A 43,162-nucleotide genomic window follows, 5' to 3' on the forward strand; every position below is an offset into this window, starting at 1 on the left:
GTGCTGTGCTAATGTCACTCAGTACCGTAATCGTGGCTATTAATGCCCGGTTCCTTAAAATCGAACGCTAAAAATGAGGTTATTATGAAACTTGTTAAAGCGTATATCCGATCAATACACGGCGCTCCGCAACGAAGGCTATTGTTGTATGGCTGTTTTCGAAGGCGAAGGAACGGGGCGGTACAGTAACCACCAGCAACATCACAATTGAACAGTAGTAATACCATGTTTTACGATCACCATCTTAGTAGGAATGCACTGGATCCGGCGGATCATTGTAGTTGGCCTTATTCTTTTGATAGTTTTCAATCTCATTCCATATCGACCCAATAACGATTTGGAGGAGGATGCCATGGAAATAGTAAAAAGAAGGTTTGCCCGTGACGAAATTGAACGGGAAGAATTTGAAGAAAGGAAAAAAATCTAACGAATGATTAACCATCAATAAAGTGACAAGCAGGGATACAACCCATACGAAAAGTCGATACCAATTTGTCGCCCCTTTGTATAACCTGATGGAGTGGCCGGTAGAGCAACTGTGGTACAAAAAGTGGCGACGGGTGCTATGGCAGAACATTCACGGGCCAAACGTTTTGGAAATTGGTGTGGGCACCGGTAAAAACATCCCGTACTATCCTGAAGATATTGAAATAACGGGAATCGACCTCTCTTCCGGCATGCTGAAACGCGCCAAAAAACTGCTGGCAGAAAAGCAAAAAGATCATGTTACCCTCAAAGAGATGGATGCTCAAAATATGGATTTTCCCGATAACCATTTTGACGATGCGGTTGCCACCTTTGTGTTTTGTTCCGTCCCCGATCCCATCCTGGGATTAAAAGAAGCCCTGCGCGTCACCCGGCCCGGCGGGCAGCTGCACCTGCTGGAACACATGAAGCCGGAACCGGAACAGTCCCTCCTGGCCGGCCTAATGGAGAAACTGGATGCACCCATCCACTACCTGAGTGGCGTTCATATCGCCCGGCAAACCGTAGCTAATGTTGAAAAGGCCGGCTGGAAAATAGAGCAAGTCCGGGATTTAACTGCCAAAGGGATCTTTAGACAGATTGAAGCCTCTAAACCACACTAACCCTCTAGCCAGCGACAGCCCCACCACGAATGTACTTCCTTCACCTTGTCCCTCACTTAAGACGCGAATTTTACCGTTATAAAGTTCTACAATGGCTTTGACCAATGGCAGCCCGAGGTACTGCTCCTGCACTTCTGATTCATTGGCCCGGCAGAACCGCTCAAACAGGTGCTTTTGGGCCTCCTCATCAAAACCGATCCCGGTGTCGCTCAGGCGGATAGCCTGGATTACCTCACCAGGAAGTTTATTCTTCAGCAAGGCAAAGAGAAAATGGCCGCGCAGACATAGTTTTGCACGTTGACAGGTAATTTTCCCTTTAACGCAGTTGAAGGGAAAATCTACCAGCGCTTTACCCCCTGTTAAATAAAAAGGTCGGTAACATATGAGGTAAGATACTGCCTGCCATTAGGGTACATGATTTGTGCATCATTATCGTGAGAAATACAGGCTAAGGGTTTAGAATCCTTGGAGAGATTACTGTTGAAAACTCGCAGCGTCGTATCATTGCCAGGGATATCGTAACTTTCCGCCCATTTATCAGTACAATACACTTCGTCTTCATCAGATTAAGAAAATATCGCTATGTATCTCCGAATCACCCGTCCTGTTGTCCTGCTGGCGCTGATGCTTTCCCTTTCAGATCCTGCTTATGCCCAAAAAACGATCAGCGGCACCATCACCGACGCATCCAGTGGAGAGTCGCTTCCCTCGGCCAATATCTCAATCGAAGATACCTATCGCGGTACCATCAGCAACCGCGACGGGCGCTACTCTCTTACCATTCCCGACTCGCTGCTGCCGGTAACAGTTGTGGTCCGCTATCTCGGGTATAACACCGATAAACGAACGATCGAGCGAAGCTCGAACAGCACCCAGGATTTTCGGCTTGAACCCTCCACCCTCCAGATGGAGGAGGTCGTGGTAACGGGAGAGGATCCCGCCATTGGCATCATGCGCAGGGTCATTGAACGTAAACAACAGTGGCGAAAACGACTGGATACCTACCGGGCCGAGGCCTATACCCGGCAGACCATTTCCAACGACACCGCCATCGTGATGATCTCGGAGTCTGTTTCGGAGGCGTTCTGGGACAAGGAACAGGGACACCGCGAGGTGCTTAAATCGCGACGACAGACCGCCAATATCGCAGCCAGTGACAACTTTGCGGGGGTCAGCTACTTTCCCAACCTGTATGACGACAACATCGAAATCGCCGGATTTCAACTCGTGGGTGTCACCCACCCGGATGCTCTTACATACTACGACTTCAGGCTCGAGGACTACCGCAATATCGACGACCGGGTGGTGTACGAAATATCTGTTTCGCCGGCCCGCAAACTCCAGCCCCTGTTCGAGGGCACCATCTACGTGCTCGACCGGGAATACGCCCTGCTGGAAGTGAGCCTGCAGCCGAATGACGTCGTGACCTTTCCACAGCCTGTCAGGGATTTCAACACTTTTTACGAGCAGCAGTTCAACAACTACGGAAAAGAGTTCTGGCTGCCGGCCGACATGCGAATCCGGGGCGACATCAAGATTTCGATGGTGGGCCTCGATTTCCCGACTATCAGGTTTCGCCAGGTCTCCCAGATATCAAATTACCAGGTGAACGTTCCGCTCCCCGATTCCCTTTACCGGAAGAAGGAGCAGATCACGGTCGATTCAACCTCTGCCGATACCGATTCGCTGTTTGTGAACGCTGTAAAATCGGTTCCCCTTTCAAGAGAAGAGGAAGAAGCCTACTCCAGCCTGGACAGCACCGCCACCCTGGAAAAATCGTTTAAACCCTCCGGCTTCCTGGCTCATTTTATTGATGAGGATGAAAACGGCAATGGAAACGGCGGACCGGGGTTTTTGGATCGAGTTCCGGGCAGTTTATCACCCGCTTTTCGCTACAACCGGGTGGACGAATTTTACGGCGGACTGAAATATGATATCGGTATAGCTGATCGGGTGGAGCTGAATGTTCGGGGCGGCTACAGCACCGGCTACCGGGCGTGGAGCTACGGAAGCGGACTCGAATATGAATTGGTGAATGCCAAGGGATTTGACCAGTCCATTGGGCTGGAATACCTAGCCGGCACCGTCCCCCAGCAGCAGTCGGCCATCTACGGGGCCTACTTTACCACGGTGACCAACCTGCTGGGTGAACGCGATTACTACAACTATTTTCGCAGCGAAGGATACCGGGTGTTTACCGGTCTGGAATTTCCGCGGGATCTATCGGCAGTTGTCGGCTTCAACAGTCAGGAACACTCCTCCCTGTCACAAAATACCAGCTACGATCTGCTGGGGCGGTCGCCCCGTCTGCAGCTGAATCCCGATGTGGAAGAGGGATCGCTGCGTTCGCTTGACCTCAGGGCGGGGTACAACCTGGACCAGGGATACAATTTTGGCGTCACGGGAATCGATAAAATTGCGTTTTCAGTTGAACTGTCGGATGATATGCTGGGCAGTGATTTTAACTTTGCGAGGTACACCGGTTCTGTGCAGTGGAGTTTTCCCACTTTCTATCAGCGCCGGTTCCTTTCCAACACGCTGGACCTCAACCTTGCAGCGGGCACGTTCAGTGGCAGGCTCCCCCTGCAGCGGCTGGGGCTGCTGGATGTTTCAATCGACCATTTCAGCCCGTTCGGCACGCTGAAGACCCGGCAGCAGACTCCCTATATGGGTGAGCAATACCTGATGCTTAATGCCGAGCACAACTTCCGGACCATTCCGTTTGAAGCGCTGGGACTACAAAAACCGGTCGACTGGAACTGGAGCCTTATTATCTTCGGCGGGGCCGGCAAAACCTGGATCTCCGACACCCGCAAACAGGCCATCCTGGACCGGACGGGATACCTGGTACCGGAAACCGGCGACCCACACCTTGAGGCCGGCATCTCCCTGAACGGCATTTTCGGGTTATTCAGGATCGACCTGGCCCGGCGACTGGATCAACCCGCCTACCTGTTGAATATAAGCGTGGCACGTATTTTCTAGTCTGCACGAAAGGGTTGCATCCGGCCTTCCGATGGTGCCCTATAATATGCATTAAAAAAGGCGAATCCCCGCGTCGGGGATTCGCCTTGAAGTTGATTACTCCGGATCAGCCGTTAGTTGGACGGAGTGTACTGGTAGGGGCTGATCGGGTGTGATTCTGCGCGACGATTCTTGCGGCAGCCTGGATCATCCGGACCGGCCTGCTCATAGCAGGGAACCGGTGCTTTACCCAGTCCACGAGAATCAATACGATCTTCGGAAACGCCGTTTTCAGTGTAGAAGTCGACCACGGAAACAGCACGTCGCTGGCTGAGGCGCAGGTTGTACTGGTCGCCCCCAATGTGGTCAGTATAAGCATCTATGCGAACACGGAAATTGGGCGCATCGAGCAGTTGCTGCACGTTCTCCGTAAGAATTGCAGCTGCCTGATCGTCAATATTCGATTTATCGAAATCAAAATTGATCGTGCCAAGGTCACCTTCTCTTATATAGGCGGGATCCTGGGCATCATTGGGATCGGTATCCATTTCAATTTCCTGCCCGTCGGTAAATCCGTCACCGTCGCTGTCAGGATTATTGGGATCCGTATCATAATCCATTACCTCTTCATAATCATTCAGGCCGTCCCCGTCGCTGTCAGCGTTGTTGGGATCGGTGCGATAGTCATTAACTTCCTGTCCATCCTCAAGTCCGTCACCATCGGTGTCGGCATTGTTGGGGTCCGTATCATAGGAATTTACTTCAGGTCCATCCTCAAGTCCGTCCCCATCCGTATCCGCGTTAAGTGGATCGGTATCATACTCGTTAACTTCATCCCCATCGGTTAAACCGTCCCCATCAGTGTCGGCGTTGTTGGGGTCGGTACCTAATTCAGCCTCTTCGGCGTCGGTTAATCCGTCACCATCGGTGTCTACTGGTTCTTGTACGGCGGGTTCACTCGAACCACAGCCATATTGAAGGGTGACCCCTCCCGCTAATAATATGGAAACAAGTAATATATTGAGAGCTCGTTTCATTGAATTTACTCCTGTTATTGTATGTTTATGATTTTGAAGAATGTATATTTGTGAAACTCATCTGTGAAGCGCCTTTTTTAAGAAGCCACTAAGCAATGAAAATAATGATACTGGGGAACTCAAACAAAATTTGATGAAATTATTAGCAAAGATATCTTATATCCCATATATTTGCATTTCCCAATTGGGGCTATAGCTCAGCTGGCTAGAGCGCTTGCATGGCATGCAAGAGGTCCGGGGTTCGAATCCCCGTAGCTCCACTTTTTAGTCGCATTTCTCAACATCGCTTCAGTCAACAGTTAAATATAAATTCCTGTTAGAATCAAAAGTTCCGGGAAATTATTACAAATTGGCTTAATTGTTATAAAATAGTTATTTAATTAAGGCGTAAAAGAATATTGTCAAGATATAAATCAACAAGGCGGATCGGGCTTACAATGAGGTTGTCATAACCATTTACAGGAGGCTTTTATGAACAACTGTATATCCATCTACAAACGACCCATACAGCTCTCTTTACTGGCATTCCTTCTTTTTTTGCTGGGTTTACCGGTGCATTCCGTGCGTGCGCAGAGCCCTGTTGAGCTGGACTTGACTTTGCAGCCGCAGCTTACCAGGGCCCAGGTTCTTGGCTTGTCCAACCTGGGAATAAATCGTTCGGGAGAAGGTGCTCCCCTGTTTAACCTTGTAGTGCGAAACAACACAAACCAGGAGCAGCGGGACCTTTATTTTGAAATTGAGATCGGCTCAGGCAGGGTCGGCACTATAGCAACTCTCTACCAGCGTTCGGACCGCCCTTTCCATCTGAATGCCGGTCAAGTGGTGGTGGCCAGCAATAACCAGCTGCAGAACGGGGTTCCCGGCGTTGAAGAAAGCATCCGATTTAGTGGGGGACTGACGGAGCAGGGAGAACAGTTCCTTAATGACCTGGGAGGAGCAACCACGCTCCCCGCAGATATCTATACGGTAACGCTGAGTCTGTACCAGGGAGACAACAGCCGCAGCGGAGGCGATCTGCTGGATACCATTGAGCAGAGTTTTGGAGAAAATATCTCCACCGATACCAGTATCGACCTTTACCTGGTGCAGCCCGGGGGAGTTGCGGGCTCGGGTGAGCAAATTACCACCACGCTGCCGGTATTTCGGTGGGACGGGCCAACCAATATTGATTACCGTCTCATAGTGGTTGAAGATAACGGGCAGAGCCCCGAAACGTTGATACAGTCCGCACTCGGTACCGAACCGATCCTGGCAAATGCGAGCTCTACCGGAGGCAGCCTGCTTGATTTTGAAATAATTGACGCCCGCCTGAACAATATCACCTTTTCCACCCCGCCTTCCGGAGTGCAGAACCTGGAAGACGGAACCAGGTATTACTGGCAGGTTTTCGCCAACCGCCAAACGGTGGAGGCGGCTGAAAATATCCCTTCCGAAATCTGGGAGTTTTCCGTCGCATCCAACCAAACCAGCACAACGGTCAATGTTACGGATGAAATGGAGAACTCGCTCAATCTCCTGCTGGGAGAACAGCTAAACCAGCTGAATGAGCAGGGATTTAACTTCAACTCCATTGTCATAGAGGGACAGACCTATCGCGGTGCCGCAGCTGTCCAGAAACTTCGGGAACTTGGCGGCAGGATTGAATCCGGGGAAATATCAATTATTGTTGAATAAATGGAATCATGACGTGGAATAAACTGACATCGATGTTGGGATGGCCGCTCGCAGCTTTTTTTATTGCCGGCCTGGCCTCGGCAGAAATGTATAACTATACCTCCGCCGACCGTCCCCTTGCATTTGTGCGCCGTTTCAAGCCGGAAGTCAATATTCTGCCCAAACAGATTGAGCCCCAAAAAGGGGAGCCGCTATACAGCGGGGACACCTTGCGAACCTACGAGGAAGGATATGCAGCCGTCCAGTTCATGGATAAAAGCTTCGCCAAAGTAAAGCCGAACTCTGAACTGACCGTGCGGGGAGAAGTCAACAACGACAAGAGCACCTCGGCACGCATTGCACTGGAGGCCGGCGAAATCTTTATGGAGGTTACCCAGCGATCTGACAACAATTTCGAAGTGGCCACCTCCAAGTCCGTAGCATCGGTCAAAGGCACAAACTTCGGAGTACGATCGGACAACTACGCCTGGGTGGAAGAGGGAATCGTGGAGTTTATGTCCACTGAAACCGGCCAGACTGTTTCCCTCACCGAACGCATGTACGGGCAGGTGAACGAGGACAACAGCATTACCACCGGGGAACTGACGGAAGATGAGTTGCAAAGTCTGAGGAGTGGTTACGACGAGCTGGATGGAGATACCGGCGCCCCCAAACAGATGAGATTGCGGTTTCGGGATGAAAACGGAGAAATCAGGGAGATACAAATTGAGTATTACGACAACAGTGATGAGAGTGGCACCGACAACGAAAACGAATAAAACGGTAGGTTAAGGCATACTTTTTGAACATAATGAATGGAAAAAGTAACATTAGACTGGCTTCTGCTTTCGGGGATAAGCAACCGGTGTTACTACTGGCATTACTGCTGCTGCCTTGGCAAATTTTGCTGGCCGGCGACAATCCACAAAGTAATTACCGCGTGCAGCACCAGGCCCCTGTGGTGGTAGAGCGGTCAGAACCGGTTACGCTGGCATTCGATATCCCCGGCCTCAATCAAAATAATGTGCAGGACGCCTTTCTGTTCTACAGGTACGACGGGGAGATATCGTATCGCCAGCAGCGCACCTCGTACGATCAATCCTCCTTTAAGACCCAGCTCACGGTTGATAATGAAAATGCCGGATCGCTGGAATACTACTTTGCAGTTGAGCTGACAAATGGACAGCAGGTGACCTATCCCACCCGTCAGCCGGGGGCAAGTCCCGTGCGCGTGGATATCGTGGATCGCGAACGGCAAACCGCGGAAATTGAGTATACTATCCTGTCACCGGAACCCGGGGCTTCACTGCCGGCGGAGGATCTGGTCATCGCCATCACCCTTTTCTATGACGAGAATGCGGTAGACACTACCCGGTCTGATTTTATCCTTTCCCTCGACAATGAAGATATCAGCGAGCAGGCCCGGGCCTCCAATTACTTTTTCTCCTATTCCGCGGAAGCGGGAGAAGTGGCGCCCGGTCCGCACCAGGTTAACCTGCAGCTTGCCACTCCGGAAGACACCCTTGAGGTTGCACGCTGGGATTTTGAAATCCTTGATCCCGACCGGGCCGTGGCCGCCCGCCAGTTTGTGGAAGAAGGCGGGGAGGAATCCACCTCACTGCTGAGAGAAGGGCAACTGGAAATGACTGCACAAAACCAGAAGACGGGAGGAGTAGACAACGATGTGCTGAAAGGCAATCTACGTCTTTCAGGGGAAGATGACCATATTCGCTATTCGGTATATGGCAAGCTCACCTCCCAGGAGTCGGCGCGCCTGCAGCCTCAAAACCGGTATGGCGCCGAATTGTATGTGGGCGACTGGCTCGAAGTTCAGGGCGGGCATATCTATCCTTCACTTAGCCGACTCAGCATTTCGGGGCGAAGGGTGCAGGGCATCAATATGGGACTACACGCTTTTAACGGAGCCGTTAATGCCCAGTTTCTGTATGGTAAAATGAACCGCAAAATTCCCAATATTTACAATACGGTACAGCCCAGTATTACAGAACAGTCGGACGGCACACCGGTCGATACCACCTACTCCCTGAGTTTCGCCAGTGGAGGTACCGGAACCTTTGAACGGGATATAACGGGAGGCAGAGTCAGCGTGGGGCGCGGGCAGACCTTTCAGTGGGGGCTTAATTTCCTGAAAGTGCGCGATGACACCTCTTCGCTGGCAACCATCCGGGACTTTAACAGCCTGATGAACAAGCGACCGGAGCTGGCCTCTTCGCTGGATGCGTCCCATCTGAACAAGCTGCAGGAGAGTCCGGATCTTTTGAACGTCTCGGGAAACCCCCAGCCCAAAGACAATGTTATTGCCGGCAGCGACCTGATGTTCAATATTTTTGACGACGCCCTCCGCTTTAACAGCGAAACTTCGGTCAGCCTCCTCAACGAAGATATCAGTTCCGGCGTACTCACCAACGACCAGGAGTTTGATATCAACCTGAGTGAAGATATCAGCAGCGAACTGGACCGATGGGCCTGGCTTATTATTATCAATGAAAATATGAATACGCTGCCGCTTCGTTTTCAGGTGGACGGAGATCAAACCACGGTTGAATCAGCTTACTTCCCGACCTCCATTCTGGCCAACCAGTCGGAGCTCAATTTCAACATGGGCGACAACAACCTCCGGGCACAGTATCGGTGGATCGGGCCCCACTACATTTCGCTGGCCAACTCCACCATTCGGCGAGACGTGGCGGGCATCACGCTTTCGGACCGGCTTCAGCTCTTTGAAAATCGCCTGTACGTAACCCTGGGATATGAAAGCCTTAGCGACAATGTGTCTGATACAAAAGAGGCCACCACCAACACCCAAACGGCTCGTACCAACCTGAGCTGGTTCCCGGTCGACCAGCAGCTCCCACGGGTAAGTGTCGGCTACATGTATCGAAACCGCGATAATTCCATAGCCCTTAACAACCCGTTTGTGGGGCAGACCGGGAGGCCCGAAAATATCGCGGTTCGCAATTTTGCCATCTCCGGGGGCGACACCGTTATTACGGCCAACCCGCGATTCTCCAATACCAACCAGGTAACCTCCTCTGTTTCCCAGCAATTCAGCTTGTTCGATATTTCGCACGATGCGAGCCTGAATGTTTCTTACCTGGAAACGGAGGACCGGTTCTTCAGGTACGCCGGAACCAAGAGCTCCTCTGTCAACCTCACTGTTCAGAGCCGCTTTTCTGCGCTTCCGCTCAACACAAAGCTGGGATTCAACCTGAACACCACCGAAACACTGGGGGGGCTCTCAAATGTGGAAGTACTGGGTTTTAATATTGGGGGGCAATTCGTTCTCATGGATGACAAGCTAAACCTCGATACCAACGTGGCATTGACACACAATAACGTGGAGTCGACCTCGCTGCAGATTTTCAACAACGGGACAAGCGATCCCCGGGATGACATATATCAGCCCGAGACGGATGATTCCGGCAACCGCATAATCCAGGAAACAAACACTAATCTTGTCATCCTGCGGGCCGGGGCACAGTATGAAATAAACTCGCACCACGCGCTTATGGTGAATCTCAGCTATACCAACATTTCGAACCAGCTGTCGAGCCTCAATCCCCCCGATGACCACTCGCTGCAGGCTCGGTATATCTATCGTTTCTAGTCATGGCCACATCAGGAAAAAAGGAAAAACGCAACTGGTGGATCCTCCCGTCCATCGTGCTCTTTACCTGTATCAGTGCCATTGTTATTTCCTACAGCAATCCTTTTCGGGTGATCGAATTAAAAGTCACCGATCAACTTTTTGAAATTCGTGGTCCCCTGGCCATGCCCGACTCCAACATCGTGCTGGTGGCGATCAGCCAGCAGGCGGATGAAGAGATCCCGTACAAATACCCCTGGCCCACCCGTCTCTATGGCAAGCTGGTCGAAAATCTGAACAAGGCCGGAGCCAGAGTGATCGGTATTGATGTTATCTTTGACAAGATCTCCTCCAAATCAAAAAACGACTCGCTTTTTGCTGAGCAACTCCGGAAGCATGAAAATGTGGTGCTGGCCGGCGACTACAAAATTCAAACCGACAGCAGAGGGGCGGGATCCGGTTCCACCGTTCAATCCATGCTTGAGCCCAACCCCATACTGCGAAACGCCAACCCAAATCCATATGGACTGGTTACGGTTTTCCGAGACGCTGACGATGCCGTACGGCGTTATCTCCTCTCCCGGACATACCGGGGAGAACGGCACCTGTCATTTGCACTGGAAGTCCTGAAACAGTACCACGACTGGGACAGCGTGGAAATTCACGAAACCCGCGACCGGTTCCGGTTCGGGCACTACCGGATTCCCAAGTACAGCCCCAATACCATGACCATCAACTACGTCGGAGCGCGCGGGGCCTTCCCCCAGTATTCTTTCGAGAGCGTCATTGACGACTCTACCATACTGCTCAATTCCGAGGATCCCGAGTTTCAGTTCAACTCCTTTTCCGATCCCGATTTCGGTCTTTTGGCCAACAAGGTCTTTAAAGATAAAATCGTGCTGGTCGGTGCAACAATGGAGGAGCTACACGACTTTCACGCCACCCCCTTTGCGGAGTCCGGCAACCGCCCCGGGTATGAAACCCATGCCAACGCCCTGCAAACGATACTGGGTGGTAACTACATCCGCCATGCCAAACAGTGGGTGAACCTGCTTCTGCTGCTTTTTTTCGCATCCGTCATCGTAGTGGCAACCCGGTATTTGGGTGCGTTTTGGGGATTCCTGTTCTTCCTTTTCCAAGTACTTTTTATCACCGGCCTTACCCTGGTAGAATTTCTTAATTTCAGCTATGTCATTGAGTATACGGGACCTGTGATCGCTACCCTTGTTGGCTATATAACCACCACCAGCTACGACTATCTCAAGGAACAACGGGAGAAGCAGCGTATCCGCGGCATGTTTTCCTCGTACGTCTCTCCCACACTGGTAGAGCAGATGATAGAGTCGGGTCAGGAACCCCAGCTCGGCGGAGACGAAGTATATATCACCGCCTTCTTCAGTGATATCCAGTCGTTTTCCGCCTTCTCCGAAAAGCTGGAACCTCACCAGCTGGTCGAGCTTATCAACGAATACCTTTCTGCCATGACCGACATCATAACAGACCAGGGGGGGACCCTCGACAAATATATCGGGGATGCAATTGTCGCTTTCTTTGGCGCGCCGGTTCCGGAAGAGGACCACGCCTACCGTGCCTGCGTTTCTTCTCAACTGATGCAGCTGCGCCTGACGGAACTGCGTGAAAAATGGAAAAGTGAGGGCGACAAGTGGCCCGAGATCGTGCATCACATGCGCAACCGGATCGGCCTGAATACCGGTACCATGCTGACCGGTAACATGGGATCCACGCGACGTTTCAACTACACCATGATGGGCGATAACGTCAACCTCGCAGCCCGGTGCGAAAGCGGGGCCAAATCGTATGGCGTATACACGATGGTTACCGGTGAAACCCGAAAAGAAGCCCTGAAACATGGGGATCGCTGCCATTTTCGTTATCTCGACCGTATTGTAGTCGTGGGACGCTCACAGCCGGTCAACGTTTATGAAATTACCGGCCTAAAAGATCACCTTCCCCAGTCCACTTTCGATTGCGTTGAACTTTTTGAGCGGGGCACCGAGGCCTACCTGCAACAAAACTGGGACCGCGCAATCAGCCTTTTCAAACAGTCTGCAGAACTGGAGCCGTATCAACCGGATGAGGATCCCTACATAAAAACCAATCCCTCTCTGGTCTACCTGGAGCGGTGCCGAAATATGGCTGAACATCCCCCCGGTGACTCCTGGGATGGGGTCTACGTGATGGAGTCTAAATAGGGCTTTCGCCAGACAGATGCTAACTCATATGTAACAGCGACTTGCAAGGCTGACGGGTTAATTAAGATGCGCGGCTTTCCGCCAACTCGTCAAATAAAAATTCTTCCGGCTGGATCATGGTATGACAACCCGTTTATACGATCAATCGTCCTCGAGATTCATAATTCTACATTCCTGATTTCCACCCGGTACCTTTTTGAGAATATCCTAAATATCAGGTACGTGGAAATAAATAATCCGCAAATCGATTTTGCATTCCACACCCAATAACCTGTATATTTGAATTTCGAGGGCAGGCCCTACGCAGCCAGCTCCCTCTGAACTCCGTCAGGACCGGAAGGTAGCAGCGGTAGGAGGTCGTAGCGGCGTGATGTAGGTCGTCTGTCCTCTCTTTTTTTTGCCCTGTTTTAGCATTGCTTACCCTGAAATTTCATTCGACCCCGTTTCTTCAACCATCCGGTTGACGTCATTTCGCTTTCTAAACGCGATCAATTTTCCAGCTGCTCCAGTATAATGTCAAGTACCTCCTCATTCGAATGCTCGTCCAGGTCGATCCATTTCACAAAATCCCAACGCTTGAACCAGGTAATCTGGCGCTTGGCGTAGCGGCGTGTTTGTGTTTTCATATCCCTGACCATCTCCTCCCGGGTCTTCTTTCCCTCCAGGTAGTCTATCGCATCGCGGTATCCCACGGAGTTGAGAGCCCGGGTATCGCGGGTATAGCCCCGCTCGAGCAGGCCGCTGACTTCATCCAGGAAACCTCGTTCAAACATTCGGTCCACCCGCTTGTTGATACGCTTGTACAAACGTTGGCGATCCCGTTTTAAGCCAAAGACATATGTATCTCCGGATATCTCAATTTCATCATCAGAATGAAAAGAGCTGAATGCTTTGCCAGTCTGCATCCACACGTCTAGCGCCCGCAGGATGCGCTGGGGATTCATTCCGTCCATCTTTTCGGCGTAGCGGGGGTCCACCTCCTCGAGCTGGGCATAGAGCGCCTCAACCCCTTCGTCCGCCAGGCGCTGCTCCAGCTCTTCAATATTCCCTTCGTCCGCTTCCGGTACGTCGTCAAACGGCTTGATCAACGACTGCACATGCAGGGTACTTCCCCCGACATACAGCACGTTTTTTCCTCGCTTTTCGATCTCCTGCTCCCACTGCATGGCACGCTCATAAAAATCAACGGCGCTGTCTTCTGTCTCCGGATCCAGGATCGATATATTGTAGTGCGGTACCTTCTCAAGCTCCCCTTCATCCGGTTTTGCGGTGCCGATATCCAGGTATCTGTAACATTGGCGTGAGTCGGCCGAAATGATTTCGGCATCGACCGCCTGAGCCAGCTTAAGAGAAAGAGCCGTTTTGCCAACAGCGGTGGGACCAATCAGTAAAATACGCACATGCAGGGGATTGATTATCTTTATTTTCAGCCGAAAATAACAGCTCTGAATACCGAGGTCAATATTTGGGTATTATATGGGCCGTGCTGGTTGCTAAGAGAGCAAGGATTTATTAGTATAAGGTATCTTTTTGGAGTGCATCTCAACGCCAAATATGTAGTGATTACCCTAATTTAGAAAAATTATTCTGATATGAAATTTAATGCTTCAAGCAGTGACCTTGTAAAAGCGCTTTCGGCGGTTTCTGGTGCTGTACCCAACAAAGCCACCCTCCCCATACTGGAAACGATTTTATTTGAAAGTGAAAATGGAAAACTGCGCCTGACAGCTACCGATCTTGAAATCTCCATTATTGAGTATATGGAGGCCGATATCGACGCAGACGGGGCCGTGGCGATTCCCGCCCGGCGGTTGATCGACACCTTGAGGCAGCTCCCCGATATTCCGGTCTCATTTGATGTGGATGAAAAATTCAATATCAAGTTCCGTACCGACAAGGGTACATACAAGCTGGTGGGCGAAGATCCCGATGAATTCCCCGAAGTGCCTAACCTGGATGAAGGCCAACAGCTTGACACCACCAAGGATCTGATGCTGGACTCCATCGACAAAACGCTTTTTGCCGTCTCCAATGACGACCTGCGACCGGCCATGATGGGCGTCTACTTTGATATCGGCCCCGAAGAATCGAAATTTGTGGCCACCGACGGCCACCGGCTGGTTCGTTTTGTGAAGTCGGAGCTCACCTCTGACCAGGAAGTACAGTTTATCGTCCCCGAGAAAGCTCTCAGCCTGGTACAAAAAGCCCTGCATGCAGAAGAGTGCGTGCTGACGGTTACCGAAGATCATGCCCGTTTTAAAAGCGGCAATACCATTGTTATTACGAGACTCATTAACGAACAATATCCCAACTACGAGTCTGTAATTCCGCGGGAAAATGACAAACAGCTGGTTATCAACAAGGAACAGATGCTGGCAACCGTCAAGCGGGTCTCCATCTTCTCCAGCTCTACGACCCGCCAGATTCGCCTTCAGCTGGATAAGGACAAACTCACCATCCGGGCCGAGGATATAGATATGAGCAGTGAGGCACGGGAAACCATCAGCTGTGACTATGATGACGACTCCATGGAGATCGGCTTCAACGCCAAGTACCTGGCCGACGTGCTGGGCAATGTGGATGGCGAAGAGGTCTATTTTGAATTTTCCACCCCAAACCGGGCCGGCATTGTAAAGCCGCTGGATGAGGAGGATGAAGAGGAGATGCTAATGCTTGTTATGCCGGTGATGCTTAACTCCTATGCGTAGTATTGTAACGCTGACAACCGACTTTGGACTGCAGGACTATTACGTGAGCGCAATGAAGGCGGTTATGCTGGATATTGCCCCTGACGTCCGCTTTGTAGACATTTCTCACGAAGTTCCCGACCAGGATATCATGGCCGGGTCGTGGGTCCTGCAAAATTCGGCTCCCCTGTTTCCCACCGGCTCTGTTCACCTTGTGGTTATCGACCCCGGTGTGGGAACCGACCGCAACCCCATTGCCCTGAAGGTGGATGACCAATACTATGTGGGGCCAGACAACGGTATCTTTTCCCTGCTCACGGAGGATAAAGAGTTCGAGGCGGTCCGTCTTACCAATGACACTTTTTGGCACGAGCAGCGCTCAAACACCTTTCACGGGCGCGATATTTTCGCGCCGGTTGCCGCCCACCTGAGTAACGGTGTTTCACTGGCCGACCTCGGCGAACCGCTGGAAGACCTGAAGACCTATCGCTGGGCCTCACCTATTGCAGACAAAGACGGTCTCCAGGGATGGATCATCCATATTGATAAATTCGGGAACCTGGTCACAAACCTCCACTATTCCCTGATCGAGGATGTAATTGGGAAGCAGTCAGTAAAGATCTACGTCGGAAATATGATTCTTGATGAGCTGGTCCCCACCTTTGGATCTGTCCCCGACGGTGAACCCGCTGCCTATATCGGCAGCTCCGGCATGCTGGAGGTCGGCATAAACAAGGGAGATGCCGCCGAAATGATGAGCGTAAAGAAGGGTGCCCAGATATCCCTGGTCTTGCAAAAGAATGACTGATGATGTAACACGTGGTCGCCACACCGCGTATCAGAGATTGTTCCAGGACCTGTTACTATTCTCTGCCGATTACCAATACCGAAATAGGTCGAAACAGAATACACGGAGACTGCTGACAGGTTCCAAATAAATCAACTGTTGAATGGAAATGTAACAAGACCCGTTATAATTTCAGGAGTTTTTGCAAAACCGTTTATTGGTCAAAATCGCCATTTCAACATGTGCAATCCATAATCAAATTATATGTCCCTAGAACTCCGTTCTCCCATACACGAACGAGCAGCTATCGAAGTTCCCGGCGAAGCAGCCCAGCTCGGGAAGTCGTTCAACGGTACCATCTGTTCCAGCAAAGGGGACGAGTATAAAATCCGGAATAATATTATTGACCTTTTGGGAGAAACGCCCCCCTCGATGTCCTGGGCCCAGAGCAGCAACCACTGGAAGGTGACGGCTGCTGCTTACGAGGATTTATGGCGGAAACGATCGCTCTCCCTGCTTACGGGGGAGGAGTTCCCAATCGAAAAAGAGCAGGAGCTGCTGATTGAGTGGCTCAATCCGCGGCCCGGCAATCTCTACCTGGATATCGGGTGTTCTACGGCATTGTATGCCCGGCTGGTTAAAAAAGCCCAGCCGGAATCCCGTGTTGTAGCCCTCGACTTTTCATCCCAGATGCTGGAGGAGGCCCGCCTGAAGGCCGAGGCAGACCAAACCGACCTGTACCTGCTTCGCGGAGACGCCCGCGAACTACCCTTTTTTGGAGCGACGTTCGACGGATTGATGATGGGAGGCACCCTCAACGAACTCACCGACCCGATGAAAGTTCTGTACGAGGCGCGGCGGGTTATCAGGAAGGAGGGCAGCTTTTTTATGATGCACCTTGTCAAATCGGATGCCTGGTATGTACGGCTGCTGCAGGACTCCGCGGAATTTGGTGGACTCAAATTCTGGACGGTCCCGGAGAGTAACGAGCTGTTTGAGCGCGCCGGGTTTTCAGTTGAGCAGCAACGCAACAGGGGAATTGTTTGCTTTACCAAACTACAGCCGGAATGATGTTTTTGACCTGTCTTTTCCCTTGTGGGCAACAATTTTTATGGTATCTAATAGTTTTGCAGGAACGTCTCGTACTCGGTTTCGACCTCCCAAAACTGCTTGCCGTAGATCTCAAAAAATACAGAGTCGAAATCCTGCCTTTGAGCTTCGCAGTAAAGCTGCCGGAATGCATTCAGCCCGTACTCCTGCACCAGGTATTTGGTAAATGAGCCGGCGGCCGGGTATGAATAGCGAGACTCAATGCCGCTCCACCCGGTGACCATCGCTTCAACGGCCGGAAGGGTGCCCGCCTCCATTCTCTTTTTACTGATGCTAAACAGATTCGTCGTACTGATAGCCGGGTCTCCCCAGTAGTCATCCAGCCACACTGCCAGGCCCTCGGCAAACACGGGTTCCGATACGGGACACCATTCATAAAAGACCACCAGGTGGCTCAGCTCATGGAGGGAAACGCCCGGAACGCCGATCGACTGTATCTCAGAATTGTAGATCACTTCAATGGTTCCGATTTCCGGATGAGCGATCCCGGTCCTGTCGGTCTCTCCCATATCTTGCCTGGAATCATATATATAGACCTTTAACATTCGAGTGAAGGAGATATCCAGCCGCTCGTTAATTTCACGGTAGGCCCGCTCCTGTTCCTGCTGGATCTTCTCAATTGCACGCTCTGCTTCACTGTTATCCCTTACATAAAAAATATAATGTTCGGATCGGTATGTATTCCAGTCGCCATTTTTTTCATCGGCAGAATCGAAAAGCCGGGTACATCCCGTGCCTGCAAATAGTAGCGTAATACAAATCAGGATCTTATATCTCATCAATCGTCCTCCAGCCTAAAACTTATGCCCAAACTGATACCCTGGTATGTTCGCCGTTGCTGCTCATTATACAGATACTCCAGGCGTTCACTCCAGTTGTACCGTAAATAAAATTTCCAGTTGACAGCCGGTCGGTACGCGATATTCATACTGATATCAGACATCCAGCCATTGGCCTTGTATTCAGCTTCGCTGTCAACTTGTTGTTTCACCTCCTGGCGTCCCCAAAAACCTCCATTGACCATATTGAGCCGTGCCGTTAGCGGGAATCCCGGTTGCCTGTATCGCAGAACAAGGTTTACTCCTCCGCCATACAGCAGGTGGTTATTCTCAACGGAGCTGTTGGCGCCGGCCTGCAGGTGGGTAATCTGATTCTGTACAAAAAGATAAGGACCAGATCCTAAGTCCAGGTGCAGATCGGCCACATTTCGAAAATGAAAATAGGTATACTCATAGTTGACCTGCAATGAAAGGAACCTGTCAGTAAATGACGAAATATCTGCAGGATAAAGCCGGGGATTGTTTTGCCGGTTGTAACTGAATGTAGCCAGATGGTAGGATCCCTGGTCCGCGTAGTAAAGAGAAAGTCCCGAACTAAAACCGTTGGCTGTTTGATAAACAGGAGCCCGCAGTCCAGTGGGAGTAACTTCCTGGTGCAGATACCCTCCATCCACGCTTAGCCAGGTCTTATAAACCTGGGCCTGAACCGGACCGCTGGTCAACAGCAACAACAGCATTAAACAGGAATATCGTACCATTCGACCCTTCATGCTTCTGACATTATATTACTTGTTTTGTTTGAGGACGGTTGCAAAACCGGTTTGAGCACTTGCCAGTCACCACAAACTTATCCAGACCGGGTGTGGGTTTTCAACAACTCCCTGATTTTTTTCTCCTTCTTCTCGCTCGCCCTGTCCAGCGGTTTGGAGACCTCCGCAGAACAGATATCCAGTGCCTGCAGGGCACACTTGATGCCGTTAACGACTTTTTCGGCAATAAAACCGCTGCCACCATATACCACTTTCGTCAACCGCATAATTTTACGTTGTAAATTTTGAGCCTTGTCCAAATCCCCAGAGGTTACCGCCTTGTACATGGCGACATATAGTTCCGGGAAAATGTTGGCTCCGCCCGGTATACCGCCTTGTCCACCCACGATCAGGGATTCCATCAGCAGCTCTTCGGGACCCATATAGAGCTCCGTTTCGGTCTGTTCGGTGAGTTCCCGGAGTCGCTGGAAATATATCATATCGCCTGAGCTATCTTTCATTCCGCGTACGCCCTCCCTCGGGAGAAGACGGGCGACAGTCTCCAGTTCAAACGATACCTGGGTGACCCCGGGATTATTGTACAGGTATAACGGCAGGGAGATCTCATCGAGCATCTGGTCAACCAACCTGTACAGTCCATGCTGTTCTATCTTATAGAAGCTTGGCGGGGCCAGTACCAGCCCCCGGGCTCCACACTCTTTCGCCTTATCCGCCAGCTCGACGGCCTCCCGGAACGAGGTGTTCATAAGCCCCACCCATACAGGAATTCGTCCCTGCACCTGGTCACACACTTTTTGTATCAGCGTAACGCGCATGGACTGCTTTATACTGGGGCCCTCCCCGGTAGTCCCCAAAAGAAACAGGCCGTGCACCCCGCCCGATATGAGATGTTCCACCAGGTTTTCTATGCCCGGCAGGTCCAGCGCGTCATCATTCAGCAGCGGGGTTACCATGGGCGGTACAATTCCTTCAACTCTGTTCATATCAAATAATGGATTTTTTGTTGCTGATACGATTAAATGCTAAAAACCGGCCAGGCGGTCGCTACTCATTCCTGGTGCTATCTCCTTTGATCAAGGATCCCAAAAAGCCAACCAAAAAGATGACCGTTGTTCCCAGTACAATGGTCAGGTAGGAGTGGATCTGGTAACCGAGCGTACCCTCCAGCTGGAAAAACCTGGACAGGCTCAGCCACATGATCACCCCGATTCCGGCGATCACCCCGACGATCGGGGCAACAGTATTGCGGGTGCGGGTAAAGATGCCCAGCAGGAACAGCCCGAGCATCCCGCCGCTGAAGATCGAAGAGAGTTTCCACCAGGCATCCAGCGCACTGGTGACATCAACCAGGGAGAGCCCTATAAAAATTCCTGCAGATCCGACCAGCAGGGAAGAGACGTACAGCACCCGCATCGAATCCCGCTCACTGGCCGCACGCTTGAAAAAACGCTCGTAATAATCGGTCAGGAATACGGTGGCTGAACTGTTCAGGCTGGTCGATATCGTGCTCATTCCCGCTGCAAATATAGAGGCGACCAGCAAACCGGTGATGCCCGGCGGCAGTTCATTAACAATAAAATAGGGGAATATACGATCGCTCCGGCTGGCCTCCGTAAGTTCGGGCGGCAGGTGCCCGGCAGAGGAGGCATAAAACGCATACAGGGCCGTCCCGATAAACAGGAAAAAGGCGGAGACAGGAATGTAAAGCAGTCCGCCGTACAATACCGAACGTCGGGCCTCTTCGTCAGTCCGGGCGGCCACATACCGCTGTACATAATTTTGATCGATCCCGTAATTCTGCAAATTGATAAACGTACCGTAGATCAGCACCACCCAGAACGTAGACTCATAAATATTCAGATCGAAACTGCCCAGGCTGAACTTGTGATGCTCGAACGCCACGGCAAACAGCTGTTCGGGTCCTCCCGGCAGGTAGAGCAGGATATAACCGATGCAAAACAGGGCCCCCGCAATAAGAATAATCCCCTGGATGGCATCGGTCCAGACCACCGCCTGAAGGCCGCCGAGCACCGAATAGATGATAACGGTAAGGCCGGTAACGATAATAATCGTGGCTATATCCCATCCAAAGACAGCATGAATAGCCAGCGCCAGCAGGTACAGGATGGTACCGATCCGCATTAGCTGGGTCAGCAAGTAGCAGGTGGAGACATAGACCCGCGCCCACGAGCCAAACCGATCTTCCAGGTAGGTATAAGCTGAGGGACTGTTGACACTGCGGTAATGTGGCACAAAAAAGTAAAGCGCCACCACAATGGCTATTGGAATGGAAAGGCTGAATACAAAGGCGTTCCAGTTTGACATGTACGCCTCTCCCGGCAAGGCCAGATAGCTGATGCTGCTGACAAAGGTCGCAAAGATCGACATCCCGATGACCCATCCCGGGATCGTATTATCACCGAGCGTGAAGGCGGAAGAGGTTTTGTTCTTGCGATAAAAGGAACCGCCAAAAACGGTTATTCCAACCAGGTAGACAAAAAATATGACGACATCTATCGTTGTCATATTCTATTAAAAGTCTATCTTTTCCGGATCCAGCACCACATGCTTTACCCTCTTTCTCTTCCAGGTATAGGTGATATGCACCAGCCCGTCGGATGCCTGGATGACGGCGGGGTAGGAGTATTCCCCGGGTGTATCCTCGAGTGTTATTACAGTATGCCACTGTTTCCCATCTTCCGAAACGGCCACATTCAGCGGCGTTCGGGGCCCGCCCCATTCTCCTTCATCTTTTTCAGAATGGTTGTAGACCAACAGGTGATGTCCATTGTCAAGGGTAACCGCATCGGTGCCCGAATTGGGATTGGGAAGTTCGGTAGGTGTCAGCGAACTCCAGCTATAGCCCCCGTCATAGGACCACGAGGTGATAATGCGATTATTTTTGCTGCGGGCCAGTATCTGGAGTGTATCACCCCCGTGCCGGAGGATGCTGGGCTGAATCACATCGTACTCCTTCGCGTCGTTGATCGGCCCGACCAGCTGCCATGTTTTGCCGGTGTCCGGGGAAATCTCGAAGTGGACACGCCACCCGTCATGCTCTGTGCTCGACGGGCTGATCAGGCGGCCATCTTCTGTCATAATCGGCTTGTTTTTGATGGGGCCTAAAATATCTTCCGGCAGCCGGTATCCCCGTGACCAGCTTTGCCCGTAATCGCCGGAGGTCTTCAGGGCACCCCACCATTCCCTGGGATTTGGCCCGACTTTGTAAAACAACATCAGCTTTCCGTCGGGCACCTGGAACAATACTGGGTTCCACGTGGGATATCGCTTGTCGGCATGTTGCACTCCGTCGGCCACTGAAACCGGATCTGACCAACCAGCGCCCGTATTGCGGCTCAGCCAGATCTCCACATCCTCGTTGCTCTCTTCGGTGCCCCCAAACCAGGCGGCAACCAGTCCATCGGGAGTCGACTCAATGGTGGAGGCATGGCACTCCTCGAACGGAGCTTCGGTAAAAATAAACTCACTTTTTGTTATGGCTGTATTCTGAGCATCACATACTGCGCTTATTAGCAGTGATATCAAGATCGATAGAAAAATGACTGTTCGCTGCATACGTATAATAATCAGTAGTTAAGATTTTGATCCCCTGTATGATGCATCAACAGATCCCGTTGGCTAGACCTAATCTGACTATTTTTATGCAAAAAGTCATCCATAATATTTCTTTATGTTGATTGTGAAGGATGATTGCGCGTTAAGCCCTTGGTCAAGGCATAGCTTTTTCTCGCTGGTCATGGTTAAGAAATGCAAAGCAGGGATTTTCTGGACTTGGGGTTGCCACATTATTTGTTTTATCCGTTCCAGCCTGCGGATTTATAAGCCGCCCGGTAAAAGCGCAGCGCAGGCGTGTAGAAAGAAACCGTGCAGGGCGGGGAGCCACGTCCGTACAATATCTCAGTTTCTTTAGCCACAGCGGAACCCATCCAGGCGAATAAATCCACCGCCGGTGATTTTAGCTCGTTTTTTGATCACTCAATATAATGAACAGGCAAGGATGATTAGGAAAACCCAACGGAAAAAGTAACTGTATTCCTTATGAGAGGTGTCACTGTTTCTATCCCTAAGAGGTGGATCTCTGAAATCGAATGGAATATGAAAATTCATCGCTCCGATAGTAACCAACGTTATACTCAATCGGGCGATTCCCAGAATCGAGAACGAGTCTCTGGCGATAAAGAATCGGTAGATTCTCATCCACTCTCAAATACTTGGCTATTTTTTTATCTGCTGAGATAGCGCTCAGCTCCTCATTTGAGTAGACTGGATAAACGGAATAATCATCCTCCAGGATCGAATATAAAGGTCGGGTAAAATCCTCTTCCCCAGTCAACTTTATTCGGGGATGGAACCATGAAACAAAGTATACAAAAGGATGATTTTCGTCCCCACGTAGCCTCTCCAGTTTTAACACCTGCTTTCCTTCGTCTATTTGCAACGCTTCTGCCACTTCTCTATTTGCAGCTTCAAAATGGGACTGTATCAGGTAGTTATGTAGCTCAACGCCTTTTCGCAGCATCTCCTCGGTAAAACTGTGCCACTCAGAAAGGTAAGTTGTAATATTTTGATCTGACACATACGTGCCTTTTCCTGCTCGTCTCTCCAGCAGTCCTTCACGTACCAATTGCATTATTCCCTGGCGCACTGTGTTCCTGGACACTCCAAATTGGCTGGCCAATTCTTCTTCTTTAGGCAAAAACTTTCCACTGTCATACTCTCCGCTTTCTATCAAATCTCGCAGATAATCTTCAATCTGCTTATATAAAGGAACGGATGATTTATGATCGATTTGCATTGAAAACTGGTACCAGTAATTCCAAGTTTAGTATAGATTCATTTAATACTATGTTAACACATTTAATAAATGTACGTACATTTATACAAATCATAAAGATTTTAATATTTAAAATTGATTAGTGTACAGATACCAAAGCTATACTCATCTTGATTGTTGATCTTTTGTCGTAGTGCTGTCAACTGTAGCCTGCCCCCATCCAGTATCGATATATAACTCTGTGAGCTTCTCCTGTAACTTATTCACGCCTTCATCCGTCACGTTGGTTTGCCAAATATAGAGAGCGGTTAAACTTTTATTTTTTTGCAACTGTTGCAACCCCTCATCACTCACATCCGTTTGGTAGGCATTCAGGTATTCTAAATGCTCCAGTGAACTGACTATTGCCATTGCACTGTCCGCGATAGAAGTTTGCTCCAGGTTAAGTCTTGTAAGGTTGGTAAATTCCGCTAGATGCGAGAGTCCCTGGTCACTTACTTTGGTATTGGCCAGATCCAGCCAGGTGATCTGCTCAGAAATTGGGGTTAGTTTTTGCAGATTAACGCTGTCTTCAGTCGATGGATATTTTACCTGTAAGAAATTGGTTTCCTGTGCGATCGGGGAAATCTTAATCCCTTGACTTTTTAAGTTGTTGATAACCGATGTATCCGCTTTGGGCACCTCGGTTTTGGCCAGGAAACTGGTGCCCTCCACCGTCAGCTTATTCAAGGCTTCCGAGATATCTTCCGGCACCTGCATCTCGGATATGGTCAGATCCATCGGGGCTCCCTGGTCAATCCACCAGGTAATTAGATCCACCTGGTCCCCCGTAAGCTGCATTTTCCCTTCCGGCGGCATATGATCATCATCGGCCTCGGGAAGCAGCAGGCGGTGGACCAGGTCACTGCTGTCGGCACTTCCTGCTTTTAACGGTGGACCACTTTCTCCGCCTTCCATCATATTCTCATACGTGGTAAGCAGCAGCTCTCCTTTTTTCTTTTCAGGATTGTGGCAGCTTACGCAGCGAGTATCCAGGATTGGGTGTATGACATCCTGAAAAACTCTCGCTGAATCAATATTTTCAATTTTCGGTATTCCTCTATCTTCTTTGGGCGGTAATCCCGCAAATGGCCGAAGAGGCTCCGGCATATATTGGACCAGATAATCAGATCCGTGGGTTAATGAGCCACCGTAATGGCCCGCACTCACAAGGCAAAGGACCATCGCCGCAAGCACGCCCGTATAGACTTTCTTTAATTTTGGATTTTCGTAGTACCACTGGCGCAGCACAAAAGCGGCCAACGAGAGCAGGGCCACTGCTATCCCAAGCCACATGTGGATAGATAGTACCCCTTCTCCATATCCACCGTCCATGGAAAGAAGATAACCTGTACCAGCCGCACCGACCGCGCTGAGTCCGCCCAAAAACAGGGAAAAAGAAACCGCGTTCCCAAGATCCTTGTATCGCTCAAATCGCCCGAACAACTCCAGCAAAAATGCCAGCAGCAGGAAGCCAATCGGAAGATGTACCAACAGGGGATGAAAACGCCCGATAAACAACACTAGATCAGAGGGACTACCAGCAGCAGCGGACTGCAAGGCTACCGCAACTGCAGATTCAATAGCCACGCCATGGGCAACGACCTCTGCCAAGGCCCCTCCGCCCCATAGCATTGTAGTCAATACTAATCCAATACAGGTACTACTCAACATATACGAACTCCAAATTTCTTATTAATCTATTTACTTCTCAAAATATCTTATATCCGCTTACCTATATGTGTGCCACTTCTCAATTACCTATCAGATCGTTTAACGAAGGGCGGGGTAATGTGAGCAATTGCCATTGAAGATACCGTCAAACTCGTTCCTGCTTGATCGGACAAGATTGTCCGGCGCTCTCTATTGGCCAAACTGGAGATCAGATACTATTTTATGCTTCACCAGAACCAATTATCTCCTCATTTCGCCGACGACCTAAGCCTGAAATAGATCCAATTTCATCAGGCCAGGATATCCTCCACCACGTGCCCGTGCACATCAGTCAGGCGGAACCGGCGCCCTTGGTGCTTGTAGATCAACTTCTCATGGTCGATGCCCATCAGGTGCAGGATCGTGGCTTGTATATCATGAATATGCACCGGATTCTCCACGATGTTGTAGCCAAAATCATCGGTCTTGCCGTATTCGAATCCCGACTTGATCCCGGCCCCGGCCATCCACATGGTAAAGCAGCGCGGGTGATGATCGCGCCCGTAGGTTTCCTTGGAGAGTTCCCCCTGGCAGTAGGAGGTCCGTCCAAACTCCCCGCCCCAAACTACCAGCGTCTCGTCGAGCAATCCCCGCTGTTTCAGGTCTTTGATCAACGCTGCCGACGCCTGGTCAATGTCCTTGCACTGCAGGGGCAGCTGGTCGGGTATCCCATTGTGCTGGTCCCACCCCATGTGGTAGAGCTGGATAAATTTCACATCCCGCTCGGCCAGCCGACGCGCCAGCAGGCAGTTCGCGGCGTAGGTCCCCGGCTTTTTGGCATCTTCCCCATACATATCGAACACCCAGTCGGGCTCGTCGGACAGGTCCATCGTCTCCGGCACGGAGGTCTGCATGCGATAGGCCATCTCGTACTGGCTAATGCGGGAGGTAATCTCAGGGTCCCCAAACCGGTTCAGGTGCAGCTGGTTCAAATCCTTGAGCTTGCTGAGCATGTTGCGGCGGCTCATCTTGTTTACCCCCGGCGGATTATTCAGGTTCAGCACGGGGTCTTTTCCCGACCGGAATTGGACGCCCTGGTGCAAGGAGGGCAAAAAACCATTGCCCCACAATCGCGAGTACAGCGGCTGGTCAAACGGGCGGCCCGAGCCGCGGGAAATAAGCACGCTGAAAGCCGGCAGATTCTCGTTGTCGGAGCCCAGACCGTAGCTGATCCACGAGCCCATGCTGGGGCGCCCCGCCTGCTGGGAGCCGGTCTGGATGAACGTGATCGCCGGGTCGTGGTTGATGGCATCGGTATAGACCGATTTGACAAAACACAACTCATCGACCACCTCGGCGGTATGCGGCATCAGTTCACTGACGTATATGCCGCTGTCGCCATGGCGTTTAAAATCGTAGTGTGAGCTGGCCAGCGGGAACCCGTCCTGGTTGGCGGTCATCCCGGTCAGCCGCTGGTCTCCGCGCACCGAAGGGGGCAGGTCATCCCCGTGCATCTCGCGAAGCTTGGGCTTGTAGTCAAACATATCCTGCTGGGAGGGCCCGCCGCTCTGGAAGAGGTAAATGATCCGCTTGGCTTTCGGGATTACGTGGGGAGAATCCAGCACTCCATCCAAGCCCTCATCCCCCTTCGATAACATCGACTTGGGCAACAGCGAAGCCAGGGCCGCCGCCCCGAGGCCGAGGCTGGTTTTGGAAAGGAAATGCCTCCGGTTCATGTTGTTATTCAGCTTGTCAATTTCTTTATCGTTGGACATGGTCCTACTCCTTGGTTATCGTTTCATCGAGATTGAGGATGGTGCTTGCAACAATCGTACGTGCCGCCAGTTCCGGTTTTTCAAGGCTGCCGTCCAGCTGGTATTCGCCTACATTCAGCAGGCTATCGGCCCGGCTGGGCTGGTGCTGGAACGCCTGCAGCTCCTGGCGATACAGTTCTGACAGCAGTTCCACTTCTTTGCTTTCGGGCGAACGAGAGGTGGCCGCTTTAAACCCAAACGAAATCTGGCTTTGCAGGCTGTCTCCGCCCTCTTTCATCATCCGCTCGGCCAGCAGCCGGGAGGCCTCCACGAATTGCGGGTCATTCAGGGTAAACAGCGCCTGCAGCGGGGTGCTGGTCTTGCCCCGTTCTACCGAGGTGTGACTTCGGCCGGGCGTGTCAAAGGTGGTCATGAAGGGCGGGGGAGAGGTTCGCTTCCAAAACGTATACAGGCTTCGGCGGTACAGCGAATCCCCGCGGTCCGGTATGTATTCGGTCAGATGCCGGCCGGAGGTTTTCTCTTTCCACAGGCCTTCCGGCTGGTAGGGTTTGACGCTCGGGCCGCCCACCTGTTCGACCAGCAGTCCACTGGCCGCCAGGGCGTTATCCCGGATCATCTCCGCGGTCATCCGAAAGCGTGGGCCACGGGCCAGGTATGTATTTGAGGGATCCCGGGCCAGTTGCTCCTCAGTCATGATCGCCGATTGCCGGTAGGTCTGGGACATCACAATCCGCTTCTGCATCGCCTTCACGTCCCACCCGCTCTCGCGGAAGGTGACCGCCAGCCAGTCCAGCAGCCTGGGATGCGAGGGCAGCGAGCCCTGGTTCCCAAAGTCGCCCGGGGTATCCACAATGCCCTTCCCGAAATACATCTGCCAGTAGCGGTTCACGATCACGCGCGCCGTCAGGGGATTCTCATCGCTTACGAGCCACTGGGCCAATCCCAACCGATTTTTCGGCAGATCGTCGGGAAAACTCATCACACTTTTAGGCACGTTGGCCTTGACCTTTTCCCCCCGGTTGTCATACAACCCGCGCTTAAGCACGTAGGTATCCCGCTTCCTGATGCGTTCGCCCATCACCATGACTTCGCGGAGCGTATCGGTGAGCTGGCTTTTGCGTACCCGCAGCCCCTGCAGCTTATCGGCCTTCCGGTTGTACTCGGGGTCGTGGTGGAGCAGGTAGTGATCAAATAATATTTTCCGCTGGTACTCGCTGCGCTTGTTCGGGGCCCGGGCCATCAATTCCGGCAGGTCCTGGCTGCCCGATAAGGCCAATATCTCGGCCCGGCTCAGGCGGCGGTCGAAAATCTTCAGCTCATCCAGCTTCAGCCCTGTGTATTCAATCTTCTCAAATGAGCTTCGTTCTCCTATCAAAAATGGTTGTGAAGGATACGTTTCCTCTTCCTGCCCAATCACAATATTCTTAAACAGATTGTTTTGATGGATGCTGGTTTCCCACCTCTTCCCGTTTACATATACCTGGATGCCCTCAGCTCGACTTGATCCGTCATAGGTGACGCTCAGATGACTCCACTGGTTGAGGGGCAGCGCCTCCAGGGTTTTGATTTGAATAGCATTATACGGCCATCCGTGCATTAAGCGTACGGAAATTTTATTTTCAAGAAGGGACATGTCGTAGCCCCGGTAACCGATAAAAATATTCCCGGTTTTCACCAACACCGGGGCCTCTGAGCCGCTGGCCGTATCTGATGGATTGACCCACAGGCTAAAGGAGAACGGATCGGTCCGTTCGAAGGATGCAATATCCCCCACATTAATGGAATTGCCTTTTTCAAACTCAAGTGCTCCTCCAAATTTACCGTCCACCTCGGGCAGCTCCCCTTTCACACGGCCATCCAGGGAATCGCTGGCCAGGTTAGTTACTTTTCCATCGGAGATTCCATTAAAGTCGATATGAGCGACCAGCCCTTCGGTTCCGGGATCAAACGGGCCGGGCGACTGCTGGTGGTCTTGCCATTGGGCAAATTCTTCGTTTTTGCTGGACATAAGCTGTGCTACTTTTTGCTCTTGGTCACTAATAGCGGCATCGAGATACTGGATCTGCTGCTCGGCAGCACTGTCGGGCAACAGAATGGTGGGACCGGAGGCGCCGACATTGGGAATCTGTCCGGCCTCGTTGATATTGTTGAAGAACGCCGAAAACTGGAAATACTCTTTCTGGGAAATGGGATCATATTTGTGGTCGTGGCACCGGGCACACTCCATGGTCAATCCCAAGAACGCCGTGGAGGTGGTGCTGGTCCGGTCCACCACATACTCCACGCGGTACTCTTCGCCCACAATGCCGCCCTCCTGGTTTTGCATGTGGACCCGGTTAAACCCGGTGGCCAGCTTCTGCTCCCGGGTGGCATCCGGCAGCAGGTCCCCCGCAATCTGCCAGGTCGTAAACTGATCGAAGGGCATATTCTGGTTAAATGCATCAATCACCCAGTCTCTCCACGGCCACATGTGGTTGGGACCGTCATCCTGGTAACCGTGGGTGTCGGCATAACGGGCCACGTCCAGCCACTTGGCGGCCATGCGTTCCCCGTAGGCCTTGGAGGCCAGCAGGCGGTCCACAACCTTCTCGTAGGCGTCCTCGGAACTATCAGCCACAAATTCGTTTACTTCTTCCACCGTTGGTGGCAAGCCGGTCAGGTCAAAAGATACCCGGCGAATCAGTTTTTCTTTTGTGGCTTGTGGAGAGGGACTCATACCGTTCTCTTCCATCCTGCTAAGTACAAAATAGTCAATCGGATTTTGGGGCCAGTCCTCGTCCTCCACCTCCGGCAGCTCCGGCTTTTCGGGCGGAATAAACGACCAGTGCTTTTTGTACTCGGCACCCTGGGCGATCCACTTTTTAAGGATGGCAATCTCCCGGTCACTGATGGTCAAGTTGGACTCGGGCGGGGGCATCCTGAACTCAGGGTCATCCGAAGAAATACGCTTGTAGAGTTCGCTGTGATCGGGCTTGCCGGGGACCACCGCATGGCGGACCTGTTCATCCTCTTCTCCAAGGGCGGCATAGGCCTTTTCCTGGATATGCAGCTGCAGGTCCGCTTTCATGGCCGCCTCATCCGGACCATGGCAGGCAAAACAACGGTCCGAAAGGATCGGCTTTACATCAAAATTAAAATCTATTTTTTCCGGTATTGGCTCCCCTTTTCCCGCATACTCATCACCAGAACTGCAACCGGTAGCCATCATTAACATGATCAAAAGAAAAGCTCCGCCCGCAATATTACTTTGCTTCCCTGCCAGAACTAATAATCGGCCCATCACCTTTTATTTATGTATATCTTAGAATTTCGGTCTAGAGAGTTCTTCTAATCCTTGTGTCCCACTTCTTTTAATCCCAATCCCATATCTATCAACTCATTTTTATCCCAATATATCAGCGGAAGAATAGTACCCTCTCTGTTTTCCCTATAATTAATATAATATTAAGATAAAAACCGTTACCAAGATAGTAGAATATACAGACATGCAATGTTTATATGTTCAAACATAATAATCATGAAAATAACTGTCACCTGCAACAAGATTTACAGCAGGGACTGTTAACACGGGATTGCAACAGAAATCGGAATCTTCCGACCAAGCGTATTGGTGGTACCTATCCAGGCCCCTCTTCAAGAAGAGGGGTATAGCAAAATTGAATTTCTGCCTAAAAAATAAAACTTGCTTTTATTCCCGGTAAAAGCGATTAAATTTCTGTTATCTATTTCTTGTCATAGTCATTGTTGCAGGGCCCACGCTTTGGCATTCACTATACCGTTCGTTTCCGGTAGCTTATGATCGCGACCGGCAGCAGAACAACGGCCATCAGGGTAATGCCCCACACCATATCCTGTATATCGCCCCAGCCCGATCCTTTAAGCAGTACCATCCGCATGATCTTGCCAAAGTAGGCGAGCGGGTTGACTACTGTCAGCTGCTGCGCCCACTGCGGCATGCTTTCGATGGGAGTGAATATACCGCCCATCAGCATAAAGATCATTACGCAGAAAAAATTGATAAACATCGCCTGCTGCTGGGTGTTGGAGGCCGAGGAGATCAACAGGCCCAATCCCTGGATCGCCAGCAGGTAGATGGCCGCCGTGCCATAGATCAACAGCACATTGCCGCGAAACGGGATCTCAAACCACAGATAAGAGACAAGCAGGCCCACGGTCAGCACCAGCATCGCCAATATCCAGGTGGGAACCAGCTTGCCGGCAATAAACTGGTACTTTTTGATCGGCGTCACATTGATCTGTTCGATGGTGCCGATCTCCCGCTCCCGCACAATATTCAGCACCGAAAGCAGCAGGCATATCAGCGTCACCAGAATCGTGATAATGCCCGGCACCATGTACATGATGTAGTCGAGCGTGCTGTTGTACCAGTTGGAGGTGCTGATATTGAATCCAGCGCGCTTGACAGTTCCACCGATCGAGACCGTCTGGATTTCGGAGCTTACATTCTGCCCAAAACCACGCAAAATGGCCTGACTATAGCTCTGGATAAGGCCAGCCGTATTTCCATCCACCGCACTGATAATAAATTGCACGGCGGGCACCTGGCCGGAGCGCACATCTTTCTCAAAATCGCTGGGTATCACCATTACCATCTTGGCTCGGTTTCGCAGGATATCGTCGATTCCCTGCTCGTCACTGAAGCTCTGCCCCACCTTCGTAAAATAGCCGGTCGACTCAAACGTGTTGGCCAGCCGTGTCGAAAGGGTGCTCTGGTCGTGATCCACCAAGTGGAACTCCGCATCCTTTAGCTCAAAGGTAGCCGCATAGGCCAGCACCACCAGCTGAATAATCGGAACCGCAAACAGGATAAAAAGCATCGCTTTATCCCGCAGTATCTGTAAAAACTCTTTTTGTACCAGGTAGAATATGGTTCTCATTGTTTTTTCACTTATTCATCTAATATTGCGTGTATATTTTTAGGCTATCAGTAGTCACCTGTTCTGAAAGCTAGTTGCTGATAGCTTATTCAAGCCGGTCATGGAAATTACGGATCCCTGCAAATACCAACACCACCGTCATAGCTGCCAAGATGGATATCGGGAACCAGAGGTACTCAAAGCCGGTCCCCATCAGCATGGATCCACGGGCCGTTATCAAATACCACTTGGCGGGTACCACATGACTAAACCACTGCAGAACCTGTGGCATACTTTGCACCGGAAAGATGAATCCCGAAAGCAGGAACGTGGGCAGCAACGTACCCATCAGAGAGCCCATCATTGCCGTGCGCTGGTCTTCCGCCTTCGTAGAAATCAGGACACCAAGTGCAAGGGCTGAAAAGATCAGCAGCAGGGAGACAAACAAGAAAAACAGCACCGACCCCCGGAACGGTACCCTAAAAACCACCTCTGCCACTACCAGCACGGTTATCACATTTATCACCGAAAGTACCAGGTAGGGAATTACCTTCCCTACAATAATGTGCTGCGGCTTTAGTGGCGAGACCAGCAAGATTTCCATCGTACCGGTCTCCTTTTCACGTGCGATGGAAACCGAGGTCATCAGTGCCGACACCATCATCAGGATTACGGCGATCAGGCCCGGTACAAAATAATAGACACTTTTCAGCTGCGGGTTAAACAGCATCCGCACCGTTGGCTGTATGCCGATATTCGCCCCCGACACCATCGCATTTTCGGGCCGCCAGCTCTGGACAATAGCCCGGGTGTACTGCTGCACCAGTCCCGCGATGTTGGGCTCGCTTGCATCCGTGATGATCTGCAGGTCGGCCTGCCCCTCGCGCTGCATTTTTCGTTTGAAATCCTTCTCAAAGACAATCACCTGCTTGATACTCCCGGCCTGGAAGGCGGGATCAATCTGGTCATTCGACTCAAGATAAGTAGTGATATTGAGCTCGTCGGAGGCCTGGAGCTTCTGTATGAGCTGGCGGGTTATCTCGTCTTTGGAATGGTCCAGGATCGCGACCTGAGCATCATTCACCTCGTTCCGGACTGCGTAGCCAAAGATCAACAGCAGGGCGATCGGCAACCCGAACAGGATCAACAAAGTGCGGGTATCACGCAAAATATGCCGGAACTCCTTTATGACAAAACCTTTGAATGAATGCATAATCAGTTTACAGTGTGTCAGTGTACAGTTATCAGTTAAGCAGAATTTTGATCTTAATTTTTATTTGATGCGGGTTTTCTTGAGTATGGAGTATAAAATTTTGGCTAATTCGTCGGCATCCTTATGCATGCTTTCAAATGTTTTGGCATCAATAAATCCTGTGTCATTTAAAAGAGATAACCAGTATTTGGTCTCCAGGCACTCTTTGTATGAGATGGAAAGTTTGGCAGAAAAGTCTGCCTTTGAGATAGCACCATTAGCTTCAGCAATATTCGCACAAATGCTAGTACCTGACTTAAGAAGCTGTTTAGACAGGATAAACTCCTTCTTTTCGTCGCTTAAAAACTGATAGGCTTTAACGATCCTAATAGAAAACGCATATGATTTCTTATACAAATTATTATCCATCATCAACAAAGTTTATTTAATCAGCTATTAGCTAGATTGCTTTCATTGTGAATCCTTACAAAATAAACTATGAAATTTTGGTTAACTGTCAGTGATCCGCTGCTCACTGAAAATTGACACACTGCAAAACTGCTCACTGATCACTGCGCTTCGCACCACGTGCCAGCTCAATGAAAACCTCCTCGATATCATCAGCCTGGAACTCCTCCTTCAGTCCCGCAGGAGAATTCAGCGCTTCAATCCGGCCGTCCACCATGATGGAGACGCGATCGCAGTATTCGGCTTCATCCATGTAGTGGGTCGTCACAAACACCGTTGTACCCTCTTCGGCGGTCTTGTAGATCTGCTCCCAAAACTGGCGGCGTGTGATCGGGTCGACCCCGCCGGTGGGCTCATCAAGGAATACAATATCCGGGTCGTGCATGATCGCCACTGAAAATGCCAGTTTCTGTTTCCATCCCAGCGGCAGGGAGCCGATTCGCTTGCCACGGGCCTCACTCAGGCTCAGCGTCTGCAACAGGTCGTCGGCTTTCTGTTTAATTTGTTTAAACGGCAATCCATAGATGCCGCCATAGAGCCGAATGTTTTCCCACACAGTCAGATCTTCATAGAGTGAAAACTTCTGGCTCATATAGCCAATCCGCTTCTTGATCGATTCCGCCTGCGTGTACACGTCGTAGCCTGCGACTTTTGCTTCTCCTGAGGTGGGAGCCAGCAACCCGATGAGCATCCGTATCGCTGTGGTTTTGCCGGCGCCGTTTGCCCCCAGGAAGCCGAAGATCTCTCCCTGACCGACCTCAAAGCTGATCTGGTCGACCGCGGTAAAATCCCCAAACATTCGGGTTAAATTGGTTGCCTGTATGGCCAATTCATTCTGACTCATACCATTTCCTCCTGCATTAATGCCATAAAACTGTCCTCGATATCCGGCTGTACCGGTTTGACTTCAATGTTTGTAAATCCAGTTTCCGAGAGATATTGTCGCAACGCTTCCGGCTGTGGCTGTTCCCGCTGGTCGGTGTAGTGCACGTATTCCCCAAAAGGCTGAACTGAATGTGCGTACGGGTAATCGCGAAGCATTTTCAGTAGCCGGTACCGATTGTCGGCCTTTACAGCCAAAAGCGGCTTCTCGAAGGCTGCCACAACCCTTTCGGTCGTATCAATTTTCAGGATATGGCCTTCATCTATCAGGGCCACACGATCGCACTGCTCGGCTTCATCCATATACGGGGTAGAGGCAATGATTGTGATATTCTGCGACTTAAGGTGCTGAAGCATCTCCCAAAACTCCTGCCGAGATACCGCATCTACGCCGGTGGTGGGCTCATCCAGGATTAGCAACTCCGGTTTGTGGATCAGGGCACAACTCAGCGCCAGCTTCTGCTTCATCCCACCGGAAAGGGCACCGGCCAGGCGCGACTCAAACTTCTCGAGCTGACTGTAAATGGGTGCCACGAGGTCATAATTTTCTTCCAGCGTAGTACCGAAGACCGAGGCAAAGAAATCCATATTTTCCCGTACGCTCAGGTCCTGGTACAGCGAAAATCGGCCGGGCATATAGCCGAGAAGCGGGCGGATTTGGCGGTAATCGTCCACCACATCATATCCCAACACACTAGCTTTTCCCAAATCCGGTTTCAGCAGCGTTGTCAATATCCGGAAGAGCGACGTCTTCCCCGCGCCGTCCGGACCAATGAATCCGAACAGTTCACCTTCCCGGATCTCGACCGAAATCTCGTCCAGTGCGGTGACCTTACCGTAGGTCTTCGTCAAATTTTGAATACTTACAATGCTCATAGTTTTACCTTGTTAATGGCCTCAGATTCAAACAGATATGTTATTATCAGTAACAATCTGTGTAGATCAGTGGCTAAAAATTCACTTCACCCGGCATCCCTATTTTCAGAATGCCATTTGAGTTGGGGACCCGAACCTTCACTGCGTATACCTGTGTCACGCGCTCTTCCTTGGTTTGAATCTGCTCCGGGGTAAATTCTGCCTCCGAAGCGATCCAGCTGACCCGGCCCGCCATCGACTGGTTTTCTTCGGCATTTTTGTCCACCAGTACTTCTACCTGCTGCCCGAGTTTTATACTTGGCAATTGCGCGCCATCCACATAAACGCGAAGGATCAACGTATCGAGGTTAGCAATCCGGTAGAGCGGCTGACCTCGCTGCACCAGCTCATACGGTTCTACAAACGTTGTCAGAACAGTGCCGTTCACCGCGTTTATGATCAAGGCATCTTCAATCTGATCGTTGATTTGATCGATGCGCGCCTGCGTGGCGTTGATTTCCGCCCGTACCGACTGCTTCTGTGTCTGAAGTGCATCAATCCGCTTCTGGATGGTACGAACCCGGCCCTGGGCATCATCCAGTTTTTGCTGGGTGGTGGCACCATCTTTTTGCAGCGCCTGCAGCCGATTCAGGTTCGTTTCTGCCAGCGATAACTCTGCTTGCTGTACTTCCACCTCAGCATTAATATTTGTGATACGCGCACGAATCGATTCCAGTTGCGCCTCCAGCTCTTTCTTCTGCAGCGACAATCGTGTGGAATCCACATATCCCACCTGCTGGTCAGCCCGGATATTATCACCCTCCGTAGCGTTAAACTGCAACAGCTTACCACTCATCTCTGACGAAATTGTCGTTTCTGTCGCCTCAAACTGGCCGTAGGCATCCGAAGTCTCATTTGTAGCGCACCCCGATACAACAAGCATCAAAAGGGACAAGATGGTAAATAGGGAAGAGATTTGACTCCCGGTAGTATTGTTATCTGTTTCTTTCTGCACTTTCATGTTTCTGTGTTTTGAGTTATTGAGTTTCTTTGATGATTCTTTACCTACATTTGTGATGCTATGGCATATCTGCTTTCAGTTTGCTCTACATTAACCGGCATTGCATCATAGTCCGAAAGGCGGACATGCTGCCCAATCTTATAGCCTTTCAAAAGCCTGGAAATCAGTTGGAGAACCGCGGGGGAGTGGAGATAATCGGTATGGTTTTTAACCACCCCGCTGCAGTCGATAACATTGATCTTACCATGCCTTTTGAGCAGATCCTGCTGGTGAGAGGGGCCGGCATAGCCAAGAGCCTTCTTCCACTCAACCAGGCGAAAACCATATTTAAGGATACGGTCGTTCCGGTTGTGAAATGCATAGAAATGCTGAACTTTTTCCAGCAGATGGGGCATATTTTGATCTTCTAACATTATATCGGTGGGGATGGCAGCCCCGAGGGAGAATAGGTTCCGAATCCTGATATCGACTTCCACACGCAGTGCTTTGTACCCCACCAGCGCCGCCATACTGTGTCCCATAATATCGATAGTACAACCGGCCTTGGTCAGCCATCTTAACCAGGTACGAAACCGGTTGCCCGCCTCACCCGTATTTCTCTTGGCATGGAAATAGTCAAATTCTGTAAAACCGGACGGCCAGGTGTATCCAACAATATGATCGTACTCGGTGCTAAAGGCTCGTTGAATCCGCGCACGAGCCAACAGGAACTCCCGCACGGCGTACAGCAATGGGTTTTTAAAACCATGTACCAAGACCAATACTTTCTCGGGAGACAGCTGTGACAGGAACCAGTCTCTTGTAATCGGCCGTCCCTGGCCAAGCCCTCCGAGCTGCACGATACAGTCTTTTTCCGCAAATATTCTGCCATCATTCATGTCTTTCCTGGAGCTTATCAGGTACATAGCGTATAGGTTTATATTTTGATTTTTGGTAGAGCTTGATGAGAATTTCCCATCTCATCAAGCTGGCTTTATTGGGTGATTGTCGAGATGTAGGATGGGAATATGTTGCATATCCCACCGATGTCATCTGGATCAACCAATCGTTACTCAATAGGTACTCCGAGCGTAGTGGCGTACTCAATCTGAGCCTCGGCCAGCTGCACCCGGTTGATAAAGAGTGACAGCCGGGCCCGGTTTGCCTGGGTCAACTCCGTCACATATTCTGTAGCTGTAACCACACCGTTTTCAAGCTGACTCGCACTTTCCTTTACAATCTGCTCGCGCAGGGTAATGATTTCGCGATCCCGTTCTATGTTTTCCCGGATCGAGGCGATACGCTGTTCGATGCGGTCAAGCGAAGCCTGCAACTGCCGGGTAAATGCTTTTCTATTTTGATCCACTTTCTGTTGCTGCACTTTCAGTGCCTGCATTTCGGTATCGGAATTCCACAGATCGGTGAGATTCCAGCGCAGCTGTAGACCAACGATGTAATACTCGTGGAAATCGTCATTCAGGAAATTGAGCCCCGGCCGACCAAATGCCCCCGTACCAAAGGCTGAAATACTGGGTAGTTTTTTCGTATATGCAAGATCCATCTGTTTCTCGAGAGTCTTTTCGGTACTTTGGAAGAGTTCATATTCCGGGCGCCGAGGCTGCATCGATTGGTAGTTCACCCGGGGGGATGGCAAGCTCAGGTTCATGTCCGGCGATATCTCCTCCCCGATCAGCTCACTCAGCACTTGGTAACCGGCATCAACATTTGAGGCTATCGTGGCTGAATCTTGGTGCGCTTTTATAAGCTCTGCCTGCAGAATATGTTGCTGGCTCGGCAGGAGAACGCCATTTTCGACCTGTGAACGAACCGTTTTGATTCGCTCTTCAAGATCTTCAATCAACAGCGCGTTTACTTTTTGCTGCTGTTGCGACAACAGGATACCGAAATACACTTGATCTACCTGCTTGCGCACTTGGTGGAGTTCAATTTCTGAAGAGTGGATCTGCTGCTCTCCTTTGGCCCGCTCCAGCTCTTTCCTTATACCCACGGCCCCGCCATTGAAAATGTTCTGAGTAACTTTAAATGAGGCCTCATACTGGTCTTTACTTACGGCCGGGGGACCCCCGCCGCCGGGAATCGAAAAATCGGTAACCTCCGATTGGTAGCTGGCTTTGCCTCCAAGCTCTACATTTGGATAATAACCGGTATCGGCAATTTTGAGGTTGAGCTCGGTGATCTTCTGCTGAAGCTCAATGTTCTCAGCGGTCGGGTAGTTCTGGTTGGCCTGGGTATAGCAATACTGCAGGCTGAGTGAGTCAGCCGGTGCATTCGCCTGAACTGCCGAGGCAAAAAGTAGGATTAGCGTGAGTAGCTTCATTGTTTTTTATAGTTGATTGCGTTCAAAATGAAGTCGAGTAAAAAATCTTTTCGTTTTTCCAGGAATTCACGGTAGCCCGCTTCATCCAGCTCAAAAATCCCTTTTACCATCGTCTCTGCCAGAAAAGGGAAGAGGATCAGTCCAACAATGCTGGCCATAAGCTGTTTCGGTTCAATCGGGTCCATATTACCGCGGTCAACTTCCTCCTGAATCTGTTTCAAAAATTTCTTGGGAGGATGGATACCTCGTTCCCGGATAAAATTTCGCAGCCGCTCCGGGTTTTGATTCATCTCATGGATGATGAACTGGGAAATCCGGGGATTTTTACTCAAGAAAGAGTAGTAGGCCGCAATCAGGCGATCCACCTTTTCATCGAAGGGAATGTCAGAATCCAGGACATTAAAAATGATGGGGAAAAAGCGGCTCATCTCCCGCTGGTAGACCATTGTAAAAAGCTTGTCCTTGCTCCGGTAATAGTAATGCAACATCGACTTGTTGATATCCGCCTCATCTGCAATCTCCTGCATTCGGGCACCATCATATCCCTTGCGGTGAAAAACTCGACATGCCGCCTCAAATATCAGTTCCTCTGTATCTTTTTCTTGTGCAGTCATTCGTGATCAATTCTAAGTTTAAATACTAACTATATGATTCAACTATTTGGTTGAACCAATTCGAATTTTTTTGGAGCTGAATTCAGGCTGGTTCGAATTTCTTCCGTTTGGAAATCCTCCAGTTTAGTTTCCTTTACCTCAACTCCACCAGTAAACTAAATGATCCAAATAAATAATTCAACCATTTAGTTGAATTATTTGGTTTACATCTTCTATGGAAAAGAAAGTCAAGTATATATTTTCCCCTGTGAAAAAAATCTTGGTGAAAAATCCGGGTTAGGTACGGTATTGGTTTGCAGTAATACTGCAACCAGGCTTCCTCAAAAATTCAATATTCTTCTCCTGTGGCGGGAGTGTTCCCGTTGGCAGTCCTCCCGAAAGGAGGAGATTTTCTACTCTCTCCACATTTACCGAAATTTATCGTCGAGTATAATTTGGTCCCTTTAATTAGGATCCGCTGAGAAGCTCAATTTTACACCTGTTTCTCCGGTTAACAAGCATTGGACAAGAAAGATCCTGACAGGTAACATTACTGCGATACTACCAGTTATCTACAGCTGCAAATGGTTAGCTGATAGATTAAAACAGGTTTAAAATAACTTAACGTCACAATCTAGGAAGGAAAGCGATATTTTAGAGGGCTTTATAAAACCGAAAAACTGGGTAATCAATGTCAACTTTGACTGCCCATCAGAAAAGGAAAGAGCTCTTCAAAAACCATTTACACGATTAAATTCATCCTATTCTAATTCAGAATCCGGCAGGGCAAATACATGAAGGGTTCTCCCAATCGGTTGTGAAATCGGGGCACGGAATCTTCCGCCTCCTCCACCGGCGACAATAGCAACGTATTGTTTTCCATCTATCTCATAAACAGAAGGTGCTGAGAAGCCGGGCGAATCCATCTTGAATTCCCACAAAAGTTCCCCATTGCTCTTATCAAATGCGCGGAATCTATTATCTTCGGTAGCTGCTATAAAAATAAGTCCGCCAGCGGTCGTAACCGGGCCACCAAAGTTTTCCGCACCCGTCTTTTTATCAATACCCAAACTATCGGTTAAAACAGGATATTGTCCCAACGGTACTTTCCATTTTATCTCTCCTCTTTCTATATCTACTGCAACGAGTTCTCCCCAAGGCGGTTTAGTTCCTGGTAATCCTATATGATCTGTAAAATAGTCCAATTCAGGGATATATTGTGGAGTCGAAGTTGACCATTTCAACCCATCCCTTTCTCCACTCCAGGTAAAACCATGATCTCCCTCAAATGATAGCGTAGTATCCGCATCGGCACTGCTGGTTTCTTCGACTTCACTTTCCAGATAGGTTATAAGATGATCCATGTCTTCATCAGAAATACTTGGAAAAGCCGGCATATTACCTCGTCCCTCAGATATCACTGTTCGTATCGAATCAGAACCTATTTCCATATTCACAAGACCAGGTACTCCCGGGCTACCTTGTCTCTGGGCCCCATGACAGGCAGTACATTGCGAAGTATACAGAACTTCTCCACGCCGAACATCAGACATTTCTCCATATTGGTCTGGCTTCATAGGAACGAGTGTTAATATGAAAGGTATATTATTGACATTTACATACGCCGTATTTGTTTCAGGATCATATGAAGGCCCTCCCCACTCGTTACCTCCATGTATGCCAGGCGTTGTAATTGTTCCCTCAATACTAGGGGGCGTATAAACAGGACCCGTTTTGAGTTTTTTAAATTTTTCCAATGCAGCTTCATGAGATTCCGGAGTTATTTCCGTTAAATCAGACTCATATGTTGAAGTACGCACCAGGGGTTCCGGTTTCAGCGGCCATGGTTGTGTAGGATACGGTTCTTCACCGGGAACTGCTTCCGTTGGCACGGGTTTATCCACTACGGGAAATATTGGCTCTCCCGTATCTCTGTCTAACACCAGCATGGTTGGATGTTTTCCCGTCTGTACTACCACATCCCGGGACTCTCCATCATCACTATGTATGGTTGTCAGCATGGGAGGTGGAGGCAAGTCGTAGTCCCAAATATCATGATGAATTGCCTGGTAATGCCATTGCCGCTCACCAGTTGTAGCGTCCAAGGCTAAAATTGTATCAGAAAATAAATTTTTCCCTTTTCGTGATGTTCCACCACCATGTATACCACCAGTTGCAGAGCCCGTAGCTGCAAATACCCATCCTCGCTCTTCATCAACGGTTAATCCTGCCCAGGGATTAGCTCCACCGTAAATTATATTATCCTCCCATTCCCAGGTATCGTAGCCAAACTGACCTTCCTGGGGTACTGTGTGAAAAGTCCATTTATATTCTCCGGTAATTGTATCGAAGGCACGAATATTCCCGGGTGGTACAGTATTGCCTTCATTTAGCCTTGTTCCGATAATTAGATAGTTTCTATATGTTACTCCTGGAGTCGTAACATGGATTTGATCTTCAAGATATTTGGAATCCCATACATGATTCTCTTTTAAATCGATAGAACCATCATCACCAAAAGACTCAATGATATCACCGGTTTTAGGGTCCACTGCCCATACCAAATCCCTTGTATAATGAAATATTCGTTCATTGTTCCCCTCTTCATCCTCCCAGTAGGTCACACCTCGTAGCAACTCTCCATTTACAATATCATCGTTGGGATAGTGGTCGGTTGGATTAAATATCCATTCCTCTTCTCCTGTAGTTGCATCGAGCGCAATTAAATTCAACCTGGGATCGGAAATATACATAATCCCGTCTATGACAATAGGATTTGATTGCATGCCAGGGCCGGTTAATTCTCTCGTGTTGTATTCCCATGCCGGCTCCAATAAATGAACATTTTCTGTATTAATTTGATCAAGAGTTGAATATTGATTCCCTTTCTTGTCACCGCGATAAATAGCCCAGTCAGTAAAGTTGTTGTATTTACTTTGCCAGGTACGCTCTTCGATTGCAGAATCCGGAGTGTCTGATTGACAGCCGTAAAACAGAACAAAGATGAGTAGCAACGGAAATATAAGTTTTATCGATTTCATCGACTTTATATTAGACTGCCATGTTCAAGTAATTAATGCAACACAGCGATGTTTTCGGGTTTGTTGAATAGGATTAATGTAATCAAATTTTCAAACTGGTCGAAAATTCAGGTATTGCTTGACGGTGTTGATGCGCTGGCGGGAAATGTTTCGAAGGTCTGTACCTTTCGGGAAGAACAGTCGAAGTACCCAGATATGTTTTCTACGGTTCCTTTATCCTGAGAGGTACAGGAACGGATAACGTAGGTATCGGCCTGCAGGGGGTCGGCAATTTCTGGTGGCGTGGAAAGGCTTTGTCATTGTCGAAGGTTAGAGCTTTCATGAATGAGGGCAGAATCAGATACCGCCGCTAGGTGTTGGCCCGGCAATAGCCTTTGCCCTGAGGGTCCTTATTGGCTATATCGTGGTTAAGCTCGCGACTGATGGTAGGCAGTAGGCACGGAGGACCGGGCAACTTGCTTTGTTTATCACCTGTATCGATCAGGGATTTAATTTTGACGGGCGATTCCCTTGGCTGAGTTGGTGTTTTGCCTGCATAACGACTAACGAATATTACACGCTTGGCGGAAGACCCCAGGAGGAGCCCCTGGGATCTTTTTTTCGTGTTGCACTTACTACTTGAAATAAGGACTGCTTAACATTTTCTAAACTTTTATGTGTTATTCTATCCAAGTATTCCGAACGAAGCCTATTGTTACCATGAGCTCCTATGTACCAGAAAAAGTAAACTCGGGCAGGTGTTTGATTTCGCCCCCGTTCATCGCCGACTCATGGGCCAGCAGGCCCACGCAGGTCCAGTTGGCCGACTGCCGCGCGTTCGGGTAGGGCTCGCGATCGTTGGCAATCGAGTCCACAAACTCATGCGCCAGGTGCGGGTGGGATCCGCCGTGGCCCCCGCCCTGGATAAACGACAGGTGCGCGTGCTCGTCGGCGTCATAGACCCCCTCCTGGGTGAACTC

General features: G+C 50.2%; 31 protein-coding genes, 1 tRNA gene, 1 other RNA gene and 1 pseudogene. 11 read left to right on the top strand and 23 right to left on the bottom strand.

What is annotated here, in order from left to right; genetic code table 11:
* The first annotated feature begins 449 nt into the window (after positions 1-449).
* The gene (locus tag ACG2F4_RS16550; RefSeq protein WP_395262004.1) at positions 450-1,088 is read left to right on the top strand and encodes a class I SAM-dependent methyltransferase; all 639 of its coding nucleotides are present in this window, start codon (positions 450-452) and stop codon (positions 1,086-1,088) included.
* Here ACG2F4_RS16550 and ACG2F4_RS16555 read toward each other — a convergent pair.
* Positions 1,038-1,346 (bottom strand): ATP-binding protein, encoded by a 309-nt coding sequence (locus ACG2F4_RS16555; RefSeq protein ID WP_395262005.1) that lies wholly within the window; start codon positions 1,344-1,346, stop codon positions 1,038-1,040. The genes ACG2F4_RS16550 and ACG2F4_RS16555 overlap by 51 nt on opposite strands.
* 324 nt (positions 1,347-1,670) lie before the next feature.
* On the opposite strand from ACG2F4_RS16555, the gene ACG2F4_RS16560 reads away from it, so the two are divergent.
* Positions 1,671-4,073 carry a DUF5686 family protein gene (locus tag ACG2F4_RS16560; protein WP_395262006.1) on the top strand — a complete coding sequence of 801 codons (2,403 nt, stop codon included), beginning with the start codon at positions 1,671-1,673 and terminating at the stop codon, positions 4,071-4,073.
* A 113-nt stretch (positions 4,074-4,186) separates the two neighbouring features.
* On the opposite strand, the gene ACG2F4_RS16565 is transcribed toward ACG2F4_RS16560, so the two are convergent.
* On the bottom strand, positions 4,187-5,089 hold the full coding sequence (locus ACG2F4_RS16565; RefSeq protein ID WP_395262007.1) for an OmpA family protein: 903 nt from the start codon (positions 5,087-5,089) through the stop codon (positions 4,187-4,189).
* Positions 5,090-5,275: 186 nt separating this feature from the next.
* On the opposite strand from ACG2F4_RS16565, the gene ACG2F4_RS16570 reads away from it, so the two are divergent.
* From ACG2F4_RS16570 to ffs, 6 genes are all read left to right on the top strand, one after another.
* Positions 5,276-5,349, top strand: a tRNA-Ala gene (locus ACG2F4_RS16570).
* Positions 5,350-5,560: 211 nt separating this feature from the next.
* Complete coding sequence (locus ACG2F4_RS16575; RefSeq protein ID WP_395262008.1) at positions 5,561-6,763, top strand: hypothetical protein; 1,203 nt, start codon at positions 5,561-5,563, stop codon at positions 6,761-6,763.
* 8 nt (positions 6,764-6,771) lie between these two features.
* Entirely contained in the window at positions 6,772-7,521 is a 750-nt protein-coding gene (locus tag ACG2F4_RS16580; RefSeq protein WP_395262009.1) for a FecR domain-containing protein, read from the top strand.
* A 32-nt stretch (positions 7,522-7,553) separates the two neighbouring features.
* Complete coding sequence (locus tag ACG2F4_RS16585; RefSeq protein WP_395262010.1) at positions 7,554-10,370, top strand: hypothetical protein; 2,817 nt, start codon at positions 7,554-7,556, stop codon at positions 10,368-10,370.
* Positions 10,371-10,372: 2 nt separating this feature from the next.
* Positions 10,373-12,562, top strand: a complete 2,190-nt coding sequence (locus tag ACG2F4_RS16590) for a CHASE2 domain-containing protein (RefSeq protein WP_395262011.1) — start codon at positions 10,373-10,375, stop codon at positions 12,560-12,562.
* 290 nt (positions 12,563-12,852) lie between these two features.
* Positions 12,853-12,952, top strand: an RNA gene (gene ffs, locus ACG2F4_RS16595) — signal recognition particle sRNA small type.
* A gap of 98 nt (positions 12,953-13,050) precedes the next feature.
* Here the strand turns inward: ffs and miaA are convergent.
* Positions 13,051-13,962 (bottom strand): tRNA (adenosine(37)-N6)-dimethylallyltransferase MiaA, encoded by a 912-nt coding sequence (miaA, locus tag ACG2F4_RS16600; protein ID WP_395262012.1) that lies wholly within the window; start codon positions 13,960-13,962, stop codon positions 13,051-13,053.
* Between the two features lie 192 nt (positions 13,963-14,154).
* On the opposite strand from miaA, the gene dnaN reads away from it, so the two are divergent.
* The 3 genes from dnaN (at position 14,155) to ACG2F4_RS16615 (ending at position 17,107) form a co-directional block, all read left to right on the top strand.
* Positions 14,155-15,270: a DNA polymerase III subunit beta gene (gene dnaN, locus ACG2F4_RS16605; RefSeq protein ID WP_395262013.1), complete on the top strand. Its 1,116-nt coding sequence runs from the start codon at positions 14,155-14,157 to the stop codon at positions 15,268-15,270.
* Positions 15,263-16,057, top strand: a complete 795-nt coding sequence (locus ACG2F4_RS16610; RefSeq protein ID WP_395262014.1) for an S-adenosyl-l-methionine hydroxide adenosyltransferase family protein — start codon at positions 15,263-15,265, stop codon at positions 16,055-16,057. Before dnaN ends, ACG2F4_RS16610 begins: the two co-directional genes overlap by 8 nt.
* A gap of 243 nt (positions 16,058-16,300) precedes the next feature.
* Complete coding sequence (locus ACG2F4_RS16615; RefSeq protein ID WP_395262015.1) at positions 16,301-17,107, top strand: class I SAM-dependent methyltransferase; 807 nt, start codon at positions 16,301-16,303, stop codon at positions 17,105-17,107.
* A gap of 47 nt (positions 17,108-17,154) precedes the next feature.
* On the opposite strand, the gene ACG2F4_RS16620 is transcribed toward ACG2F4_RS16615, so the two are convergent.
* From ACG2F4_RS16620 to ACG2F4_RS16715, 20 genes and pseudogenes are all read right to left on the bottom strand, one after another.
* Positions 17,155-17,925 carry a hypothetical protein gene (locus tag ACG2F4_RS16620; RefSeq protein WP_395262016.1) on the bottom strand — a complete coding sequence of 257 codons (771 nt, stop codon included), beginning with the start codon at positions 17,923-17,925 and terminating at the stop codon, positions 17,155-17,157.
* Positions 17,925-18,683: a hypothetical protein gene (locus tag ACG2F4_RS16625; protein WP_395262017.1), complete on the bottom strand. Its 759-nt coding sequence runs from the start codon at positions 18,681-18,683 to the stop codon at positions 17,925-17,927. Before ACG2F4_RS16625 ends, ACG2F4_RS16620 begins: the two co-directional genes overlap by 1 nt.
* 89 nt (positions 18,684-18,772) lie before the next feature.
* Positions 18,773-19,678 (bottom strand): dihydrodipicolinate synthase family protein, encoded by a 906-nt coding sequence (locus ACG2F4_RS16630; protein WP_395262018.1) that lies wholly within the window; start codon positions 19,676-19,678, stop codon positions 18,773-18,775.
* 61 nt (positions 19,679-19,739) lie between these two features.
* Complete coding sequence (locus tag ACG2F4_RS16635; protein WP_395262019.1) at positions 19,740-21,221, bottom strand: sodium:solute symporter; 1,482 nt, start codon at positions 21,219-21,221, stop codon at positions 19,740-19,742.
* Between the two features lie 6 nt (positions 21,222-21,227).
* Entirely contained in the window at positions 21,228-22,271 is a 1,044-nt protein-coding gene (locus tag ACG2F4_RS16640) for an exo-alpha-sialidase (RefSeq protein WP_395262020.1), read from the bottom strand.
* Between the two features lie 508 nt (positions 22,272-22,779).
* On the bottom strand, positions 22,780-23,511 hold the full coding sequence (locus ACG2F4_RS16645) for a GntR family transcriptional regulator (RefSeq protein ID WP_395262021.1): 732 nt from the start codon (positions 23,509-23,511) through the stop codon (positions 22,780-22,782).
* Positions 23,512-23,655: 144 nt separating this feature from the next.
* Entirely contained in the window at positions 23,656-25,164 is a 1,509-nt protein-coding gene (locus ACG2F4_RS16650) for a DUF2231 domain-containing protein (RefSeq protein WP_395262034.1), read from the bottom strand.
* A gap of 329 nt (positions 25,165-25,493) precedes the next feature.
* A complete protein-coding gene (locus tag ACG2F4_RS16655; RefSeq protein WP_395262022.1) occupies positions 25,494-26,957 on the bottom strand; it encodes a DUF1501 domain-containing protein in 1,464 nt (487 codons plus the stop codon).
* Between the two features lie 4 nt (positions 26,958-26,961).
* Complete coding sequence (locus tag ACG2F4_RS16660) at positions 26,962-30,237, bottom strand: DUF1553 domain-containing protein (RefSeq protein WP_395262023.1); 3,276 nt, start codon at positions 30,235-30,237, stop codon at positions 26,962-26,964.
* 490 nt (positions 30,238-30,727) lie between these two features.
* Positions 30,728-31,855, bottom strand: a complete 1,128-nt coding sequence (locus ACG2F4_RS16665) for an ABC transporter permease (RefSeq protein WP_395262024.1) — start codon at positions 31,853-31,855, stop codon at positions 30,728-30,730.
* Positions 31,856-31,940: 85 nt separating this feature from the next.
* Positions 31,941-33,047 carry an ABC transporter permease gene (locus ACG2F4_RS16670; RefSeq protein WP_395262025.1) on the bottom strand — a complete coding sequence of 369 codons (1,107 nt, stop codon included), beginning with the start codon at positions 33,045-33,047 and terminating at the stop codon, positions 31,941-31,943.
* 60 nt (positions 33,048-33,107) lie between these two features.
* Positions 33,108-33,458, bottom strand: a complete 351-nt coding sequence (locus ACG2F4_RS16675; protein ID WP_395262026.1) for a four helix bundle protein — start codon at positions 33,456-33,458, stop codon at positions 33,108-33,110.
* Positions 33,459-33,588: 130 nt separating this feature from the next.
* Positions 33,589-34,338: an ABC transporter ATP-binding protein gene (locus ACG2F4_RS16680; protein ID WP_395262027.1), complete on the bottom strand. Its 750-nt coding sequence runs from the start codon at positions 34,336-34,338 to the stop codon at positions 33,589-33,591.
* Positions 34,335-35,252 (bottom strand): ABC transporter ATP-binding protein, encoded by a 918-nt coding sequence (locus ACG2F4_RS16685; protein ID WP_395262028.1) that lies wholly within the window; start codon positions 35,250-35,252, stop codon positions 34,335-34,337. The genes ACG2F4_RS16680 and ACG2F4_RS16685 overlap by 4 nt, the downstream gene beginning before the upstream one ends.
* A 73-nt stretch (positions 35,253-35,325) precedes the next feature.
* Positions 35,326-36,252, bottom strand: coding sequence for an HlyD family secretion protein (locus ACG2F4_RS16690; protein WP_395262029.1), 927 nt, complete (start codon positions 36,250-36,252; stop codon positions 35,326-35,328).
* A gap of 44 nt (positions 36,253-36,296) precedes the next feature.
* A complete protein-coding gene (locus ACG2F4_RS16695; protein WP_395262030.1) occupies positions 36,297-37,157 on the bottom strand; it encodes an alpha/beta hydrolase in 861 nt (286 codons plus the stop codon).
* A gap of 143 nt (positions 37,158-37,300) precedes the next feature.
* Positions 37,301-38,569: a TolC family protein gene (locus ACG2F4_RS16700; protein ID WP_395262031.1), complete on the bottom strand. Its 1,269-nt coding sequence runs from the start codon at positions 38,567-38,569 to the stop codon at positions 37,301-37,303.
* Positions 38,566-39,183, bottom strand: a complete 618-nt coding sequence (locus tag ACG2F4_RS16705) for a TetR/AcrR family transcriptional regulator (RefSeq protein ID WP_395262032.1) — start codon at positions 39,181-39,183, stop codon at positions 38,566-38,568. Before ACG2F4_RS16705 ends, ACG2F4_RS16700 begins: the two co-directional genes overlap by 4 nt.
* A 740-nt stretch (positions 39,184-39,923) precedes the next feature.
* Positions 39,924-42,203 carry a PQQ-binding-like beta-propeller repeat protein gene (locus ACG2F4_RS16710; protein WP_395262033.1) on the bottom strand — a complete coding sequence of 760 codons (2,280 nt, stop codon included), beginning with the start codon at positions 42,201-42,203 and terminating at the stop codon, positions 39,924-39,926.
* 707 nt (positions 42,204-42,910) lie between these two features.
* Positions 42,911-43,162: pseudogene (locus ACG2F4_RS16715) on the bottom strand (gfo/Idh/MocA family oxidoreductase); the annotation flags it as partial.

Source organism: Halalkalibaculum sp. DA3122 (assembly GCF_043951865.1).
In the GTDB taxonomy this organism is placed as follows: Bacteria; Bacteroidota; Rhodothermia; order Balneolales; family Balneolaceae; genus JAMQKA01.

Bases quoted from the DNA above. Each gene is read 5' to 3' on its own strand.
- ACG2F4_RS16560 (WP_395262006.1), top strand. From the start codon at position 1,671: ATGTATCTCCGAATCACCCGTCCTGTTGTCCTGCTGGCGCTGATGCTT.
- ACG2F4_RS16565 (WP_395262007.1), bottom strand. From the start codon at position 5,089: ATGAAACGAGCTCTCAATATATTACTTGTTTCCATATTATTAGCGGGA.
- ACG2F4_RS16575 (WP_395262008.1), top strand. From the start codon at position 5,561: ATGAACAACTGTATATCCATCTACAAACGACCCATACAGCTCTCTTTA.
- ACG2F4_RS16580 (WP_395262009.1), top strand. From the start codon at position 6,772: ATGACGTGGAATAAACTGACATCGATGTTGGGATGGCCGCTCGCAGCT.
- ACG2F4_RS16585 (WP_395262010.1), top strand. From the start codon at position 7,554: ATGAATGGAAAAAGTAACATTAGACTGGCTTCTGCTTTCGGGGATAAG.
- ACG2F4_RS16590 (WP_395262011.1), top strand. From the start codon at position 10,373: ATGGCCACATCAGGAAAAAAGGAAAAACGCAACTGGTGGATCCTCCCG.
- dnaN (WP_395262013.1), top strand. From the start codon at position 14,155: ATGAAATTTAATGCTTCAAGCAGTGACCTTGTAAAAGCGCTTTCGGCG.
- ACG2F4_RS16610 (WP_395262014.1), top strand. From the start codon at position 15,263: ATGCGTAGTATTGTAACGCTGACAACCGACTTTGGACTGCAGGACTAT.
- ACG2F4_RS16615 (WP_395262015.1), top strand. From the start codon at position 16,301: ATGTCCCTAGAACTCCGTTCTCCCATACACGAACGAGCAGCTATCGAA.
- ACG2F4_RS16620 (WP_395262016.1), bottom strand. From the start codon at position 17,925: ATGAGATATAAGATCCTGATTTGTATTACGCTACTATTTGCAGGCACG.
- ACG2F4_RS16625 (WP_395262017.1), bottom strand. From the start codon at position 18,683: ATGGTACGATATTCCTGTTTAATGCTGTTGTTGCTGTTGACCAGCGGT.
- ACG2F4_RS16630 (WP_395262018.1), bottom strand. From the start codon at position 19,678: ATGAACAGAGTTGAAGGAATTGTACCGCCCATGGTAACCCCGCTGCTG.
- ACG2F4_RS16635 (WP_395262019.1), bottom strand. From the start codon at position 21,221: ATGACAACGATAGATGTCGTCATATTTTTTGTCTACCTGGTTGGAATA.
- ACG2F4_RS16640 (WP_395262020.1), bottom strand. From the start codon at position 22,271: ATGCAGCGAACAGTCATTTTTCTATCGATCTTGATATCACTGCTAATA.
- ACG2F4_RS16645 (WP_395262021.1), bottom strand. From the start codon at position 23,511: ATGCAAATCGATCATAAATCATCCGTTCCTTTATATAAGCAGATTGAA.
- ACG2F4_RS16650 (WP_395262034.1), bottom strand. From the start codon at position 25,164: ATGCTATGGGGCGGAGGGGCCTTGGCAGAGGTCGTTGCCCATGGCGTG.
- ACG2F4_RS16655 (WP_395262022.1), bottom strand. From the start codon at position 26,957: ATGTCCAACGATAAAGAAATTGACAAGCTGAATAACAACATGAACCGG.
- ACG2F4_RS16660 (WP_395262023.1), bottom strand. From the start codon at position 30,237: ATGGGCCGATTATTAGTTCTGGCAGGGAAGCAAAGTAATATTGCGGGC.
- ACG2F4_RS16665 (WP_395262024.1), bottom strand. From the start codon at position 31,855: ATGAGAACCATATTCTACCTGGTACAAAAAGAGTTTTTACAGATACTG.
- ACG2F4_RS16670 (WP_395262025.1), bottom strand. From the start codon at position 33,047: ATGCATTCATTCAAAGGTTTTGTCATAAAGGAGTTCCGGCATATTTTG.
- ACG2F4_RS16675 (WP_395262026.1), bottom strand. From the start codon at position 33,458: ATGATGGATAATAATTTGTATAAGAAATCATATGCGTTTTCTATTAGG.
- ACG2F4_RS16680 (WP_395262027.1), bottom strand. From the start codon at position 34,338: ATGAGTCAGAATGAATTGGCCATACAGGCAACCAATTTAACCCGAATG.
- ACG2F4_RS16685 (WP_395262028.1), bottom strand. From the start codon at position 35,252: ATGAGCATTGTAAGTATTCAAAATTTGACGAAGACCTACGGTAAGGTC.
- ACG2F4_RS16690 (WP_395262029.1), bottom strand. From the start codon at position 36,252: ATGAAAGTGCAGAAAGAAACAGATAACAATACTACCGGGAGTCAAATC.
- ACG2F4_RS16695 (WP_395262030.1), bottom strand. From the start codon at position 37,157: ATGTACCTGATAAGCTCCAGGAAAGACATGAATGATGGCAGAATATTT.
- ACG2F4_RS16700 (WP_395262031.1), bottom strand. From the start codon at position 38,569: ATGAAGCTACTCACGCTAATCCTACTTTTTGCCTCGGCAGTTCAGGCG.
- ACG2F4_RS16705 (WP_395262032.1), bottom strand. From the start codon at position 39,183: ATGACTGCACAAGAAAAAGATACAGAGGAACTGATATTTGAGGCGGCA.
- ACG2F4_RS16710 (WP_395262033.1), bottom strand. From the start codon at position 42,203: ATGAAATCGATAAAACTTATATTTCCGTTGCTACTCATCTTTGTTCTG.